This is a genomic window from Breoghania sp. (genome assembly GCF_963674635.1).
Taxonomy (GTDB): Bacteria; Pseudomonadota; Alphaproteobacteria; order Rhizobiales; family Stappiaceae; genus Breoghania.
The window spans coordinates 2,412,418-2,468,374 of record NZ_OY771475.1 but is presented as its reverse complement, the minus strand read 5'-3'; the positions used below and the strand labels follow the sequence as shown (position 1 = coordinate 2,468,374).

Sequence of the window (55,957 nt, the reverse complement as noted above, 5' to 3'; positions counted from 1 at the left end):
TCGCGCCCAAGGCGCATGTGGTGCGGGGCGGCGTGCCCATCCGCGTCTCCGCAGAGGAGCTTGTGCCGGGCGATCTGGTCTTGCTGGCAACCGGCGACACGGTGCCGGCCGACCTGAGGCTCGTCTCCGCTATCGATCTTTCCATCGACGAGGCGATGCTGACGGGCGAATCTGCGCCCGTGGAAAAGGCCGTGGAGCATGTCGCCGCCGATACGCCGCTCGCCGAACGTGCGCCCTCCGCCTTCATGGGGACGGTGGTGACCAACGGCCACGGCAATGGGCTTGTGGTCGCCACCGGCATGCGGACCGAATTCGGGCGGATCGCGGCGCTCGCCCAGTCTATCGACCGCGAGGAAACCCCGCTCCAGCGCGAGCTTGGCGGTCTTGGACGGATGCTGGGCGGCGTTGCGCTGGCGATTGCGGCGCTCGTCGCGGTCATGGGGCTTGCCCGTGGCTATCCCTTCGAGGAGATGCTGCTTTTCGGCATCTCGCTGGCGGTCGCCGCCGTTCCCGAAGGTCTGCCCGCCGTGGTGACTGTGACGCTCGCCATCGGGGTCGCGGCCATGACGCGCCGCCGCGCCTTGATGCGCCGTCTTGTGGCTGCAGAAACGCTGGGGGCCGCCAGCACCATCTGCACCGACAAGACCGGCACCCTTACCCGCAATGAAATGACCATCACCGGTATTGAGTTGCCCGGCCTTTCCATCGCGGTGGAGGGTGTCGGGTATGAGCCGAAAGGCCGGTTTCTGAAAGACGGTCAAGCCATCGATCCCAAATCCGAGCCACGCCTGAAGGCGCTAATGGAGACCGGGCTCTGGTGCAACGCGACCAGCATGATCGACGGCGAGGACGGCCCCAGGCCGTTGGGGGCGCCCACCGAAGCAGCCTTCCTCGTGGCGGGCGCGAAAGCTGGCCTCAGTGTCGATCACACCTTGATCGAAGGAGAGGTGTCCTTCACCTCGGCGCGCAAGCGCATGAGCGTTCTGGCCAAGGAGGAGGACGGGAGTTTCATCCTGCACGTCAAGGGCGCCCCGGAAATCGTCTTGGAGCGTTGTTCGCAGGTCTGTGGGCAGGATGGTGTCACGGCGCTGGACAACAATGCGCGTGTCGCTATCGACGCGCAATTCACGGCCCTGGCGGAGAAGGGCATGCGGGTTCTGGCCGTGGCGCGCCGCCCGCTGAGCGAAGCCGCTGTCTCCGGCACACGTCATGTCTGCGAAGATATGGAAGCCGATCTCACCTTCCTGGGCCTCGTGGGCATTATCGATCCGCCGCGCGAGGAAGTCGCGGGCGCGGTCGCGCAGGCACGCGCGGCTGGCATCGGGGTGATCATGATCACCGGCGATGCGGGCCCCACGGCCACCGCCATTGCGCGGTCCATCGGCCTTGAGGCGAAGACCACCGTTACCGGCTCGCAAATGGACGATATGGACGATGCGGCGCTGGCTGAAGCTCTCGCGAAAGAAGCGGTCTTCGCCCGCGCCCGCCCGCAGGACAAGATCCGCATCGTCAGCGCGCTGCAGTCTGCCGGTCACGTGGCCGCGATGACGGGTGATGGCGTCAATGATGCACCTGCCCTCCGGCAGGCCGATATCGGCATCGCCATGGGCAGGCGCGGCACCGATGTGGCGCGCGGGGCCTCCGACATGGTGCTCACCGATGACAATTTCGCCTCAATCATCGGCGCGGTGGAGGAGGGGCGACGGCAATATGACAACATCCGCAAGTTCGTCGGCTACCTGCTGTCCTCCAATGCGGGCGAGGTGATCGGCATCTTTCTGGCGGTGCTTTTCGGCTGGCCGCTTCTGCTGCTGCCGATCCACATCATCTGGATGAACCTCGTCACTGATGGCCCGACAGCCCTTGCATTGGGGGCGGAGCCTGCCGAGGGCGCTGTGATGCGCCGCCCGCCACGCAAACCGGGCGCGCGTCTGCTGGGGCATCGCGATGCGCTGCGCGTGGCGATCCTCGGATCCTATATTGCGCTCGTCGCCATGGGGCTTTTCTGGTGGAACCTCTCAGAAGGCGGGGCACTCTTGCATGCGCAGACACTGGCATTCACCGCCTTTGTCGTTCTGGAAAAGGCCAACGCCTTCAACTTCCGACGCCTCGATGATGGGCCGCTCTCAGGGCTTCGCGAAAACCCCTGGCTGCCGGTCGCCATCTTCATCGCGCTTTCATTGCAGGTGGCCGTGGTTCACGTGCCGCTTTTCAATGAGTGGTTCTCGACTGTGCCGCTCACAATGGGCGACTGGGGCCTGATCGTGATGGCCGCCGTGCCGATGATCGCCCTCGGTCAACTGACCCGGGGATTGGCGAGCCGGTAAGGCACTTCAGCCCTGCCTGGGCGTCAGGATAGGCCCTTTCCCGGTTTGTGAGGCATGGCTGTCCTTGCCCTCATCCTTGTTTTTGTCTAGGAAACCGCTGCCTGTCCTGCTGCGATGGGCGACCCTGAAATCCAAGCGTTTTCCCGGAAAGCCGACGGCGATGGCCAAACCCAAGAAGCCCCAGAAACTCAAAGCTCGCCTGCCGCGCGGTTTCGTAGACCGTTCGCCCGCCGATATTCGTGCAACGGACGCGATGATGGCGAAGATCCGCGAGGTCTATGAGCGCTACGGTTTCGATCCGGTCGAGACGCCGATGTTCGAGTACACCGACGCGCTGGGCAAGTTCCTGCCCGATCAGGATCGCCCCAATGAGGGCGTCTTCTCGCTTCAGGACGACGACGAGCAGTGGCTGAGCTTGCGCTACGACCTGACCGCGCCGCTCGCCCGCCACGTGGCCGAGAACATCAACGAGATCCAGCTTCCCTACCGCACCTATCGCGCGGGCTGGGTGTTCCGCAATGAAAAGCCAGGCCCGGGCCGTTTCCGCCAGTTCATGCAGTTCGACGCAGACAGCGTCGGTGCGCCCTCCGTTCAGGCGGATGCGGAAATGTGCATGATGATGGCCGATGCGATGGAAGCCGTCGGCATCGCGCGCGGCGATTACGTGATCCGCGTCAACAACCGCAAGGTGCTCGACGGCCTGATGGATGCCATCGGTCTGTCGGACGAGGCCGATGCGCCGCGCCGTCTGGTCGTGCTGCGCTCCCTCGACAAGCTCGACAAGTTCGACTGGCCAGAAGTCGCCAAGCTGCTCGGCGACGGTCGCAAGGATGAAAGCGGTGACTTCACGCCGGGCGCGAAGCTGAGCGAGACGCAAATCGAAGGCATCCAGCAGTTCCGCGAACACTCGATCAAGATCGCCGAGACCTATTTCCCCGAAGCGGCAAGCCTTTTGGCAAGCGACCCGGCAGCCGCAGAAGCGCGATATGAAGAGGTTCTCAAGGGCTTCTCTTTCTTGGGCGAGAGCGCCGCGCTCACCGCGGGCGTGAGCGAGCTGATCACGCTCCATCGTCTGGTGGCCGTTGCCGGATACGCCAAGGCGGGTGCGGAGACGGTTGAACGCGTGAAACTCGACCCCTCCGTGATCCGCGGTCTCGAATATTACACCGGTCCCGTCTACGAGGCGGAGCTGCTCTTCGACGTGACCAACGAGAAGGGCGAGAAGGTGCAGTTCGGCTCCGTCGGTGGCGGCGGGCGCTATGACGGGCTCGTCAAGCGATTTACCGGGCAGGACGTTCCCGCAACCGGCTTCTCCATCGGCGTCTCGCGCCTGATGACCGCACTGAAGAACCTCGGCAAGCTCGGCGTAGACGATGTGCTGGCCCCGGTGCTCGTCACCGTCATGGACGGCAATGATGCGGCGGCGCAGGCGAAATACCAGCATTTCGTCCAGCAGCTTCGCTCCGCCGGTATCCGCGCGGAGCTTTATCAGGGCAACTGGAAGAAGTTCGGCAACCAGCTCAAATATGCCGACAAGCGCGGCTGCCCGCTGGCGATCATTCAGGGCTCCGACGAACGTGCCGCCGGTGAGATCCAGATCAAGGATCTGATCGAGGGCAAGCGCATTTCGGAGACGATCGAGGACAACGCCGAATGGCGTGAGGCTCGCCCGGCGCAGGTGACCGTGGCGGAGGGCGATCTTGTCGCCACCGTGCAGAAGATGCTTGAAGACCAGAAGGCGGACCGCGACCGCGCGACCGCGACCGAATGAGGAATACGATGGCTGATGACCGCTTGGATGCCCTGGCTCCCCTGTTTCAGGCCGGCGGCTATCACCATATCGCCCCGCCGATCCTGCAACCGGCGGATGTCTTTCTCGATCTGGCCGGTGAGGACATTCGCCGCCGTCTGTTTCTGACCTCCGGTCAGGACGGTCTCGACCTCTGCCTGCGTCCGGATTTCACCATTCCGGTCGCGCGCAATCATCTGGCCGAAGGCGCTGCGGCGCGCGAGGCGGCTTACTTCTATTCCGGCCTCGTCTTCCGCCAGCGCCCAGATGAACTGGGCGAGATCCATCAGGTGGGGGCGGAAAACATCGGTCGTACCGATCGTCTGGCGGCAGATGCCGACATGCTGGCGCTGTCCGTTGAGGCCGTCGACAAGCTGGGTGGACGCGCGCCCGCGATCCGCGTCGGCGACGAGGCGCTCTTCATCGGCGTGATCGAGGCGTTGGGCCTGCCCAAAGTCTGGCGTCGTCGCCTGCGCGATCTCTTCGGCGACCGCAAACGCCTCGATCGCGCCATCGCGCGCATGGCGGGCAGCGAGGCGGCGGAAAAGGACGCCCGTCTGGGTTTCCTCGCGGCGTTGGAAGGCGCGGATCCGGATGCGGCGCATGCCGTGGTGGAGGATCTTCTCTCAATCGCAGGCATCGAGGCGGTCGGGGGACGCTCTGCCGGTGAAATCGCGGAACGTTTTCTGGAACAGGCGGCGCTGGCCACGGGCGCGGGCATCGGCCCGCAGACGGCTGCCACGCTGACGCGCTTTCTCGATATCTCGGGACGTCTCGATGAGGCGGGCGCGGCGCTGGAAGCCTTTGCCAAGGACGCAGGGCTCGATCTTTCCGGTCCCATCTCAGATTTCCGTGAGCGCGCGAAGCTGATCGCGGAACGTGGCCTGCCGATTGAGGCGATCACCTTTGCCGCCGATTTCGGGCGGCGTCTCGATTATTACACCGGCTTTGTCTTTGAGTTGCATGATGCGGGCGCGGCCATGGCCCACCCGCCGGTTGCCGGTGGCGGGCGCTACGACAAGCTGCTGGCCCTTTTGGGGGCGGGCGAGGACGTTCCTGCCGTCGGCTTTTCGATCTGGATTGAACGTATCGCGCAAGGAGCCAAGGCATGAGCGACAATCTGATCATCGCCATTCCCTCCAAGGGGCGGCTTCAGGAAAACACCCACGCCTTTTTCGCCCGTGCAGGCCTCACCATCGAACGCCCGGGCGGTGATCGCAACTACCGGGGCCGCATCAAGGGGCTCGACGGCGTGGAAATCGCCTTTCTCTCGGCCTCCGAAATCGCGCGCGAGATTTCCGCAGGCTCCGTCCACATGGGTGTCACGGGCCTCGATCTCGTCCATGAGAGCATCGACCGTCCCGCCGAGATGACCCATCTTGTCGCCTCTCTGGGCTTCGGCCCGGCGGATGTGGTCGTGGCCGTGCCGAAGGCCTGGATCGATGTTTCCACCATGGCCGATCTCTCCGATGTGGCTTCCGATTTCCGGGGCCGTCATGGTCGCCGGATGCGGATCGCGACCAAATATGTCCGCCTGACGCGGGGCTTTTTCGCTGATCACGGCATCGTGGACTACCGGATCGTGGAATCGGCGGGCGCAACCGAAGGCGCGCCTGCTGCGGGCTCTGCGGAATTCATCGTCGATATCACGACGACGGGGTCCACGCTGGTCGCCAACAATCTGAAAATCCTTGATGACGGCGTGATCCTGAAGAGCAAGGCGCACCTTGTTGCTTCCATGAATGCGCATTGGTCCGGCACGGCTCTGGCCGCCGCGCGCGCGATCCTTGACCGGATCGCGGCGGAGGAAAAGGCCCGCGCGGTGAAGGAAATCCGCGCGTTGGTGGCAGATCCGAAAGCGGTGGCGATCGTTGCGGGCGAAAGCTATGGCTGCACCACGCCCTTCGGCGCGGTGGAGGGGCAGCCGCTTGTCCTTCATTGCCCGGCAGCCGATGTGGCCGATTGCGCAACCTACCTGCGCGATGCGGGGGCGACGGCTGTGGTCGTCTCCACGCTCGACTATGTCTTCGAGACCACCAACCCGTTCTTCGATCCACTGGTAACGCGCATTCAGGGATAGGCCATCATGAACCTCGCATCGCTCGGCGCGCTCGACCTTTCCGCCCTCATACATGACCGGAAGGTCTCCTGCGCCGAGGTGATGGAGGCGACGCTTTCCCGCATCGACCGGCTCAACCCGAAGATCAACGCCGTGATCAGCCTGCGTGACGCAGATGCGCTGATGGATGAGGCGCGCGTCTGCGATGTCGAGCTGGCCGCAGGCCGTTCGCGCGGCTGGTTGCACGGCATTCCGGTGGCGGTGAAGGATCTCGCCGATACCAAGGGCCTTGTCACCACGCAAGGGTCTCCGCTTTTCGCCCGCCATATCCCGTTGGAAGACGATGCCCATGTTGCGCGCATGCGGGCTGACGGCGCGTTGATCATCGGCAAGACGAATACCCCGGAATTTGGTCTCGGATCGCACAGCTACAACCCGGTTTTCGGCGTGACGCGCAATCCTTGGGATACGTCGAAGACGGCGGGCGGCTCCTCCGGCGGCGCGGGGGCGGCGCTCGCCATGCGGCTTGTCGCTGTTGCCGATGGCAGCGACATGATGGGCTCGTTACGCAATCCGGCGGCCTTCAACAACATCGTCTCGCTGCGCCCGACCTTTGGCCGCGTTCCCGCGCTGCCCTCAACCGATGTCTACGGCCCCGGCCTTGCGACCGACGGGCCGATGGGACGTTCCGTGGCGGATGTGGCGGCTCTGTTCTCAACACTTGCAGGGTATGACCCACGCGCGCCCCAGACCTTGCCGGGCGATGGCTCGGAGTTTCGCGCGGTGGAGCCAATCGAGCCGGAAGGCTTGCGCATTGGTTGGCTGGGAGATCTCGATGGTTATCTGCCGTTCGAACCCGGTATCCTCGATCTCTGCCGGGATGCGCTGAACATCTTCTCCGACATGGGCTGTGTGGTGGAAGAGGCAAGGCCGGGCTTTGCCATGGATCGTGTCTGGCGCTCGTGGACGACGCTGCGCCATGCGGTCGTCGCATCGAACCTCAAGGGCCTTCACGCCGATCCGGCAAAGAGCGAAAAGCTGAAGCCGGAAGCCATCTGGGAAATCGAGAACGGGTTGAAGCTGTCGGCGAGCGACGTCTTTGCGGCCTCCACCGAGCGCACCGCATGGCTGCGCGCGATGTTACGGCTTTTCGCGCGCTACGATTATCTGGTGCTGCCGTCTGCACAGGTCTTCCCGTTTCCCGCCGAATGGACATGGCCCAAGGAAGTCGCTGGCCGTCCCATGGACACCTATCATCGCTGGATGGAGGTGGTTGTGCCGGTAAGTCTTCTGGGCCTGCCGACGCTGGCATTGCCTGCGGGCTTCGGCGGGGCGGGGCTTCCCATGGGCTTCCAGCTCATAGCGCCCGCGCGCGCGGAAAAACAGCTTCTGGCGCTTGGCGCTGCCTATGAGGCGGCGATCGACTGGCTGGACCGGGTGCCAGATGGCGCTGAATAGCGGCGACTAGACCGTTTTCAGATAGTCCGGCTTCTTGTCGAAGGGGCTTGCGAACATTGCCATCCAGAGGCTGGAGGCGATCCGCTCCGCATGCGCGATGATGACGGGGCGCGCGTCGGGCTCGAAAATCTCCGCAACGGTTGTCCTGAAATGCTCAAGCCAGATGCGGAAGTCGTCTTCCACCACTTCCTTCATCACGAAATGGGCGGGCACCGGCTTGCCCTTGTATTCGCCGGTCTTCAGCAGAACGGAGGCCCAGAAGAGTTTCATTTTCGCCAGATGCGGGCCCCAATCCTCGATCCGTCCGGCAAAGACGGGGCCGAGCCGGGGATCTCCTTGAACGCGGCCATAGAAGCTCTCCACCAGCTCGTTGATCTGCTCCCGCGTGATGGAAGCGTGGGCCGGAACGCGCTGAACGGCTGGGCGGATATCGGGCAGGGTCATGGGCGGCGGACTTTCCGGGCTTGTGGAGAGCGGGAGGATCACCTTGCGGCGTAGGCGGGTGCGCCCGCGATATAGGGCAGGGGATGGATTTGCGCCAGAGTACTGTCATCATCGGCAATCTTGCCGGGCCTTGCGATGCTGTGTTTCTGGGTCGCTATCACGAATTGTCCCCGCGCTGATCCGGTGCCTTGCAAATGCGCGACGTTTGGCTATGGTCCGCGCGACTTGGGTTCCCGGCGCGGGCGAGGCTCGCAGCCGCCACCAGCGGACGTTTCATGCAACTGACCGAGACAGCCTCCAGCGAGGCCGAGACGCAGTCGGGCTCTTCCATGCCCGCTTCTCCCACGCCTTTGCCTTTCAAGCCGGCGGAACTGACCGTCGTGCTGCCGACCTATAACGAAAAGGCCAACGTTCCGCTGATCGTTGAAAAGCTGGATGCCGCCCTTGCCGGCATCGCGTGGGAAGCCGTCTTCGTGGATGACAATTCGCCCGACGGCACGGCAGACGTCGCCAAGGAAATTGCGCGCCGCGATCCGCGCATCCGCTGCATCCGCCGCGTCGGGCGGCGCGGGCTCTCGGGTGCCTGCGTGGAAGGCATGCTGGCAAGCTCAGCGCCTTTCGTCGCCGTCATGGACGCCGATCTCCAGCACGATGAAAGCCTGCTGCCGCGCATGCTGAACCTCTTGCGAGCGGACGAGGCCGACCTCGTCGTCGCCAGCCGCTTTGTGGAAGGCGGCACGGTGGGGGACGGGCTTTCGGCCACCCGCGCATGGGGGTCCGGTGTTGCCAACTCGCTGGCGCGCGTGCTGCTGGGCGTTGAGCTTTCCGATCCCATGAGCGGCTTTTTCGCCATCCGCCGCGACAAGGTGGATGCGGTCGCGCCGAAGCTCTCCAGCCAAGGCTTCAAGATCATGCTCGATATCGCGGCTTCCGCGAAGGGCGCGCTGCGGGTGAAAGAACTGCCCTTCGTTTTCCGCGAAAGGCTTCACGGCGAAAGCAAGCTCGATACGCTGGTCACACTGGAATATCTGGGCCTGCTGGTCTCCAAGCTCACCCGCGATATTGTCTCCGTCCGCTTCCTGATGTTCGGGCTTGTCGGCGCTTCCGGCGTGGTCGTGCATCTTGCGAGCCTGCGCGCCGCCCTCGTCGCGCTGCCCTTCGGCCAGGCTCAGCTGTTTGCCACGGTCGTTGCCATGACGTGGAACTTCTTCCTCAACAACCAGCTGACCTATCGCGACCGCCGCCTCAAGGGCTTTGCCGCGGTGAAGGGGCTCCTGAGCTTCTATCTGGTGTGCTCGGTCGGCGTTGTCGCCAATGTGGGCGTGGCCGACTGGATCTATGGCATGGATACCTCCTGGTGGCTGGCAGGCACCGCAGGTGCGGCCATGGGCGCGGTGTGGAACTATGCGGCAAGCTCCGTTCTTACCTGGCGCAAGGGCTGAACCATGTTGTCAGCCACGATGAGCGACAGGCGCGCGTGGCGCGAGTGGAACGACCAGAGGCCGCTCCAGTGGTGGCTGAAACCCGCGGCCCTCATCGTCTTCGTGCTGGCGCTCACTGCCATCCGCATCTGGGCGGGCGGCCACGCATGGCTTTCCGAAGATGAAGCCTATTATCGGCTCTGGGGGCTGAACCCGGCTGCCGGCTATTATGATCACCCGCCGATGATCGGCTGGTGGATCGCCGCAGGCCAGGCGCTCGTGGGCGATACCGCGCTGGGTGTGCGCCTATTCGGCATTGTGGCGACCGCACTCGGCTCGCTGGCACTGTGGCGCACAGGGGTGCTGTTGCATGGTCACCGTGCCGCGGGCTGGGCGGTCCTCTTCTTCAACGCCACAATCCTGATTGGCATAGGCAGCCTCATCGCCACGCCCGATACGCCCTCGGTTCTCTTCTGGGGCCTGACGATCTGGGCGCTGGCGGAATGGCTCGACCGCGGCAACGCCAACTGGTTTCTCGCCGTCGGCCTTTTCGCCGGGCTTGGCCTCATCTCCAAGTATTCGGTGCTGTTCCTGGGAGCGGGTATCATCCTCTGGCTGCTGGTGAGCCCACGCGCGCGGCGGGCCTTTGCCACATGGCAGCTATGGGCGGGTGGCATCCTGGCCATGCTGGTCACCGCACCCGTCATTTGGTGGAACGCGACCCATGACTGGGCCTCCTTCGTCAAGCAGTTCGGTCGTGCCGTGCCGCATCAATGGACGGGACGCTTCATCGGGGAATTCATCGGTGCGGAACTGGGCCTTCTCAATCCGGCGATTGCGCTGATTGCGCTGGTCGGTATTGGCATCGCGGTCAAGCGCACGGTGATGAACCGCGAGGAGGCCTGGAGCCTGCTTCTGTGTTCCTCGCTGCCATTTTTCTTCTACCTGCTCTTCCATTCGCTGCATGCGCGGGTTCAGGCCAACTGGCCCGCACCGCTATTCCCCGCTCTCGTTTTGATGGCGGCCTTTGTGGCGGCGGATGCGGAGGGGCGTGAGGGGCTTTTGACAAAGCTCTGGCGGGGACTTTCGAAATTCGGCGTGCCGCTGGGTGTTGCCGTCTCGCTTGTGATCTACGTTCACGCAGTCAGTCCGCTGACGGGATCGCTGGCGCGCAAGGATCCGACCTTTCAGCTGCGCGGCTGGCAGGAAATCGCCAGCGAGCTTGGCGATATGGCCCAACGCGAGGGGGCGGCATGGGTGGCGACGTCCGCCTATGGGATGACGGGACAGCTCGCCTTTGCGCTTGAACAGGCGGGCTCCGATCTCGCGGTCTACCAGCTTGACGAGCGCATCCGCTACGCCATGGCTCCCGCGCCCGATCCGGCGATCGTTGCCCGCCCGGCCCTCTATGTTGCTGTGGCTCGGCGCGATCATGCCGACACGCTGCGCACACGTTTCGCGCGGGTGGAGCGGATTGGCGAGATCGCGCGCACGGTACGCGGTGTCAAACTCGAAACCCTGCGCATTTACCGCCTTGTCGGGCCGCGGGGCGGGCCGGACGCGGTTTTTTCGCAAGACACCAGGTGACTCTTCCGGCTAAGGGTTGAGCAAACGGGGCTTTCCGGCGCATTGTCTTTGACGCGCGGTTGAAGTCCCACCCGTGCTACACAGCAATTGCATTATCCCCCGTATGCTTCGAAACCTGGCCGAGGTGGCGCGAGAGCCATGAAACGTATTGTCCTGACCGCGCTGGATTACGGCATCGCTTTCGGTGTCGACAGGGCTATCCGCACACTGCTGGCCGATAGCCGCCTGACGGCGGTCGGTTGCTTGGCTGCGTCCGATCGCTGGTCGCGCGAATATTTGCCGCTCCGAGAACAAGTCGAGGACAAAAGTTCACGTACCCGCATCGGTTTGACGCTAGCATTCTGCCGCCCATTTGCGCCCGTGTCCGATCCTGCCCGCGCTATCTTCGGGGAGCGCTTGCCGGGACCGCGCTATTATACGTTGCGCAGGCCTGCCGGCCTGCTGCCCGCAGCCGCCATAAAGGCGGAGATTGCCGCACAGATTCAGTGCTTTGAGGACTACTACGGTCGTCGACCCGCCTTTATCGCCATGTATGATCAAATGGATCGTAACATCGCGCTCGCCAAACTGGTGGTGGAGGTCTTGGTTGAACGCTTTGGCGAAAACTTGCCCGATCTGCTGTTCAGTGAGCCTGAACGGGTGCGGAGCCGTCTTCTGGCGCGCCGTATCCGCAAGCTGGGTGGGGAAGCCAATCGCGAGGCGGTCACACTGCCGTTAACGGAGGAAGCCAGCCAGTTGCATCGCTTCTTCTGGCGCGCGCTTGAGGGGCGCCGGGACAGTACAACCGTCTGGTGCGCCCCGGCCGAGCCGGACGAAAACCTGCGCAGCATGACCTCCGATTCGGAAGCCCATGCCCGTCTGGCCCAGTTCAACTACCTGAACAGTCCCGATTTCCTTCTCGCTTTGACGGAAAAGGACATCTTTCTTTTCTGAAGCGTCCCGGAGGGGGGAGGCCCATTGTTCGCCGTCAGCGCTTTCAGACCTCGGTGGACATCGCTCGTGATCGTGCCCGATCAACGAAGCCTAACTGGTCAAGCCAAGCGGATAGCCGCTCCACCTCCTCGTCACGCAGTTCGCGCTTGCCGTCATGCATCATCACGTCGACCTTGGCCCCTTGTCCTTCCAGCCAGGACTGGAGGTTGCGGATATTGTCCTCGGTTGCCACCGGATCGTCCGTGCCTGCGGTGATCAGGACCGGCTTTCTTACAATGCCCTCGTTTGGGGCGGGTTTGTAGGGAACCATCGGGTGCATCAACACGTAACCGCCGAGTAATTGCGGCCGGGTGAAGAGCAGGTAGGCGAGCATGTTGGCGCCGTTGGTATAGCCGACACCCACCGCACGGCTTGGGTCCCGTCCATGCCGGCTCAGCACGTCGGTGAGAAAACCGGAAAGCGCGGCACCGCGATCGAACAGGTCTTCAAGATCATATTCGTCCGCCGATACGCGCCGATAGAAACGGGCCACACCCTGTTCATCGACATTTCCCTCCACCGCCAGCAGGGCGGCCTGTGGCGCGGCCATGCGTCCCATTCGCATGAAATGCGCGGCATCGCCGCCGCTGCCATGAAGGAGGACGAGGGTGGTGGCGTCATTGCCGTCACCTGCATCGTACATGTGCTCGTAGGGGTCCATAGGTCCGCACCTTCGATAGCTCAATACCCGGGAAGTGCGGTCAGGGGAGGCTGTCTGCACACAATCCCGTACTGGATAATGAGTTATATCTTGGCCGATATTGGCGTTAAATCCGGCGCGACGCGTGGCCGCTATGCGCAAATGAGGGAGGAAAAGAGGGCGGCGTTAATCGATTGCCCACGGTTTTACACCCCGTGAAACGGAAAACGCCTTCCTGCGGGGGACAGGAAGGCGCTTCTTGGTTCGGCCGGATTGTGAGCCGACCGACGCTTCAGAAACCGGTTCGGGGGGGCGGTTTCTGCGCGGGGGGAGACCGGCGGGGGCGGGTCTCGACTATCCTGCCGACGGGGAAGTCGGCGTATTGCGAACGTTCTATCGATGCCCAGTGGCGACTAAGGGGATGCCGGCGGGCAACGTCGTGTGTGCTTTGATCTGGTGTCGGCTAGCCAACGACCATAGTCTTAATCGAGGTGGCGGCATGCTTCTGTGATGACCGTCACACGCAGCTGCTTTCACTTTTCCTCCGAATGCGGCACTCTTGGTCACCGGGGCGGAAGGAGGGCGTATCGTCCCATTTCCCGCGTTTTCCAGGCCCGAGAAGCCGCTGTCTGTTCTGGCAGGTAAACGTCAACGCCCCGAATTGGGTTCCAAGGAGTTTTGCCTTTCGATGGTCGGGGATGGGGCGTGCGGGAGGAATAGTGTCGAGACAGGGTCGCCTGACATGGGGCTTTATCGGGGAGAGCGCGTGTGCCCAAGGTTGAAGGACTACTGGAAAACAGTCTCTCGCTTGGGGGACTGACGCCGGATCTGGCCGCCGGCCTGGAGGCCTTGGCACGTCCCATGTCCATCAAGGCGGGCACGATCCTGTTCGAGACGGGCGATCCCGGAAACGGCTGCTATGCAGTGCTGGAAGGCTCCCTGCGGGTTTCGCTGCTCTCGGCGGAAGGCGACGAACAACTTCTCGCAGTCCTGGGCCCCGGCCAGCTTGTCGGCGAAATGGCGCTGCTTGACGGCGAACCGCGCTCCGCCACCGTCACTGCCTTGAAGCCCGCGCGCCTCGCCTTCTTCGACAAGGCCGCCTTCGACCGCTTCGCGGAAGCGAACCCAGATCTTTATCGCCATATGTTGCGCATTATCGGCAGCCGTCTGCGCCTGGCGAACGACGTTCTTGCAGCCCGCTCCTTCCTGCCCCTGCAGGGCAGGGTCGCCAAGACCTTGCTGCTTCTGGCAGACAGTTTCGGCAAGGATGTGGAGGAGGGACGCACGCTGATCCACTACAAGGTGTCCCAAGCCGATATCGCCAACATGGCGGGGGCTGCGCGTGAGAATGTCTCTCGCGTCCTGAATGAATGGAAGCGGGCGGGCACGATCAGCCAGATTTCCGGCTATTACTGTATCGAGAAAATGGGGCGCCTGGAGCAGGAAGCGAGCATGTAAACGCCGCGATCTTGCCGAAAGCCGGCTGAGTTGATGCGTGAGCGACGCGAGGCGCCAATGCCTCGCGTCGGTGGCGAGCTGACAGCGGATGCGTTCAGCTCGCGCTGAGCGGCGTGCTTCCGCCCTGCGCGACAACCTGCATGTGCGGATAGGGAATACAAATCCCGGCCGCGTCGAGGCTCTCCTTCAGCCGCTTGATCAGGAACCACCGAACGCTCCACAGATCGGACGAAAGCACCCAGACCCGCAAGGTGACATCGACGGCGCTGTCGCCAAGGTTGGTGATCTCCACGAAGGGCTCCGGATCGGCGAGAATGCGCGTCTCCTCCGCGATCACAGTGCGGAACACCTCCTTCGCCTTGTCCATGTCGTCATCGTAGGAGATCCCCACGGTGATATCGCAGCGCCGGGTCGCATGTGCGGAGTAGTTTGTGACAGCGGAGCCCCAGACATCGCCATTGGGAATGATGATCATCACGTTGTCGGCAGTGGCGAGCTCGGTGAAGAACAGCGTGAGGTTCTTCACCGTGCCCGTGTTGCCAGCGAGTTCGACGAAATCACCCACGCGGAAGGGACGGAAGAACAGCAACATGACGCCAGCGGCAAGGTTGGAAAGCGTGCCCTGCAAGGCAAGGCCGATGGCCAGGGAGGCTGCACCGATGATGGCGACCAACGATGTCGTCTGGAAGCCGAAAAGCTGCAAGACGGTGATGACCACCAGCGCCAGAATGACGTACCGCGTGATTGAGGTCGCGAACCCTCCTATCGTGGCGTCGATATGATCGGACCGCTCACATGCACGTGCGACCAGAGATGATATCTTGCCTGCAGCCCACCATCCCACGATCAGCACGAGGATGGCGTAGATGACGCTCAGGCCGTAAAGGGTGCCAAGCTCCATGAAGTTGGCGAGCTGGACCTCTATGAGGTCGCGGGTCTTGAGGATCTGGTCTTCCATGGTTCTCCCTGTCTCCTTGGCATCTCGCGCAGGTGGACCGTCCACACCGCATAGGACGTAGCGCCAAAGGGCGCCAGCGGGAATGAAACACAGGAAAACATGAAACTTCGCGCAGGTGACGCAGCGCGCCGGCGCAATGATCATGACCTGCCCGCGCGAGCGCACATTTGCGCAAGGAAACGCAGACAAAGCAACAAGGTTCCCATCCCCAATTCAATTCACAGTAGAGCGTGAAGACTTGGGGGTATCAACCTTGCAATGGTTGGTAAGGGGCGGTTTTGTCTCGACCTCACCGGAAAACGGGAGGGAGCAAGGAAACCATTGCGGAAAGCAGTCGCCCGCAGGGGGGGGCTTCCGGCTTGTTCGGCCCGTGGCTCAGATCCCGATCCCGCTCATAGCCCCGGCAAGCGCAAGAAAGCTGTTGCCGCGGCGGGCCAGAAGATCGCTCACCAGACCTTCATCGATGATGCGCGAAGAACAGGAGCGCCACAGCTCCACAAGCACGGCCCGTCGCGTCTCGCGTTCCTCGTCGGTCAGCAGTACCACAGCAACTGGACGGCAGCGCGTTTCCTGCGCGGCAGAGGCCAGCATCAGATCGAAAACGAGCCCTGCAACGTGATCAGAGGCGTCTGCGGAAACGCAAAGCGGGACGGCCACCGCAGAAGCGGCGCCTTGGTGTGCGCGAAATGTGGAGGGATTGGCAGACATGTCATGCTCCTTCAGCAAAATGCCGAGGAGAACTGGCGAATACCGCTGTGTTGCCCGGTTTTGCGGGCCACATCCCTGAGGTTTCGACCTGGTTTCAAGATCATCATCTCAGGGGACCACCTTGCCGCGGTTGGCAGGTTGGCGAGGGCGCCAGCCCTTCTCTTGATGTTGGAAGCGTTTTGACATGTGCCTCCTGCGAAATCAAGGTGCCGAATTTTACCGAGGGTTTAGCCGTCGCGTTCGGCGATTTGCAGAGAACGCCGCGCTAATGGCAGAAATGTGTCAATATCTTCAAGAACATCTTCAGGCACAGAAATGAAGCGACCGACTTCGATCGTCCGCTCCGCGCGTGCATAGGAAAACGGTGTGCCGCCCAGCTCTTCCAATTCCGCGCGCAGTTGCACATCGGCCACGAGATAGAAAACGCCGTTCAGGATCGCGCCGAAATGCTGTCCGGCGCAGCGCACAGACAATCCGCCGAACAGGTGTTTGGTGTCGAGCGGCCCCAGTTGGGCAAGCTGGTCGAGCACATAATCGCGAAACTGCGAAGAAACGGCCATCGAGATTGGCTCCCACCTTTCGACGGAACAGGGATGAGTGGCAACTATCGGCATTCGGCCCCATAACCGCAAGCAGGCCAGCATTGCATAGTTGTCGGTTGCTTCGCCCGGCAAGAGGCGGCTAAAGGGACGTTCTTGATTGTTGGTTGGATGTGCCGACCGGCAGAGGCTCTCACGACAGGAGAAAGCGGGAATGGCGGTTGATGAAAAGGTGGCAATGGACAAGGTGGAAGAGCCGCGCGGGGATCTGACGACGCGCACACTCGCCATGCCGGCCGATACCAATCCTGCAGGCGATATCTTTGGCGGCTGGGTCATGTCGCAGATGGACATCGCAGGAGGGCTGGCCGCCAACCAGACCGCGAAGGGCCGTGTCGTGACAGTGGCAGTGGATGCCATGCACTTCATTCGTCCGGTCAAGGTCGGCGATGTGCTTTGCGTTTACACTGAAGTTACGAAGACCGGTCGCAGCTCCATCAATGTGCATGTGGAGGCCTGGGCCTTGCGCGCGCTCAAGCAGGAGCGCGAGAAGGTGATCCAGGCCCAGTTCACTTATGTGGCGGTGGATGCAAACGGCAAGCCGTGCCCGATTGCCGGGTAAGGGCAGGGTGCGCGCGCCGGATTGATGGTCAAAGCCGCTTGTACATGATGGTCGTGCTGCCGAGCCGGTCTTCGCAAGCATCGCGGCAGAACTCCGGAATCATGCCCACGGTGACATAGCCGAGCGAGCCGTAAAGCGGCTCCGCGGCACCGCCGGTCTGCGTGTCCAGCGTCACCAATGTTCGGCCTGCTCCGTTTGCTTCCGCCTCAAGAGCCTGCATCAAGGCGCGGGCTATTCCGCGACGGCGGAACTGCGGATGGACGAGCAGTTTGCTCACCTCTGCCCGATGGATCTGGTTGGGCGGCATGTCAATATCGAGATTGACCGTTCCGGCAAGCTGGTCGCCAAGCCATGCGGCGAGCAGCACCCGTTTGCCGGAACAAACGCCCGGCAGGATTTTCTCTCGCCAGTAGGTTTCTGCCTCGCAAGGCTCAAAAGGCATCACGAAATTGACGCTCGCGCCGGCCCTTACGCAAGAGGTCAGCAACTCGGCGAAGGCCGGAAGGTGACTTGCAAAAGCGTCGCCGGAAAGGGTCGTGATCGTCAGGTCTGATTTCAGCATCTGGTCTATGTCTCTTACACCATGAACAGCAGGTAGCGGGCGGCGCTTTCAGGCGGCGTGTGGAAGCTGCTTGAGCCGAAAAGCCGATATCGTAGACAGTCGCCGGGTCTCAGGTCGTGCGATGCGCCGTCGAGCTCCAGCTGCAAGGCCCCCTCCAGAAGCACCAGATGGTGCTCCAGCCCCGGGCGCGGGGGCGCTTCATAGAAAATGTCGGTTCCTGGTTCCAGCCGACATTCCAGCACTTCTCCGGCAAGCGCCTGAGACGGCGGAGAAAGGGAGCGGCGGAGAAAGCCGCTTTCCGCGTCTTGCCAGATTGGTTGTTTTTCATGGGGCACGAGCGGCTGGAACGTGTCTTCCGCCATCAGCATCAACCGGGACAATGTCATGCCATACGCGCTGCACAGCCGTCCCAGGATCGCGGTGGTGGAGCCGACCTCCCCTTTTTCGAGACGCGAAAGCGTCGCTCGCGATACGCCGGAGCGTTGGGCGAGTTCATCCAGCGACCAGCCGCGTTCCTGGCGCAGGGCCTTCAGGCGAGATGCGATTCGGTCGTCGAGATCTGAGCAAAAGTCCATATATGAGAAATTATCTCATATATGAGAGATTGGCAAGAAGATCCTTCAAGCGAGCTCAGTAGTGCGGCGGCTTGGTGATCGGTACTTCCGTGGCTTCTTCCAGTTCCGCGACGAGGCCGGCCAGCGCCTTGATATGGCGTTGCAGATGCTCGATGTCAGCTGCCTGTCGGGTGACGACGGTATCGAGATCCTCGATACGCTTTTCCTGATGCGCGATGTGCGTTTCCAGATCGGCGATGCGGGATTCAAGGTCGGCGGACATGAATGGCTCCTTCGCTCCAAGATTAGGTGCGAGATGTAGTTTGTTGTGGCTGGTCTGGGAAGGGGCGCGCTCTGTTGGGCTTCATCCGTCACGACGCCCCTTTCGAGCCGCCTCGGGATGACGTCGCTTTCGTGTCGCCCAAGGCCGTGGGCGGAATCAAAAAGGGCGGCCCAGAGGACCGCCCTTTCCGTATTCGACAGAGCGTCGGCTTCTTAGAAGCCCATGCCGCCCATGCCGCCCATGTCGCCACCCGGCATTGCGGCGGCTTCCTTCTTGGGCAGCTCGGCAACCATCGCCTCGGTGGTGATCAGCAGGCCAGCGACGGAAGCCGCGTCCTGGATCGCCGTGCGAACGACCTTGGTCGGGTCGATGATGCCGGTCTCGATCATGTTGACGTACTCTTCCGTCTGGGCGTTGAAGCCCATGGAGTCGTCGGACTCGAGCACCTTGGCAACCACGATCGAGCCTTCCACGCCGGCGTTTTCGGCGATCTGGCGGATCGGGGCCTCAAGCGCGCGCAGCACGATCTTGATGCCGGCCATAATGTCCGCGTTGTCGGAAGAAAGCTTCTCGACAGCGGCCTTCGCGCGCAGGAGCGCGGTGCCACCACCGGTCACGATGCCTTCCTCGACCGCGGCGCGGGTAGCGTTCAGGGCGTCATCGACGCGATCCTTGCGCTCCTTGACCTCGATCTCGGTCGAACCGCCAACGCGCAGGACGGCAACGCCGCCAGCGAGCTTGGCCAGGCGCTCCTGGAGCTTCTCGCGGTCGTAGTCGGAGGTGGTCTCTTCGATCTGAGCCTTGATCTGGGAGACGCGGCCTTCGATGTCTTCCTTGGAGCCGGCGCCATCAACGATGGTGGTGGCTTCCTTGGTGATCGTGACCTTCTCGGCGGTGCCGAGCATGTCGAGCGTGACGCTCTCAAGCTTGATGCCGAGGTCTTCGGAGATGACCGTGCCGCCGGTGAGGATCGCGATGTCCTCCAGCATGGCCTTGCGGCGGTCGCCGAAGCCCGGTGCCTTGACGGCGGCGATCTTCAGGCCGCCACGCAGCTTGTTGACGACGAGCGTGGCGAGGGCTTCGCCTTCCACGTCTTCGGCAATGATCAGCAGCGGACGCGAGGACTGCACGACCGACTCAAGGATCGGCAGCATGGCCTGCAGGTTGGAGAGCTTCTTCTCGTGCAGGAGGATGTACGGCTTCTCAAGGTCAGCCATCATCTTCTCGGCGTTGGTCACGAAGTACGGCGACAGGTAGCCGCGATCGAACTGCATGCCCTCGACGACCTCAAGCTCGGTCTCGGCGGTCTTGGCTTCCTCGACGGTGATGACACCCTCGTTGCCGACCTTCTGCATGGCCTCGGCGATCATGTCGCCGATTTCCTTCTCGCCATTGGCAGAGATGGTGCCGACCTGCGCGACTTCCGCGGAGTTGTTGATCTTCTTGGAGCGTGCGGTCAGGTCCTTGACGACCTCGGCCACGGCCAGATCGACGCCGCGCTTCAGGTCCATCGGGTTCATGCCGGCAGCAACCGACTTGGCGCCTTCCTTGACGATGGCCTGGGCCAGAACGGTCGCGGTGGTGGTGCCGTCGCCAGCCAGATCGTTGGTCTTGGAAGCGACTTCGCGCACCATCTGCGCGCCCATGTTCTCGAACTTGTCCTCAAGCTCGATTTCCTTGGCAACGGTGACGCCGTCCTTGGTGATGCGGGGCGCGCCGAAGGCCTTGTCGATGACAACGTTGCGACCCTTCGGGCCGAGCGTCACCTTGACGGCATTGGCGAGGATGTCGACGCCGCGCAGCATGCGGTCGCGCGCGTCGGCGGAAAACTTGACGTCTTTGGCACTCATCGTGTCTTGTCTCACAAATTGGATTGAAACTGGATGTCGATATCGAAGGCTGCGCCGATCAGGCGATCACGCCCATGATGTCGGTTTCCTTCATGATCAGCAGGTCTTCACCGTCGATCTTGACTTCGGTGCCGGACCACTTGCCGAACAACACGCGGTCGCCGGCCTTGACGTCGAGAGCGATCGCCTTGCCGGAATCATCACGCAGGCCCGGACCGACGGAGACGACTTCGCCTTCCTGGGGCTTTTCCTTGGCGGTGTCGGGGATGATGATGCCACCGGCCGTTTTTTCTACGGATTCAACGCGACGAACGACGACGCGATCATGCAAGGGACGAAAAGTCATTCTCTGGCTCTTTCCTCTTTAGGAGCGCCCTCCGGATTGAGCAGCGGCTCCACAGTGATGCCTTAAAGACTGAATGGGATGCAGGCTTGTTCCTGCATCTGTTAGCACTCCCTCGGAGGGAGTGCTAACAGCGATCTCCATGTATGGTGCGCTATGGCGCGTGTCAATGAGTTGAGCCATGGATTTTTTGCAGCCGTGGCGACCGCAAGTTCGAGTGTTCCCCTTGGTTAAAAGAATCTTGACGACGGCGCGCTGAAAGGCGCTCGGCGGGAGCTTTCGCATTTTGCATTCGTATTCCCCGCATGAGGCGGATTGTCTGGGGTTATTCACCAGGGAATGAAGTAATTACCAATGGTCTGAAATGGGGTGCGTTGTCTGACTAATCAAGGAAATCTCTTCAAAAATAAATATCTGGCAAAAATTGCGTAAAAATTAAATAAAAACACGAAGAAAAGATAATAAAATAAACGTACGGCGAAAAGAAAAAAGTAAAAACTCTAAAATAACTATTGTGGTGCTCTTGGGGTGAGAGAGGAATTAGGTCGGCACCTGGCGTTCGATATGAAAATCGATCGTCAATTCCTGCGAGGGATACGAAATGTTTCGCAAATTTCTGGGAGACCGGCGTGGCAATGTCGCCATGTTGTTTGGTCTTACTGCCGTCCCTGTCGTTTTTGCCGTTGGTGCAGGTGTGGACCTGGCGGAGGCCGTATCGGCGAAGCAGCGCGCCCAGATTGCTCTGGATGCCGCAGCGCTCGCAGCGAATACGAAGACATTCGGCCTGTCGGCGGACGCCATTTCCCACCGCGCCCGTGTAGCCTTCGATGCCAATTTCACCGCGCAGGAGGCCGCAGTGACGCGGTTCCAGGCCGTCTCCGACGGGGAGGGCACCGTTGAGCTCACCGCTTCTGTTTCCGTCCCGACATCCTTCGCGCCCATGATCGGGATCGATCAGTTCACGTTTGACATCGTGTCGGAGACGCGTGTGGGGGAGGCGAGCTTCGATGTCGTCATGGTGCTGGACAATTCCGGCTCCATGGGGGGCTCGAAGATCGAAACCCTGAAAGTCTCCGCCAAGGATCTGGCAGCAACGCTTCTGGACGCCAACTCCGCTGGCACCATGGCGGATCGCGTGAAGATTGGCATCGTGCCGTTCACGGCCTTCGTGAATGTGGGCGCTGACAATGCTAGTGCAAACTGGCTCGATGTGAACGGACTGTCCCCGCTCAACGCCAACAACATGGACACGAGCTCCGTTTCCCGGCTGTCTCTGTTCGACCAGATCAGTGGCGTGTCCTGGCAGGGCTGCGTGGAAGCGCGTCCTTACCCCTATGATGTCAACGACAGCCCGGCCAGCGATGCGGATCCGCAATCGCTCTTTGTGCCGCAATTTGCGCCCGACGAGCCGGATGAGGGGGGCTACTATTCGTGGGGCAACTGGCACTCCTACCGCTATTCCAACAACTGGATCGATGACGATGGCGGCAGCTGTTCCACCAGCATCAGCGACATCGGAGAGACCGGCCACAATCTGAAACAGAAGCGTGTGTGCAAGTACAACAATGCTTCTTTGAGCACGTGGGACAATGGCGTCTCCAAAGGGCCGAACTATGGTTGCAAGACGCAAGCGGTCACGCCGCTGACCACCAGCCGCTCCACTTTGGAAAACGCGGTCAACGCGATGGTGGCCGATGGCTACACCAATATTCATCAGGGGGTGGTCTGGGGCTGGCGCGCATTGTCTCCCCAGGAGCCGTTCGCGGGCGGTCGACCGACGGGCGATCCCGCCTATCCCGGTCATCGCCGCATCATGATCCTGATGACCGACGGCGCCAACACTTACGAGTGGTATGATCGCAACCCGAACACCTCCAAGTACAATGCCTATGGTTATGTGCGCGAGGGGCGAGCCGGCACAACCTCCAGCTCCTCGGTCGTGCACTCGACCATGAACGCGCGCACGGCCGAAGCCTGCGCCAATGCCAAGGAACTTGGTGACGTGGAGATCTACACCATCGCTTTCCAGGTCTCCGATCAGAACACCATTGATATGCTGAAGGATTGCGCCACGAAGGCGTCCATGGCCTACAAGTCCGAATCCAACAGCGAGTTGACCATCGCGTTCTCACAGATCGCAAAGGAAATCACTCGGCTGAGGGTGTCGCGGTAACACGAATGCCGCGGGTCGGCGGTTTCGTCGAGACCCTGCGGATTCGGGCGGACCAACGCGACAACCGGCAACGCCTGCCTTTTGCGAAAAGGGCAGGCGTTGCTGTTTCGGTCGGAGGTTCGAAAAAGGCGTGTTACTGCGCGGCTTTTACCGAGAAGGGCAGGGAGAAGGACGCGGACTTGTCGGAGTTGGCGTCTTGGAAATGGGTCACCAGCACATAGTCGCCGACATTCAGGCCATCAAAGCGGTAGCTGAGCGAGGCGGGAAATTCGCGCACCGGATTGCGGGTCTCGGCGGTCAGTCGAGCGAAATCGCTGTTGCTCGCGAGGATCTGGCCGCTGGTGTTGCGCAGTTCAAAACCGACCACCAGCGCCACGCTCACCAGTCCATCCCTGTCGCCATATCCGAATGCGATCGGCTCGGCATAGACATTGATCGCTTCACCGGGGGCAAACACCGCGTCGGCTCTTGGCGCGTAGTCACCAAAGCCGCGCGCAGGGCCGGTGGTGAAGGTTGTGGTGGTGAAAGAAAGCGGGGCCTGGGACCATGCGGTCGCGAGGGCCGCGCGCGCTTGCACCAGGTTGTCGGGCAGTTCCTGTGCGCGAACCGGCATCACCACCGCCCCGGCCAGAACGGTCGCCATGAATGCGGTTGCCGTTGCCTTACGGCGCAAAGCGATCGAATTCCTCATGATGGTACCGTCCCCGTCAAAAAGTCATCAGCATGGAGTGGCACCGCTATAGACCGCTCAGGACAAATCCTCAACACGCAACCCGCTCGACGAGAAGCGCCCCTCTGACAAGGGGCGTTTCGCAGCCGGAATGAAGGGAACGGGCAGACAGCCCATGATGGTGAGAACAATGCCTGCAAGTCAGCGCCACTATCGTCTCAACGGGAAATGCCATCTGCTTGCGAAACCGCCTCCAGCAGGCGTGTGCGCAACAGGGGCGACGGGACGGCAGAGTGCAATGCAGCCTGTGGGTCGCTCAGAAATATGGGATTTGCGGCGCGCAAGTCGCCGAGAAGTGCGCGGGCCGCTGGCCGGTCGCCACGTTCGTGCGCGACGAGAAGCCGCGCGAGATAGCTTGTCGGTCGGGTCGAGCGGGCAAGCGTTTTTGCCTCTGCTTCGGCAAGATCGGATTTTCGTGCGGCAAGGGCAGCAAAGACCGTCATTGTGGCGTACCAGTCCGGATGGTCCGGGCTGAGGCGCGCCGCGCGAACGAGCAGTTCCAATCCTCCTTCTGCCTCACCACTCATCACAAGGGCGCTGCCATGGGCGGCAAGAATGTCGGGATCATCGGGATTGAGGCTCAAGGCCCTGCGTCCGGCATCCAGCGCCTCCTCATTGCGCCCCAGATAGATCAGCACGGATTCCAGTGCCTGATACGCACGCGCGCTTTTTGGCGATAATGCCACGGCACGCTCGGCCAGCTTCAGTGCGGTCTGAAGGTCTTCGGCACGACGCGCCGGATCTGCGCCGGACCGCACGTTGTCGATATAGGCCAGGGGAAGAAGCGCGTGAACCGCAGCGGGCGCCTGCGCGTGCGCGGCAAGGCTTGCAAGGCAGGCGCGGCTGCGCGCATTGGTGTCGGGAGAAAACCGCCTCTGGGCGCTGAAGGTGCGCAGGACGCAGGCCAGTCCCTGTGCATTCTCCGTCTGACCGCCTTCTTCTGACCGCGCTTGCAAGGGCGCCTGCGACGCCACGTGGTTGAACACCACACCATAGGGTTGGGCAATGGCCGTTGCGGCGTTGCGCGCGACCCTCTCCTGAACCAGATCCGGGCTTTCGTCCGCCACCGAGGTTTCAAACAGGGATGACCACACCACCTCGTTATTCGCCTGATAGACGAGGCGAAAATTCAGCAGCAACCGTTTGCCGTCGGCAGCGATCTGGCCTTCAAGCCTGTAGTCGGCCTCCTCTGGTGTCCGCCCGGTTTCTATTTCGTCGAAGCGTGAAAGGGCACCTGTGAGTTTGTCACGCAAGGCAGCCCCCGAATAGCCCGGCGGCAAGTGGGTCGCTGCGTCCTGCGAAATCGTCGCCACGTGGATCACGGGCAAGTGGCCCTTGAAGCCCGCAATTGCGGGGTCTGTAACGCCGCTCTCGTCGATGTCTGTCGATAGAAGTGGCGACGTGGGCTGAGGATCGGGCTGCGAGGCAAAGAAATAGAGTGTAATCGCGAAGACAGACAGAACCGCACCCAACCCGTAGGCCAGTCGGCGCCGGGCCCAGCGTGTGCGGTCACCACGTTCCCTGGTGGCGTCCTGCGATGAAGGGGAGGCGGGGGCCGTTTGGACCGTGCCACGATGCGCGAAGCGGGGGACATACCCCCCCTTTGGCAGATCGATGCGGATGGGGTTGGCAGCGCCGTCCGAAACGTAATAGTCGTCCAGCAGGCGACGCAGTCGCGCGGCCTCCACCCGTACGATGGGGTCGGCGGTTGGATCGAAGGACGGATCCCGTCCCAGGGCTTCCACCGCGATGGTGTAACCTTTGATGCGCGCGCCGATCCCCTGAAGGCGGTGCTCGACGACATAGCTCAGGAACGCGCGCAATTGCGGTGAGGCGGCAAAGCCAGGACTTGCGAGTACGCGGCCGAGTTCCTCGCGCACGGCCTCATGCCCGCAGCCATCTGTCGGGTCGCCCTGGCTGTCGCTCCTGGCGCTCACTGTTTCCTCCACACGGGCACCTGTTCGGTGCATGAGGCCCCTGCCGCGCTGGAAGACGCGGCGGACGGCTCTTGTGGGCAGCAGGATAGGACAGAAATTCCGTTACGGAAAATCGCGCTTTAGACCGATGCGGGAAAACGCCTCTTACGGGAGCAGGGATCCCGCTCCTCAATCGCTCCGATAAGGCGGCTTTGCCCGCCGGATCCGTTCAGGCGGTTGCCGTTCCGACGATATCGTAACCCGCCTCTTCGATCGCAGTTGCGAACTTGTCCGCGGTCTCGCCAGAGGTCACCTCCACCTTGCCGCTGGCGAGGTCGATATTGAATTCGGCCTTGGGATCGATCTCCGACACGGCGTTGGCGACAGCCTTCTTGCAGTGTTCGCAGGACATGCCTTCCACGGTAAGAACAATCATTTTCGTCTCCGTCATTTCAGTCTTGTTTTGTAAGGTCCGAAATCTGCCCCGGCTCTTTTCCGGTAAGAAGAGCTGTACTGCCGGATCATTTTCTCCGCCGTCTTGATTACGATGAAATGGCGGGGGAGGTTGGCCGTCAAGGCGCGAAGAGAGCGCGGGCAACCGGACATGCGGTTCGGTATCTGGTGTCGAAGGCATGTTCATCCTTCCAGCCACGAGAAGGTCAAGGGCCAAAATGCGGCGCCATATTGCTTGTGGAAACAGATGATTGGGGGCCGATATCGGGTTTTCCCCCGCATTCCATGGCGCGAAAAGGTGGAGTAACGGCGATACTTAACGCGAATTTACGTTTTTCCGCTGCCGACGGCGTTGTGTCCTTGGGCTAAGGTGTCGCTTTCGGGCAGAATTGTCCGAAATTGGTATTGATTCGAGCTGCGACGGCGGTTGACGCGGACATGGCCTGGCTATCGGCGCTTTTCATTGGGGTTTGCATGGTTGTGATCGCCGGCTCGGCGAGCGCGATCCTGTATTTCCTGTTCGGCACGGGGCTGGGCGATGCGACCATCGTCGGCACGGCGATTCTGGTTGCGCTCTATCTGGTCAACATGCAGGTCGCGCGCACCCGCGACCGAAACAGCACACAACGTCAGGTCGACATGGTCAGCCGCGGCGTGGTGCAGATCAACCAGGAAGTTCAGAACCTCGAAAACCGGCTGAGCGCGGTGGAGAACGGTTTCCCGGCCCGCGCGCGTGACGAGATCGAACCGGTCTTCGTCGAGGTGGAGGTGCTGGGTACGCTGGTCAAGCAGATGGCCGAGGCGGTGGCCGATCTGGAAACGCGTGTCACCGAGATGCCGGCGCTCATGAATGCGCGCGCCGGTGGCGGCTATGTGCCCCCCCAGCCGGGCCTTGCCCCGCCACCCATGGCGCTGGCCAATGGTCACGCGTCGTCATCCTATGGACGACAAGCCTACAACACCGCAGAAGGCTGGCGCGATCCGGGCGCGGCCCTGTGGGGGGCGGGCTCTGGCAGCGAGGATCCGGCGCTGCGCGATGCCGTCAAGCGTGCCGTGGAAGCCAGTCGTATCGATCTCTATCTACAGCCGATTGTCACGTTGCCACAGCGCCAGGTGCGCTATTACGAGGCGCTGACCCGGCTTCGCACCGACGATGACGAGGTGTTGCTGCCGATCCATACGGTGCCGATTGCCGAAAGCCTCGGCGTGATGCCGACGGTCGATAACGTGATGTTGCTGCGCTCGGTGCAGGTGCTGCGCCGTTTGGCCTCGCGCAACAAGACCATGGGCCTCTTCTGCAACATCTCGCCCATGACACTGGCCGACGAGAAGTTCTTTCCCGGCTTCATGGACTACATGGACAAGAACCGGCAGCTTGCCGAATTGATCATTCTGGAGTTCACGCAGGCAGGCGTGGAAGCGATGGGCCCGCTGGAATTTGAAACCCTGTCGGCTCTGGCCGATCTGGGCTTCCGCTTCTCCATCGATCAGATCACCGACATGGGGGCGGATTTCCGCAGCCTCAGCCGTCGTGGCTTCGTCCATGCCAAGATCGAGGCAGATCGGCTTCTGGGGCGTGCGCCTGCGGTGGCTGGTGACATCCATCCGCACGACTTCGCGGACCTTCTGGTGCGCTACGGAATCGAGCTGGTGGCCGATCATATCGAGACCGAGGCCCAGGTTCTGGAGATCCTGGAGTTCGGGATCGGGTTCGGGCAGGGCTTCCTGTTCTCCCCGCCGCGCCCGGTGCGCGCAGACGTTCTTCAGGGCGGCCCTGTCCCGGCAACCACGGATCGTCGCCGCGCGGCCGTGTGAGGCCCTTTACAAGGTCATACGGCGTTTGCGGCTCCGTGGAGAGCCTGAAAGCAGGGGCGCCCTGCAGCCCGGTCATTTTATCGAAATCTGTTCTGGATCTTTGGGCCTGGTGAGCGGCTCATCCTGCGAAACGCCTCTTGGGGCGTGCCGAAGGATGGGGCGCTGATCAGGTGGGAAGTCTATTCACGTGTCCAGTTTACGTGTGCCCGTCTCGGGCAGGTCACGGGGACGATCTCGCGGGCTGCTGGTGCGGGCCCGGGTCGTGCGCTCCGTGGAGCCGTGGCTCAGGAAGCTTCCTCGTCGTCGGTCGTGGCCTTGACGGAGCTGAACAGCCCGCAGGCGCCGGCGCCAACGGAAAGAGCGATGAAGAGGGCCTCCATGAGGCTGTCGACGGAGGCGCCGAACGCGGCACCCGCGCCGAGCCCGATCCCCAATGCAACACCTTGGTTCATGACGTTCTACCTTTTCGGGTCGTGAAAAACGAGGCAGGGGGATGATCCTCAATCATGGCCGAAATGTGTTGTAAATGTGGCGAAAATGGGGTTTCAGGGCTTTGCATGGCAGACCCGCAAAAATGGTGGAACTGGCGGATTTCTGCGGTTCCGCTGCGACAATTTGGGCCTTGAGGATTGACCTGAACAATGCCTCTCCCGCGCGGGTCCGACGTCCGACCTAACGATTGCTTCATCCTAAACAAAGGGTTGAGTTTCAATTGGTGTTAGAAAAAGTCGGATCTGACTCCTGATTGCCGGGCCTGTTTTGGCTTGTACGGCCAAGCGGACCGGCCCTTTAGCCGCGTGTTTTGGGGGCCTGGAGCGGGGCGGAGGTGGACTTTCCGTCGCGTCGGGAGGAGTGCGTATGCGCATCAAAAAAAACGGGCAAGGCGGGAGTTTTCCGCCTTGCCCGTTTCGGGGCGTCTTGAGACTTTTTGCGTGAGTCTTCTGTTCCCGACCGGGAAATGCGGATCAGGATCCGGCGCGTCCGACAGTCACGATGGTCGCCTTGTCGCTGGCAAGAAGCTCGCGTGCGACGCGTTTGACGTCATCCAGCGTGACCGCTGCGATCAGATCGTTGCGCTTGTTGATGTAGTCGATCCCCAGATTTTCCATCTGGATGCCGACGAGTTGGCTGGCGATCTTGCCGGAGGTGTCGAAGCGCAGGGCATAGGAGCCGGTGAGATAGCTCTTCGCCTTGTCCAGTTCTTCCTGCGTTGGTCCGTCCTTGGCCATGCGCGCGATCTCGTCTTCCATGATCTTCAGCGTCTGACCGGCGGTTTCCGAACGCGTCGCGGTGCCCGCAAGCAGCATTCCGGTGTGGTCGAGCGGCAGGAGATAGGACCAGACCGAATAGGCAAGCCCGCGCTTCTCGCGCACTTCAAGATAGAGCCGGGAGGAGAAGGACCCGCCGCCGAGAATGTGGTTCATGATATAGGCGGGCATGAAATCGGGATCGTCCCGCTTGATGCCCGGCAGGCCCAGCCGGATCACCGTCTGGGGAACGTCCATGTCGATATTCTCTGTCAGTCCGGTGCGCGGGCTGACATCAGGAATGTCGGCAAGTTCTGCTTTTTCCGGAAGCCCACCGAAGGTCGTGTCGAGAAGCCCGGCCAGTGTTTCGGCATCGATGGCGCCGACGACCGCGATCTTCAGGTTGTCACGCGCCAGTATATGGGCATGGGCAGTCGCCAGATCATCATGGGTGATGGAAAGCAGGGTCTCCTCGGTGCCGTCTGTGCGCCGCCCGTACGGGTGGTCGGAAAAGGCGAGGGCCGACCAGGTGATGCTCGCCACCGAATTGGGATCACGGCTGTCATTGCGGATGCCTGCGATCAACCGGGTCCGCATGCGGTCGATGGCCTCCTTGTCGAAATGGGGGGCCGTGATCGCCAGACGCAGCATATCGAAAGCGTCATCGCGGTTTGCGGTGAGCGTTTTCATTTGACCGGAAAAGCTGTCGCGCCCGGCTGAAAAGCCCAGTTCGACATTCAGATCCTCCAGCCGTGTCTGGAAGGCTTGCGAATCGAGATCGCCGGCGCCCTCGTCGAGCAGCGTCGACATCAGGTTGGCGAGGCCTTCCTTGCCTTCGGGATCCTGCGCCGCCCCCCCGGTAAAGCCGAAATTGACCGAGATCAGCGGGATGGTGTGGTCTTCCACGAGCCATGCCTCGATACCGCCGGGACTGACGACACGCTGGATTTCGGTGGCGTGAACCGGCCGGACCAGAAAGGCAAAGGCCAAGAGCACGAGAAACGTCGCAAGCGTCGCGAGTGTGAAACGGCGCGCATTCTCACGCGAAGCGGCGGAGACGGCGACCGCCCGCGCGGCGGCGCGCCTGTTTGAAGAGCGATGATGGGTCATCAGGACTTGTTCCCGTCTTCGGCTGGCTTGCCCGTGAGATAGGCGGTCACGGAGCGGTTCGCGTCGAGATAGGTCTGCGCGGCCTTCTGAACGTCGTCGGCCGTGACCTTCGAGATGCGGGCGGGCCATTCCTGGACATCCGCAATGTCGCCGCCGGTGGTCAGTGTGCGCCCGAAGATGCGGGCCAGCGTGGACTGGCTGTCCTGGGCATAGATCGCATCGGCGAGAACCTTGCGCTTGGCGCGCGTCAGTTCCTCATCAGTGATGCCGTTTTCCGCGATCTCGGCGATCACCTTCTGGCTGGCCTCACGCAGGTCGTCGAGGCTTACGCCGTCGCGCGGCACACCGTAGACGGTGAACTCTGTGGGGCCGAGCTGGGCGCTGCTGTAATAGCTGCCCGCGCTCGTTGCGATCTTGTCGGTGACGACGAGCTGGCGGTAGAGACGGCTGGTCGCGCCGCCCCCCAGAATGTCGGCCAGGACATCGAGCGCTTCCGCCTCACCCGGCTTTGCGGTGGTGTAGCTGGGAACTATCCAAGCATCGCGCACACTGGGCTGCTTGACGCGCTCGTCCGATAGCTCGACGAAGCGGCGTCCGGCGAGCGGGGGTTCCGGATCGCGGGTGCGGGGGCTTGGCTCCGCGCGGCGCGCGACCTTGCCATAGGTCTCTTCGGCCAGCGCCTTCACTTCATCCGCGCTCACATCGCCCGCGATCACCAGCACTGCATTGTTGGGCGTGTAGTATTTGTCATAGAAGGCGATGGCGTCCTCGGTCGTCAGGCCTTCCATCTCCTTTTCCCAGCCGATGATGGGAATGCTGTAGCCGCTGTTATTGGCATAAAGCACCGCGTTCATCGTTTCGCTCAGGCGGGAGCCGGGATCGTTGTCCACGCGCATGGCGCGCTCTTCCAGAATAACCTTGCGCTCCGGCGCAACAACATCATCGCTGAGCACGAGGTTTTCCATCCGGTCCGCCTCAAAGGACATGACCGTCTTCAGATGCTCCTTGGCGATCCGCTGGAAATAGGCGGTGTAGTCGGAAGAGGTGAAGGCGTTTTCCGAGCCACCCAGCTCCGCGACCACGGCAGAGAACTCGCCTTCAGGGTGGGTCTTGGTGCCCTTGAACATCAGGTGTTCGAGAAAATGGGCGATACCGGACTTGCCTGGCGCCTCGTCGGCGGATCCGACCTTGTACCAGATCATCTGCGTGGCAACAGGCGCCCGGTGATCGGGGATCACGACGACCTCAAGCCCGTTATCGAGCATGAAACTCGACACATTGGCTCCGATCCGCACGTTTTCGAATGCGTCAGCGGTCGCCTTCGTCGGCTGTTCGGCGGTTGTCTTTGCGGGTTTTGGGGCAGGCGGGGCGGTCTCCGCCCGACTGGTCAGGGCGGTGCCGGCGCAAAGCGCCAGGGCCAGAGCGGATGTGTATCCTGCCCGTATCAAACGGCTTTTTATGAAAGTCACGGACTGAAGCTCCTTCGCTTGTCGCTAGCGAACTTTGGCCAAGGATATAGGCGCTTTGCGGGCAACGAGGCGAATGAATTATCGGTAAGGATACCCGCCCTGGGGTGCGCGTTGTTACGCCCGCGGCCCATGGAACAGCATCGGGAACAAGCATCCGGGCGTCTCCAATTGTCTGGAAACACATAAAAAAGGCGGGCCATTGGGCCCGCCTTGAAAACCTCTTTGTCTGCGCGGTTCAAGTGAAACTGCGCAGCTTGCCGACAGAATCAGCGCGGCTTGTCGCGCCGGGCGTCGTAACCGTCGATCGTGTCCACCATGGGCTTGTCGGCTTCCGTCTCGATCGCCTTGATGTCCGGCATGGCCGCGGTTGCGGCGGGCGTCGAATACTCCACCGGCGGTTCCACGAGATAACGGCGACGCGGGTTGCCCTGGGCATCGAACAGGCTCGCTTCCGCTTTCGGGCGGGCGATCGAATTCTGTCCCTTCATCTGATCAAGCGTCAGACGGTTATGGGAATTTTCCCAGTTGGCATCGTTCTTGTCGTAGTTGGGACCGGAAGAGGCCGGAGCCTCTCCGATGACCGTACCCTGTTTGACCTCTTCGATGCCGAGGCGCGGATTGGCCTTTTCCAGCCGCTCCTTGCCATCCGCGGCACGGCGGTCGGCTTCACGCCGGATATCGGCAAGTTCCGCATCGCGATCGCGCGGCCAGTTTTCCGGCGTGGCCGAAGCGGTCTCCGGCGCGGGCAGATCCGCATGGTCACCAGGCATGGCCAGCGGTGCGCGCGGCTCGTAGGCAATGGGCTTTTCGTCTGGATCGACAGCGCCCAGCGTCTTCATGATGCCCTTCACAAGGGCCGTATCCGGGGCATCGCCATCGGAGCCGTACATGCCCTCAGACGAGACGCAGCCGGCAAGGGCAAAGCCCAGGCTCGCGAGTACGGCGATGTGGGCGATCGAACGCGGTCGGGAACTCGGCACGACGGTTGTCCTCAGGTTTCCTGCTTGGCTTGTCGACAGGAGGGGTCGCAAATCCTCATATCGTCTGAGCGGTTAGCGGGTAATAACGCCTATTTTGCGGCGTTCGGGCCGCGATCGGTCAGCCAGTCATACAGAAGGCCGACAGCGCCTGCAACGATCCATACGTCTGCAAGATTGAAGACGTACCATGAAAACGACCCGACGTGAAAATGGACGAAATCGACGACAGCGCCGAAGACCAGCCGGTCGATGCCGTTGCCGATGGCCCCGGCAAGCAGCAGCGACAACGCGAGAAGCGTTATCTTGCGCGTGGTTCCAGCTGCCCATACCCAGATGAATACGGCCGCCACCACCGTGAAACCCGCCAGAAGCCAGCGCCCGATCTCGCTGTGCTGCTGGAACAGGCCATAGGAAATGCCACGGTTCCAAACCAGCACGAAATCGAGAAAGGGCGCAACGGTCACTGGACCGTTCGCGCCCAGGTCGAATCCGTACAGAAACCAGAGCTTGCTGGCCTGATCGAGAATGAGGCCGACAAGCGCGATCAGCGCGACCGCGCCGCTATGCCGGCCCCAAAGGGTCATCTTGCCCAACAGCTCCCGCCTCAGGCCGTTGCGCCCAGCGCGTCGAGTTCGCGCATGGCTTGCGCGTCGCGAAGCGTCAGGTCGGGATAGTCGGCATCCGTGCCCACTTCCGGAAGTACCTTCCAGGAGCGCGCGCATTTGGTGCCTTCCGCAAGACCCGGCACGACGCCAACGCCAGCGACGTCATCGAGCGTGAAGGCGCCTTCCGGTGCCTCTCCGGCAACGATGGTGAGCTGGCTGGTGATGCAAATATCCTCCATGTCGCGGCCTTCCACAGAGGCAAGCAGCTCCGCATCCTCGATATAGACGGTCGGATGAGCCTCGAGCGACGACCCGATGCGCTTTTCCGCCCGCTCAAGTTCCAGCGCGCCGGTGACCACGCGGCGCACCGCGCGGATCTTCGCCCAGCGATCCGCCAGCACGTCATCGCGCCATTCGCCGGGGAAGGTCGGGAACTGCCTGAGATGCACCGAACCGGCTTCCTCGCCGTGGCGCGACCACCAGCTTTCTTCCATGGTGAAGGGCAGGATGGGCGCGAGCCATGTGACCACAGCATCGAACAGCTTCTCGATCACCGAAAGCGCAGCCTTGCGCCGGGTGGAGGAGATCGGATCGCAGTAGAGCGCATCCTTGCGGATGTCGAAATAGAAGGCCGACAGATCCACCGTCAGGAAGTTGAAGACCTGCGAGAAGACGCGCTTGAAGTCGAAGGCGTCATAGGCCGCGCGCACCACGCCGTCGAGTTCGGCGAGCCGGTGCAGCATCAGCCGCTCCAGCTCGGGCATGTCCGCATAGGCGACATCCTCGCCCTTGGCATGGGCAAGCGAGCCCAGCATCCAGCGGATCGTGTTGCGCATCTTGCGATAGGCGTCCGCATTGGTCTTGAGGATTTCCGCACCAATGCGCTGGTCGTCGGTGTAGTCGCCAGCCGCCACCCACAGACGCAGGATATCGGCGCCATATTGCTTGATGACGTCCTGCGGGAAGGTCTGGTTGCCGAGCGACTTCGACATCTTGCGCCCGTCTTCCGCCATGGTGAAGCCATGGGTGACGACGGCGTCATAAGGAGCCCGGCCCCGCGTTCCGCAGCTTTCCAGAAGCGAGGAATGGAACCAGCCGCGATGCTGGTCGGACCCTTCCAGATAAAGGACATAGTCCTCGCCGCCATCGACCGTACGTTTCGGCGAGAGGTCGGGGCGCTTTTCCAGGCAGAAGGCGTGGGTGGAGCCTGAATCGAACCACACGTCGAGAATGTCGGTGACCTGGGTCCAGCCGTCCATGTCGTCGACCAGACCGCCAAGGAAGCGCTCGCTTGCTCCTTCCTTGTACCAGGCATCCGCACCTTCCGCCTTGAAGGCGTCGGAGATGCGCGCGACCAGTTCGTCGGACTTGTCAAAATCGGGCCCCGGCGCCAGTCGCCCGTCCTCATGACGGAAGACGGTGATCGGCACGCCCCAGGCGCGCTGGCGCGACAGCACCCAGTCCGGCCGGTGCTCGATCATCGAGCGCAGACGGTTCTGGCCAGATGCGGGCACGAAACGGGTCCCGTCGATGGCCTTCAATGCGCGCGCGCGCAAGGTGGAGCCGTCGGAAAGCTCCTTGTCCATGTAGACAAACCACTGCGGCGTGTTGCGGAAGATGATCGGCTTCTTGGAGCGCCAGGAATGGGGATACTGGTGCTTGAGACGGCCGCGTGCGAACAGATTGTCGGCCGCAATCAGCGCCGCGATGACGCGCTTGTTGGCATCGCCCTTGGCACCCTTGGCGGTGATGACCTGAGCCGCACCGCCTTCCGCATCCGGGCCGAAGCCCGGCGCGTGTTCGGTGTAATAGCCGGCGTCGTCCACCGTGAAGGGGATTTCCGAGGAGATGCCGCGCGCCTCGATCTCTGCGCGCTTCGCCATCCAGATCTCGAAGTCATCCGCACCGTGGCTGGGTGCGGTGTGCACGAAACCCGTGCCCGCATCGTCAGTGACGTGGTCGCCGTCGAGAAGCGGAACGTCGAAATCGTAGCCGAGATCGGCGAGCGGATGAGCGAGGGTAAGAGCACCAAGCTCGTCGGCTGTGACGTCGCGCAGGCGTTTGAAGGTCACCTTGGCCTTGGCCGCGCATTCTTCCGCCAGGCTGTCGGCGAAGACGAGCTTCTCGCCCGGTTGCGGGCCGAAATCGTTCTCCGCCGCGCTCACCTCATAAAGGCCGTAAGAGATGTGCGAGGAAAAGCAGACCGCGCGGTTGCCGGGCATTGTCCAGGGCGTTGTCGTCCAGATGACGATCGAAGCGTCGAGCAGTTCCTCGGCCGCCGCTTCGTCGGTGCCGCCGACCTCCGTCACCGGGAACTTCACCCAGATCGTGTCCGACTCGTAGTCGTAATATTCGATCTCGGCTTCCGCCAGCGCGGTTTTCTCCACCACCGACCACATGATCGGCTTGGACCCGCGATAGAGCTGGCCGGTGCGTGCGAACTTCATCAGTTCGGAAGCGATGATGGCTTCGGATTCGTAGCGCATCGTCAGGTAGGGATTGTCCCAGTCCCCCTCGATGCCGAGGCGCTTGAATTCCTCGCGCTGCACACCGATCCAGTGCTCCGCATAGGCGCGGCATTCCTGGCGGAAGGCGACCATCGCGTCCGGGTCGGTTAGGTCGGGCTTCTGCTTGCCCTTGGAGCGGTAGTTCTCTTCCTCGACCTTCCATTCAATGGGCAGGCCGTGGCAGTCCCAGCCGGGCACGTAATTGGAATCCCACCCCGTCATCTGCATCGAGCGGGTGATGATGTCCTTCAGCGTCTTGTTCAGCGCGGTGCCGATGTGGACGTTGCCATTGGCATAGGGAGGGCCGTCGTGCAACACGAACTTCTTCTTGCCTTGCGAGTCCTCGCGCAAGCGCTTGTAAAGGTCGAGAGCCTTCCAGCGCGCCAGGATTTCAGGCTCCTTCTTGGGGAGCCCGGCGCGCATGGGATAGTCGGTCTGGGGCAGGAAGAGGGTTTTCGAATAGTCGCGTGTTTCGGTCATTGATCGGATCTGCTGGTTGAGCCGGAACGCGGGAAGGCGGTGAAGTTGAACCGCAAAGGGGACCCGCGTCGGCGCGAACGCGTAAGATAAGGTGGAGCGGCCGGCAAATCGTGCAGGCTCTTCGTCCCGGTCCCTGGGCTGAGCGCTACAGTCGCTTCAGCCGAAGGCCGGGCCGGTAATTCGTATGTTCTGCGGCAGTGCGTGGCGCAGTGTCATCGGCATCGAACCAAACATGGGCGCGGTCTTACCAGCAGACGCGCGTTGAATAAAGAGGTTTGCGAGGCGCGCGCGTGTGGCTGCTACGCATTGCCCTCGCCATCCGCCGCATTGCGGGTAGGGGCATCTTGCGCATGGGGAATGTCGTAAAGCGCCCGATCGAGTGGGGAAAGCGGACGAAGGGAGGCGATCGCGGCGCGTGCTTGGGCGCTGTCGATATCCATTTGCGCGATCAGCGCCTCGATGGAGTCGAACTTCTCTTCGCCGCGCAGATAGCTCACCAGAGAGACCTCAAGCGTCTTGCCATAAAGGTCGCCCTTGAAGTCGAAGACGTGCACTTCCAGCACCACCGCGCCGTTGTCGAATGTCGGCCTGCGTCCGTAGTTCGCAACCCCGTCATGCAGCACACCGTCAATGACGACGCGCACCGCATAGATGCCGTGCGCGATCTCGCAATCGGGATCAAGGGCGATATTGGCGGTGGGATAACCAAGCTCGCGACCACGCTTGTCTCCGTCCTGAACTGTGCCCTCGACGAACCAGCGATAGCCGAGCAGCGCATTGGCCTCCACCGTCTCGCCTTTCGCGATGGCGTCGCGGATGCGGCTAGAGGAGATGGTCTGACCGCCTTCGTCATGCACCCGCTCGACGATGGAGACGCCGAAGCCGAGCGCCTCACCGGAGCTGCGCAGATAGTCCGGCGAGCCGGCGCGCTTGCGACCGAAATGGAAGTCATAGCCCGTCACCGCGTGGACAATGCCCAGCCGCCGCGCAAGGATATCTTCCACGAACTCGCTGGCCTCGCGCGCGGCGAAAGCGGCGTCGAAGGGCAGGATCAGCATCCCGTCCAGACCGAAGGCTTGCACGATCTCCGCCTTCGCGTGGGGCGGCGTCAGGCGGAAGAATGGCTTTTGCGGGGTAAAGAAGGCGCGCGGATGCGGCTCGAAGGTCATGAGATATCCGGGAACGCCAAGGCTCGCGGCTTCTTCCATGACCCGTTCAAGCACCGCCTGATGCCCGCGGTGGACGCCGTCGAAATTGCCGATTCCGACCACGCCACCCTTCAGGGTGTCTGGAAACTCATCGAGCGAAGTGGCAAGCTGAAACGCTTTCTGCGCCGGTTCGGCGGAATGCGACATGCGGTCGGGTCCCGATAGGCAGTGAGGCTTCAAGAAAAGGTTGGCGGACCGTGCCGCCTCGATTTGCATAGGTCAAGCGTCATGCGCGCGCAAGGCCGGGGCGTGGCAGATGGTCACGCATCGGTCCCGGTTTGTTTTCAATTGCGTGCCATTTCCTGACTGCTTATTCCACGCCGCCCGGTTCGCCGCGTCCTGGCACCTTGACAACCGCCTCTCCCTCAAGAACAACCGTGTCGCCAACGCTGGCGCTGCAGGAAAGGCGCGCCTTGCGCCCGCGCTCCACGAGTTCCGAAACGGTCACCGTCACCTTCAACTCGTCGTCGATGCGCACCGGCGCCATGAAGTTCAGCGTTTGCGAGAGATAGATTGCGCCGGGGCCAGGAAGGCGCGTGCCGAGGACGGCGGAAATCAGACTGGCTGTGTAAAGACCGTGGGCAATGCGGGTGCGGAAAGGCGTTCTGGCCGCGAAATGTTCGGACAAGTGAATCGGATTCCGGTCCCCCGAAACTTCCGCAAACCCAACCACGTCGTCGCTGCGAACGGTCTTAACGAGTGTTTCGCTCATGCCGACCGACAGGTCTTCGAAATAGAGTGTGCGCAGTGGAGGAAGAGACATTCGTTTGCTCCCGCAAAACTCGGATGGGGGCAGCAAAATAGGGGGGCATCTGAGTGCACTCAATTCGGCTTTGGGAGCATTTGAACGCTCTTGTTGGTTGAGCCTTCGAATTTTAACTCTCTTTTCAGCCCCTTCTGCCTACTGTGTCGGCACATATGGGGAGCCGGGGGTACCGGCAGATCTCTTTCCTGGATTGTCTCAACGTATGATCGGCCTCGTTGGTAATGGCTGTTCAGGCGAGTGTATGGAGTAGAATATGGCCCTTGATCTTTCGATGCCGGTTCTTGTGGTTGACGACTACAAGACGATGATCCGCATCATTCGCAATCTGCTCAAGCAGCTTGGCTTCAGCGACATTGATGACGCTGCGGATGGCACCGAGGCGCTGGAAAAAATGAAGGCGCGCAAATACGGTCTGGTGATTTCGGACTGGAACATGGAGCCGATGACCGGGTACGAGCTTCTCAAGCAGGTTCGTTCCGATTCTGGCCTCTGCAAGACGCCATTCATCATGGTGACCGCGGAATCCAAGACCGAGAACGTGATCGCCGCGAAAAAGGCCGGTGTGAACAACTACATCGTGAAGCCGTTCAACGCGCAGACCCTCAAGGGCAAGATCGACGCGGTGTTCAACGACTGACCGTCGTCGGGCGAACGCTTCGGGATCGCCGTTTGCTGGTCGACCGATTGTCATGGATCCGGCGCTCCGCGGTTCAACGCGGACGCTTCAGCGCAGCTGTGGGATGCCATGCGGGCCGATTCGGCAGTGCACCCAGGGGGCATGCCGGAGCGTTTCGCTCATAGGGCAATCAGAGCCGCTGATCAGAAAATCGCGTCCTGTCGTGAGGGCGGGGCGAATCAGGCGGCAGACAGGGGAATTCCATGATTCCGATGACGAACCACGACGTCTCGGGCGTTATCAAGTTTCTTGAAGACAACAAGGCGCGCGGCGGCGATGTGTCGTTGAGCGACGTCATGCGCCTTGCGGAAATAATGGTTGGTGATTTCAAGGGCGTGCTTCATGCGTCCGCGCCTTCCATGCGTCAGGAATTGGAAGATATCGCAACTGAAATCGCGAGCATGAAGCAGGAAGTCCTGCAATTGCGCGCGGCTGACATGAAGCACAATCGTATTCCCGAAGCCGGGCGCGAGCTTGATGCTATCGTGGAATCGACCGAAGCCGCGACCCAGACGATCATGCAGGCGGCGGAAGAGATCATGGCCGCCGATGCCGCTGATGCGACAGCCTACCAGACCATGGTCGGCGACAAGATGATCGAGATCTTCGAGGCTTGCGCCTTTCAGGACATTACCGGTCAGCGCATCTCCAAGGTTGTGAAGACGCTTTCCTATATCGATGAACGCGTGACCAGCTTCGTCGAGCGCCTGCGTATCATGGAAACGGAAGAAACCGAGGTCGAGGAGACCGAGGAAGAGCGTCGCGCACGCGAGCTGATCCTGCACGGGCCCCAGCATGCCGGTGAAGGTGTTTCCCAGGACGAGATCGACGCCATGATGGGTGGAAGCGATCAGGCCGATATCGACAAGCTTTTCGACTAGAAAGGCTTTTGCTGTGTCGGTCGGGCGATTATTCGCTGGGATCGAATAAAAACAGGCGGGGCCTATGGCCACCGCCTTTTTTTGTTGCGCGTCGGGAAAGAGGCTGAAAGGCGCCTACCAGGCAAGCCTTGGCATGGCGGCGCGCGCCGTCAGGCCTTCCTCCGCCAGCCGCTTCTTCACGAGTTTTTCTTCGGGAGCTTCCGTCTCGCCGAAATCGGCACCGTGGATGCCGGCGGTGATGAACAGCACGTCGAGGCCCTGCTCATGAGCCCCGCGAATGTCGGTCGGCAGGCCGTCACCGATGGCGAGGACACGGGACTTGTCTGCGGGGCCGCCGGTGAGCTTCTCAAGCTCGCCCAGCGCCTGATCGTAAATCGGTTTGTACGGCTTTCCGAGGATCTGAACCTTGCCGCCCATGGCCGCATAGTCGCGCGCCAGAGCGCCCGCGCACCAGATCAGGCTGTCTCCACGTTCCACCACGAGATCGGGATTTGCGCAGACCATGGAAAAGCCGCGTGCGATCAACGCCTCGAAACGGGCGTGATAGTCTTCGGGCGTCTCGCTCGTGTCGTCAAACAGGCCCGTACAGACGATCAATCCGCCATCTGGAACCTCACGGGCATCCACTGAAACCTTGAGGCCGGTGCCTTCGTAAAGCGAATAATCGCGATCCGGACCGATATGCAGGACCGTGTCGCCTTCATGGGCCTGGAGAAGCGCATAGGTGACGTCGCCGGAGGTCACGATGCTGTCAAAGGCATGACGGGGAAAGCCGAGGGCTTCCAGCTGCTCGTAGATCGGCGGATTGGGACGTGGCGCATTGGTGATCAGAACCACCCGTCCGCCCTTGTCACGAAATCGCGACAGCGCCTCTGTGGCGCCGGGGTTGACGCGAACGCCATTGTGGATCACCCCCCACACATCGCAAAGGATGCCGTCATAGTCTGCGGCAATGTTGGAAAGTCCGGGAAGGATCAGGCTGTCGGCGTTCATCGGGTCTCGGATCTGCTAAAATGTTGGTTCGATGGGATTCGATCTGTGACTAGGACGCAAAGCACAGAACTGTGACAGCGCGGCGACGGGCGGCTGCGCGGCGCACCATAATCGAACGTCCTGCGCCCGCAAGCTTTCAGTTGTCCGCGAGGCCGCAACCGGTGGATCCGGTCCGGCGCGACCGTGCAATCAACGACAAATGCAGGAACACCAAGGCGTGTCAGTCAGGCAGCTTTCAGAAACCGTCATCAACCGCATCGCGGCGGGCGAGGTCATCGAACGTCCCGCGTCCGTAGTGAAGGAACTGGTGGAAAACGCGCTCGATGCGGGCGCCAGCCGGATCGAGGTCGTGACGGCGGCTGGCGGCAAGACCCTGATGCGGGTCACCGATGACGGCAAGGGCATGACGGCCAACGACCTTGCGCTGGCCGTGGAGCGCCATTGTACCTCCAAACTGGCTGAAGACGACCTGATGGACATTCGTACGCTGGGCTTTCGTGGCGAGGCGCTTCCCTCCATCGGAGCCGTTGCCCGCCTGACCATTGCGACCCGCAATGCCGACGAGCCCCACGGCTGGGAAATCACGGTCGATGGTGGAGCCAAGGGCGAGGTCGCGCCCAGTGCGCTCAATCGTGGCACGCGGGTTGAAGTGCGCGACCTCTTCTTCGCCACGCCCGCCCGGCTGAAATTCCTCAAGACCGACCGGGCCGAAGCAACCGCGATTTCCGATGTGATCAAGCGTATCGCGCTTGCTCACCCCCATGTTCGGTTCTCGCTGTCCGGTCCCGACCGCCGTCAGCCCCTCGATTTTCCCGCTGCCACCGGTCCTGATGCTCGCATGGCCCGTATTGCGCAGGTGCTGGGTGACGATTTCGTCGACAACGCCATGGCGATCGAAGCGGAGCGCGAAGGCGTCCGCCTCGTCGGGTTCGCCGGTCTGCCCACTTTCCATCGCGCGAATGCCCTGCAACAGTTCTTTTTCGTCAATGGACGCCCGGTTCGCGACAAGATGTTGCTGGGTGCGATCCGCGGGGCCTATGCCGATGTGTTGGCGCGCGACCGTTCCGCGGTCGTCGTGCTCGATATCGATCTCGATCCGCACCAGGTGGACGTGAACGTGCATCCGGCCAAGGCTGATGTGCGCTTCCGAGACGGCCAGCTTGTGCGCGGCCTGCTGGTGGGATCTATCAAGCGGGCCCTGGTGGAGGCCGGACACCGGGCCTCATCGACGGGTGCGCGGGAGGCGCTTGACTTCGCTCGACCCAATGGGCTGGATCCGCGTCGCCCAGCCTCTGGCTACCCGAGTGGTTCCTATGCTGGCGGTTCCTATACCCCGCCGCCGCGCCCCTCAGGGGATGCTCAGGACTGGCGGACCTCCGCGTTCCGTCCCTTCGAGGGATCGGCAAGCACCGCAGATGCGCGCGGCGAGCACGTAGCCGCAACTGCGTTCGAAGGCAGCGCGAATTATGGCGCAACCTCCCGCCCGGCGCAGACGCAGCCCCCCCTGGCGGGCTTTGAGGCGCCGTCGGCCGATGCGCGTGCCAACGCGGAGCCGGTGGACGAAGCCATGCAGGCCCGGCCTCTGGGGGCGGCAAGAGCGCAGATCCATGCCAATTACATCGTCGCGCAGACCGAGGACGGCCTTGTGATCGTCGATCAGCACGCCGCCCACGAACGGCTTGTCTATGAACGGCTCAAGGAGGCGCTGGCGGCAAAGGGGGTGGCGAGCCAGATGCTGCTCATTCCCGAAGTGGTGGAACTGGCGCAGGACGATGTCGACCGGCTCATGGAGCGGGCGGACGAGTTGGCGGAATGCGGTCTGGTTCTGGAGGGTTTCGGTCCCGGCGCGGTCGCGGTGCGGGAGACACCCGCCCTTCTGGGCGACACCGACATTCGTGGTCTAGTCCGCGATCTCGCCGACGACATTGCCGATCTGAACGAAGCGACGCGGCTTCGAGAAAAACTCGACCATGTTGCTGCAACCATGGCGTGTCACGGGTCTGTGCGTTCCGGTCGACGGCTGAGGCCTCAGGAAATGAACGCCCTGTTACGTGAGATGGAAGCGACGCCGCTTTCCGGTCAGTGCAACCACGGGCGTCCGACCTGGATCGAGTTGAAGCTCAACGATATCGAGAAATTGTTCGGACGCCGCTGAGGCCACCGGCATCCGGTCTAATGCTGATAGTGCAACTTTTGGAAGCGCGGGTGCTTGGTATGTCAATAGAATTGGGCAGTCGTGATCGGCCGAAAACAGCCACATTTCGGGGGGCAACCCTGTTTCGCCGACTTCAGGGCTGCACAAACAGTGATATACGTCACCGGAACTTTGGCCTGATTGCCACATTGTATGCGCGTTACAGGTGTAGACCGGAATTCGTTGGAGAGCCCGTTTTGGGGCAGCCAATCCCGGGAGAGGGCGCCGGTTTCGTAGGGGCTCGCTCGAACGTGAAGTCCAAACGTGACCGACGTAGTGTTTGGTTAACTTCGTTCAGGTGATTCTCGTCACCTGCTCGACGATATAGAAATCTGGTAGGTTCCGAATGACGTTCTGGAAGCGCAGCCACAAGGCGGCCTTTTTACCCGCACTTCTCGCCACGACGGTAATGGCCACGACAGTGCTGGTAACGAACCAGCCGGCCGCCGCCGATGCCGATCGCTTTGCCGGCATGCGGAGCGTGGAACGTCTGCGCGGAGAACCTTCCGACCGGGGCCAGGTCTCCCGCGATCCGCGTGGCGCCCGCTCCCCGCGCGGCGAGCGCCGTGGCGGCGGGTTCTTCGGCTGGGGCGGTTGGAACTCCGATGCCGATTATGATCGGTATGATCCGGAACCGGTGAAAGCCTACGTCTCTGCTCCAAAGTATCATACATACAAGCCCGATACGCTGAAGACGGTGACGCTGGACGATTTGTCACGCGTTGTTGCCGAGGCCGCCGCACAGCGTCGCGCCGAAGCGGAAGCGGCCCGTCTGGAGGCTGAACGGCGCGCCGCTGCCAATGTGTCGAGCGAGCATGACGATGGCATCCGCGTGACGGGATCCATCGCCACCTCGGGCGACAAGCCGGTCAACGATGTGGAGGCCGAAACGGCTCCTGCATCCCAGGACCTGGCGAGCGAGGCGCCGGTATCCGATGTGGCTACGGGCGAGGCATCCACGCCTCAGCCCGCGCAGCTTCCGGAAAATGCCGATGCTTCCGAAGCCGTCGATTCCACCGGTGTCGTCGAGGCGCCCGCCGCGTCTGAAGGCGAGGGGACTGCCGATGCGCTCGACAGCACCGGCCAGGCCGCGAATGATGCTGTGTCGAGGGAAGCGACCACCACGGAAGAGGCGGCAACAGAGGACACGAGCGCCCCTGAAACTGCCGTTGCCCCTGCCGAGAACGCGAGCGATCCCGAAACTGCCGTGGCGCCTGCGGTCGAAGTCGAGCAGCCGGCCGTCGCGGCAGGCCCGAGCGAGTTTGCGCGTCAGGCCGATTTGCTGAACGGCATGCGCGTCCGTGCCTTGCCGGAAGTCATCGAGGCGCTTGAGGCTCATTACGCAGCCACCCCCGACTATCTTTGGGTGAAGGACGGTAAGGTCACGGCTCGTGCCCGTGCTGTCATGGAAACGTTGGCTGATGCCGGAGCCGTCGGCCTGGATGCGCGCGACTATCACGTGAACCTGCCCCACGAGACCGTCTCGATGACCGGCGGTGATGTGGAAGTTGCGAGCAACAACGCTGGCGATGACAGCATTGCCACCGACGCCACCGCACCCTTGGCAGGCGGGACGCTCGGCACGAGTTCCGAAGCGCGCGATCTCATGCGTTTCGAAATCGATCTGACCAAGGCGGTGCTGACTTACGCGCTGGATGCGCAGCGCGGGCGGGTCGATCCGGACCGCATCTCCGGTTATCACGATCTGCCGCGCCACAAGGTCGACCTGGCCGCGATCCTCAACGAGCTTTCAGCGAAGTCCGATGCGGACATCGCCACCGCGATGCTCGACCTCAATCCGACCAATGGCGAGTTCAAGGCGTTGATGACGAAACTCGCCATCCTGCAAGATCAGAGCGAGGAAAAGCCGGTGACCATCGCAACCGGCACGCTGATCAAACCGGGTCAGAGCAGTGCCGAAATGGCCAATGTCGTGAAGGCGATCGACCTGAAGGCTTCCGACGAACTCAAGGCCAAGCACGCGGCTACGTTTGATGCCTATGACGGTGGCGATGAATACACACCCGAGCTGGTTGCGCTGGTGAAAGACTTCCAGCGTGAGGCGGGGCTGACGTCCGATGGCGTTGTCGGTCGAAACACGGTGCGTGGCATGGTCGGCATGTCGCTCGGCTCCAAGATCGAAAAGATCAAGCTGTCGATGGAGCGCCTGCGTTGGCTGCCGCGCGACCTTGGCGCCCGCCATGTCTTCATCAACCAGCCCGCTTTCACCGCAACCTACGTCCAGGACGGACAGGAGCCGCTCAAGATGCGTGCGGTGGTCGGCAGGAAGTCCAACCAGACCAACTTCTTCTACGACAAGATCAAGACCGTGGAATACAACCCCTATTGGGGCGTTCCCTATTCGATCATCGTCAACGAGATGATCCCGCACCTCAACAAGAACCCCTATTATCTCGATGACAGGGGGTACGAGGTGTCGACGGTCAATGGTCGGACGGTGTCTTCCGCATCCGTGGATTGGCATGCGGTCGCCAGCAAGCAGCAGTCCGTCAACGTGCGTCAGCTCCCCGGTGCGTCCAATGCGCTGGGTGAGTTGAAGATCCTCTTCCCGAACAAGCACCATATCTACATGCATGACACGCCGGCCAAGGCGCTGTTCAAGCGCGATGCGCGCGCGTTCAGCCACGGTTGCGTACGTCTGCAGGATCCGCGCGGCATGGCAGCTGCGGTGCTCGGCAAGGACAAAACCTACATTGCGGGCCGCATTGCACAGGGCAAGAACGAGTCCGATTCCGTGACCAGCGACGTCCCCGTCTATGTCTCCTACTTCACGGCTTGGCCGGATGAGAAGACGGGCAATGTCAAGTTCTTCGCGGATATGTATGATCGTGACATGTATCTGCAGCGGGCCCTCAGGGCGACCGAGAAGGCTCGCCACGGCTGAGGTTCGTTCATTGCGTGGGATATTGGATTAGGCGCCTCTCGGGCGCCTTTTTCATTTCACGACACTGCGCCTGCCGCTGCCGTTTTCTCTGCCGTCGCCCCCTCCTGGCGCAGATCCCGTTTTGGGATCCACAGGCAGAAGGTGGTGCCGATATCGAGTTGGGTTTCCACGTCGATTGCCCATTCCATGGCATGGACGGCGCGGTAGACGATGGCGAGCCCGATGCCGGACCCGTCAGCGATCTTGCGGCCGTGAAGGCGCGTGAAAGGTTCGAAGATCTTGGACTTCAGGGTCGGATCGAAGCCAATGCCATTATCCTCAATCGTGATCTTCCAGTTGTCCTCGCCTTCTTTTGCTTTGATGATGATGTGGGGCGCGCGGGTCTGAGGTACATATTTGACCGCGTTTGCGAGCATGTTCTGAAAGATCTGGCGCAGCAGAAGCGGGTCCGCGTGGACGCACAGGGCGGGAAGCGAAATCTCCAGCGACCCGCTGCGTCCTGAAATCGTCTGTTCGAAGATCTCGGCGATCTCATCGACCGCCGCCTGGAGGTCGATGGGCTCGCGCACGGGCTGGTATTGGCTCATCTTCGAAAAGCGCAGCAGGTCGGAGACCATGATGCGGGCCTGCGAGGACATTGCGCGAAGCCGCTCCATCGCACGGGAGGCTTCCTCCGCATCTTTCTCCGCGATTGCCTCTTCCAGAATGTCGGCATAGGCCGCGATCTTGCGCAACGGCTCCTGCAGGTCGTGAGAGGCAATATGAGCGAACCGGCGCAGGCTCTCGTTGGCGCGTTCGAGTTCCGCGGTCTTGTTCTCGATTTCCCGTGCGCGCAAGCTAAGGTTCTCGCGCAGTTTGTCCTGAATGAGCGTAAGCGCGCGACTGGTGCGGCTGTGTTTCTCCACTTCGTTCGCCAATGCACGGTTTGCCGCCTGAAGTCTGGACGGGCTCGGGAGCTTGAGGATTCGCGGCAGCGTGAACCAAGCAACTGCGAAGGCCAGAAGCGTCACTGCGATGGTGAAAAGCTGCACCGGGCCATAAATCGCTGGCAGGGGGTTCCAGAAGGTAATCATCAAGCATGTATGAGCGATGCCGAAGATCAGGATGAAGGCGAGAAGGTGGGGGAGGGCCCGTCTTTGCGCGGAGCGGGGATGATGTCTGACAAAATAGAGAAGGAGACCGGGAACCAGGACGAAGGCAAACAGGACCATAAGATCGGATGCTACGTGCAGGATTATCGGATCTTTGCCGAACAGCCACCCGCTTCCCTCGCCGGAAAACGTTGATGTTTCCAGAAGTCGATCGAATTCTGACAGCATTGCCGCGGTCCCTCCTCGGCCGCGAAGGCGCGCCCGCATCATCGTGCTCAGGCCCGATCCCGGCCGGATGGGCCTTGAAGAGAAGAGGATCCGGTTCTGCTGGGCGCAAGGGTGAATGTTCAAACTCACCAATAAATCAAGTTTATGCCCCAGCCACGCGTCGTGTCGATACGGTGAAAAAGCGTAGGCATCTCAAATGCGGGACTTCACATGACCGGGGAGCCTCGACCGCGCCAGAAACCGGCGCGACAAGCTCTTGACCGCCTGAGCGACGTTATTCTGCTGCCAGCAAGGAGGAGAGAAGGTCTGACATTTCCTTCAGGCTATCTGGCTTCACGCAAACGGTCCGCGCGCCATTTGCGAGTGCCAGATTGTGGGTGTCGGGGTCCGAAGCCGTCGTTATGACGACGACCTCCACCTCGTTCAGAATGTTCTGAGCCATGCAGTGGCTGAGGACATCCAGTCCATTGATGCCCGGCATGTTGAGGTCAAGAAAGATCTTCGAGGGAAGCGAGTTGTCGACGAGGCGACGGTCGATCTCTCCCAGAGCTTCCGAACCTGAGCAGACGAATGTCAGGTCGAGATTCATGCGGGCGCTTTCCTGCAGGCGATTGAGCGCCCTTTTCATAAGGTAGATGTCGTCCTCATCGTCATCAACGATCATCACTCGGCTGTGATTCACAGTCTTTTTTTCGGGTAGCATTTCAGATTATCAGCCCCATGTATTGGTATAACCAATCAATTCATGTGCCGCCACCTGCGCGCTCGCATTGCTGAGCGAGAGTTTTTAAATTATGTCTCAAGGTTAGATGAACTTATCCGTACGTCAACATTGTTGGTATTACGACTGTCGTTGTTCTGTGCGGGGAAATACTGCCGGTTTGACGGCTCTATGTCTTGAGCCGCCAGCCGGTCTTGAAAATCCACCAGACAGCCGTCATGCAAGCCATCAGGAACAGGCCGGTCATGGCAAGCGAGACCCAGACAGAAACATCGGAAACGCCGTAAAAGCTCCAGCGGAAGCCTGACACCAGATAGACGACTGGGTTGAACAGCGTCACGGTTCGCCAGAATGGTGGAAGCATATCGATGGAATAGAAGCTGCCACCAAGGAACGTCAGAGGTGTGACGATAAGGAGCGGTACGAGCTGGAGCTTCTCGAAGCTGTCCGCCCAGATACCGATGATGAAGCCCAGAAGCGCGAAGGTGAGACCGGTGAGCACGAGGAAGGCGAGCATGATGAAGGGATGCTCGATCCGGATGTCCACGAAGAGGCTGGCCGTCGCCAATATGATCAATCCGAGCATGATCGACTTGGTCGCCGCCGCCCCCACATAGGCGATCACGATTTCCAGAACCGACAGCGGTGCCGTCAGTACCTCGTAGATCGTGCCGGCGAATTTCGGAAAATAGATCCCGAAGGCTGCGTTGGAGACACTCTGGGTCAGCAGCGACAGCATGATCAGGCCGGGCACGATGAACGCGCCATAGCTCACACCGCCGATTTCCTGGATGCGCGAGCCTATGGCCGCGCCGAAGACGACGAAATAGAGCGATGTGGAGATGACCGGCGAGACGATGCTTTGAAGCAGCGTACGGAAGGTGCGGGCCATCTCGTAAGAGTAGATCGCGCGGATGGCGTGCAGGTTCATTGCTGGTTCCTCACCAGATTGACGAAAATGTCCTCCAGCGAGCTCTGGCTGGTTGCCAGATCGCGGAAGCGGACACCATTGTCGGAAAGCTCCGAGAGCAGACGCGTGATCCCGGTGCGCTCGGCCTGTGTATCGTAGGTGTAGATCAGTTCCAAGCCGTCCTCAGACAGGGCAAGGCCCTCATTCGTGAGCCCATCGGGCAGGGCCGTCAGCGGCTCCGTCAGGGAGAGGCGAAGTTCCTTGCGTCCGAGCTTGCGCATCAGTTCCGTTTTTCTCTCCACCAGCACGAGTTCGCCCTTGTTGATGATGCCGACCCGGTCGGCCATCTCCTCGGCTTCTTCGATGTAGTGGGTGGTGAGAATAATTGTGACGCCCTGGTCCGCGAGGTCGCGCACCACGTTCCACATGTCGCGGCGGAGTTCCACGTCCACGCCTGCGGTCGGTTCATCGAGGAACAGGATGTCCGGCTCGTGCGACAGAGCCTTGGCGATCAGAACGCGCCGCTTCATTCCGCCGGAAAGCGTCATCAGCTTGGAATCGCGCTTGTCGTAGAGACTGAGGGCGCGCAGCACCTTCTCGATATGGCCGGGATCCTTCGGCTTGCCGAAAAGCCCGCGGGAGTAACTGACCGTCGCCCAGACGGTCTCGAAGGAATCGGTGGTCAGCTCCTGCGGCACAAGCCCGATGATGGAGCGTGCGGCGCGATAATCGCGGATGACGTCATGCCCGCCTGCCGTCACCGTGCCGGCGGTCGGATTGACCAGTCCGCAGATGATGGAGATGAGCGTCGTCTTGCCGGCGCCGTTCGGGCCGAGGAGCGCGAAGATCTCGCCTTTCTCGATCTGAAGATCGATCGACTTCAGGGCGGCGAAGCCGCCTTCATAGGTCTTGGACAGGCCGGAGATTTCGATGATGGACGGCATGTGGGATCAGCACCGGGTGCGAGAATGGGATTGCGGCCGTCGCGCGGACGGCATCTCGCACATGTGGGGCTACAGAGGGGAAAGGCAATGCAATCTGGAGGCGTTTTTTCCCATCGATCCTGGTTGCTATGCGTGCCCGTCTGCAAAACCAATGGCGGCCGGGCTGTCCGCACCCGGCCGCCAATCTTATCACTCGGCGGCTTCGAGCCGCTTTTTCCAGGCAAAGGCCTGCATCGGCTTGTCCACCGGAGTGTGCGCCAGGTGGTTCGTGTAGTTCGACATTACCTTCTGAGAAACACCCAGAATGACCTCCAGGATCTGGCGCCTGGTGAAGCCTGCGTCGAGGAAGGTCTGGACTTGTCGGTCCGTCACGTCGCCGCGTTGGCGCACGACCTGAAGCGTGAAGGTTCTGAGTGCTTCCAGTCGGGCGTTGGACAGCGGGGTCTCGTTGCGCAGCGCGTCGGAAATGGCGTCGTCCACCTTCATCATCTTTGCAATGCCGGTGTGAGCCGGGACGCAATAGTGGCATTCGTGCTCCACGTTGATGGCCTGCCAGACGACAGTCAGTTCGTCCTTGTCGAAGGAGGTGTCTTGGGCAAAGAGCTTGTGCAGCGCCTTGTAGCCTTCCAGTAGCGCAGGCGCTTCCGCCATCACCCCATGAAGGCCCGGCACACGGCTAAAACTCTTCAGACTGTCTTCCAGAAACGGGCGGCTTTCCTCAGGTGCGCTGTCCAGCGTGTGGATCGTGAAATCGGTCATTACGGCTTCCTTCTTAAATATTGAGCGAGCGTTCAAGAATGATGGAAGCGATGTAGCTTTACTTGAGTGATCGCTCAAGATAATATTTGAGCAATCACTCAAAATTTATCCGAGAGACTCGCCATATGGCCCGGCATGCAGCATTCGACCGTCAGGAAACGCTCCAGAAGGCGCTCCGGCTTTTCTGGGCGAAGGGCTATCAGGGCACGTCACTGAAGGATCTGGAAAAAGCACTCGATCTACGCCCGGGCTCGATCTACGCGGCCTTCGGCTCAAAGGAAGAGTTGTTCTGCGAGGCGCTCAGGGCCTACAGCGAAGCTGCGCGCCGCAATTTCGAGGAAACGGTTGCGCGAGGCGGGACCACCTTGTCCGGGCTTGCCGCGCATATTCGTGGCATCGGGCGTCCGGCAGGCGATGACGCGCCAGCGCGCGCCTGCATGCTTGTGAAGACGCTTCTGGAAACTCCGGACGAAGATCCGAAGTTGCGCCGTCTGGCGGAAGACATGATGCGGGCGATGGAGGGGGTGTTCAAAGACGCTTTTCATACCGCGCGTGAGGCTGGAGAGCTTCCCGCCGATGCCGATCCAGAACGCCTCGCATGGCGCTTGCAGGCGGATATCTTCGGCCTGCGCACTTACGCCCAGCGCACCGATGCGGCTGATCGCGTGCCCTATCTGGCGGACGACATCGCCCGTGGCATCGAAGCTCTGCGTGTGAACTGAGGCGAGGGGCGGGCGGACGTCAGGCTGAGGGGGCGCGCAGAAACACGATCTTGCTGTCGCCCGCCACACGTTCATCGAGAAGCGTGAACCCGGAAGGCACCTCGATGGCCGCATCCGCGGCTTCTTCCCAGACACACAGCGCGTCCGGTTTCATCCATCCGCCCGCGGCTGCCGAGGCCAGTGCCTTCTCGCCCAATCCCTTGCGATAGGGCGGGTCGAGAAACACAAGATCGAAGGGCTCGATGGTGCCTGCGCTGCCAAGGCTCGTGGCGTCCCGGCGGAAGATCTTGGTCGTCCCGGTCAGCCCCATGGCCTCAACGTTGCGCCGGATCAGTCCGCGAGGCTCCACAGCCTCTTCCACAAAGACACACGCCTTCGCGCCCCGGCTCAGCGCCTCAAGCCCGAGCGCGCCGGTGCCTGCGAAGAGATCCAGAACCCGCGCGCCCTCGACCGCATCGTCATGTCCGTGGGCGAGAATGTTGAAGATGGTCTCACGCAGCCGGTCGGAGGTCGGACGGGTGCCGTCCCCCTTGGGTGTTGCAAGCTGGGTGCCGCGAAAACGGCCCGAGACGATGCGCATGGAAAATCAGATCCTGAAGGCTGGTCTTACGATTTCGGAGTGCGGCCGCGCCGGCCTCGCCCGCCTGTGCCGCCGGGCCGCGCATTGGCCGGAAGCTTGGATCCGGCCCCGCGCCCCTTCGGTCCGCCCGCAGCACTTGCTGGCCTGGGTCCCGCTGGCTTTGCACCTGCAGCGGCAGGCTTGCCCGCCCCCATTGGCTTGCCGGCTGTGGCAGGCTTGCCGGAACGGCCCTGCGGACCTTGCCGCTTGCGCGCCTGCGCCTTGTCGTGGGCTTCCTCACCGTGGCGGGTGCTGATCCAGCCGGGTTTGGCCGGACCGGCTTTCTTTGATCCGCCACCGGGCTTGCCGCCAGTTGCCTTCTTGGCCGCGGGTTTTTTCTCCTGCGGTTGGCGCTGAGTGACAGGGGCCTCGAAATCGGCCCCTGCTTCCTTGGCAAGCTTCTCGCCGAGCTGTTCTCGCAGCACACGTCCGCGAATTTCGCGCACGGTGCCTTCGGGCAGGTCTGCCAGCTGGAACGGGCCGAAGGAGACGCGGATCAGACGGTTCACCGAAAGGCCCAGATGCTCCAGCACGCGCTTCACTTCGCGGTTCTTGCCTTCGCGCAGCGCAAGCGTCATCCACATGTTGGACCCCTGCTCGCGGTCGAGCTCGGCCTCGATGGAGCCATAGAAAACCCCGTCGATGGCGATGCCATTGCGCAGCGCATCAAGGTCCGCCTGTGTAACCTTGCCATGGGCGCGCACACGGTAGCGGCGCAGCCAGCCGGTGGCGGGCAATTCCAGCACACGCGCCAGACCGCCATCGTTGGTAAGCAGCAGCAGGCCTTCGGTGTTGATGTCGAGACGCCCGACGCTCATCACCCGCGGCAGATCCTTGGGCAGCCGGTCGAACACGGTCGGGCGACCTTCCGGATCGCGGTTGGTCGTCACGATGCCCTTGGGCTTGTTGTAGAGCCACAGCCGCGTGCGCTCGCGCGTCGGCAGCGCCGCGCCGTCCACCACGACGCGATCCTTACCCGTGACGGTCACGGCGGGGGTTGTCAGCTTGCGACCGTTGAGTTCGACGCGCCCGGCGGCGATCCAGCTCTCGGCTTCGCGGCGCGAGCACAGCCCTGCGCGCGCCATGACTTTCGCGATGCGTTCGCCCTTTTCGGCATCGGACGCAGCGGACTGGTCGATGGATTTCGGTGTTTCCTTGGACATGCAGCGGGTGATAGCAGAGGACGCGGCACACGGAAACGAAATAGCGCGCATGATGCGCAGAAATCGGCGCGAAACTTGCGGATTATGGCAAGGAGCGCCCTTGCGAAGCTTTGCAGAGGCGGCGCGCGGCATTAGCTTGGTCGCCATGACACGCACCCGCCCCCTGTCTTTCATGGACGAAGCCCTGAAAGAGGCCGAAGCTGCCGCCGCGCGCGGAGAGGTGCCGGTGGGCGCTGTGATCGTGTGCGAAGGCGAGGTGATCGCATCGGCCGGAAACCGGACGCTCGCCGACAATGACCCCACCGCCCATGCGGAGGTGTTGGCGATCCGGCAGGCGGCGTCCCGCCTCGGCTCGCAGCGGCTGGGCGACTGCGATCTCTATGTGACGCTGGAGCCCTGCGCCATGTGCGCGGGCGCGATTTCCTTCGCGCGCATCCGGCGGCTGTATTTCGGGGCGGGAGACGTCAAGGGCGGGGCGGTGGAACACGGGCCGCGCTTCTTCTGCCAGCCAACCTGTCACCACGCGCCCGAAGTCTATTCCGGTATCGGTGAGCAGCGCGCCGGCCGCATCCTGAAGGACTTCTTCAAGGCGCGGCGCGGCTGACATCCGTGGACATCACCCTAGCGGGTGAAGCCGCCAACTTCGTCCATGAACGTGGCGTTCATCTGGGCCAGGGCGGAGCGCAGCTTGTCATCGGCAGGACCATAGACCGTCATGCGCGTCGGCCGTACCAGACCCAGGAAGCGGCTGGCGAATTTCGTGCCGAAATTGCCGAGATGAATCAGCGCCGCATCTGAACTGGCATAGCGCTCATAGATGTGGCAGACGGTGCCCGCCTCGTTGAAATACCATTCATAGTTCAGCGCGCCGGGCTCGTCGGCCTTGGTCGCCCCGACCATTTCCAGCATCAAGGCACGCAGATCGCTGTCCGCATTTGCCTTGAGTTCGACTTCCAGCACCCAGTGAACATGCTCGCTCATGTCTTCCTCCTGTGATCGGGCGGTTCATGCCGCCCTGTCACTTATCCTGATAAATTGCGCGCGCCGCGTCTGTTCGACCAAAAGGCGATGGGAGCCTCAGAAATTGGCGATCAGGGCATCCAGCGTGAAGCCCGCAAACAGGATCCAGCCATAGACCTTGTTGGAGCGGAAGAGCATGAGGCACTGGTCATTGTCGTCGATGTCGAGACGGATGATCTGCCAGATGAAATGCACCGCGCCTGCGGCAAGGCCGAGAAAGGCGAGCGGTCCGGCATCGGCCAGCGTTGCCGCCAGAACGAAAAGAACCGTCGCGCCAAGATAGAGCACCGTAACGGCGGTTTCCGTCCAGTTTCCGAAAAGCCGTGCGGTGGATTTTACTCCGATCAGCGCATCGTCTTCCTTGTCCTGATGGGCATAGATCGTGTCATAGCCGATGGTCCACAGGATGCCTCCGGCATAAAGCGCGATCGCGGGCAAACCGAGTTTGCCTTGCGTGGCGCTCCAGCCCACGAGCGCACCCCAGTTGAAAGCAAGCCCCAGCACCGACTGCGGCCAGTAGGTGATCCGCTTCATGAAGGGATAGGCCGCAACCACGCCGAGCGAGCAGAATCCGAGGATGATGGTGTAGGTGTTGAACTGCAGCAGCACCACCAGCCCGGCCAAGGCCTGAAGCCCCATGAAGATGACGGCTTGCGCGACGCTCACCTGACCGCTGGGGATGGGGCGGGAGCGAGTGCGCTCCACCATGGCGTCGAATTTGCGGTCCACGATGTCGTTATAGGTGCAGCCCGCGCCTCGCATGGCGATGGCGCCGATCAGAAACAGCAGCAGATGCCAGAAATTCGGCAGCCAGAAACCGGCGGCCTCGCGCGCCAATGCAGATGACCACCAGCACGGCCAGAGCAGCAGCCACCAGCCGATCGGGCGGTCCCAGCGGGCGAGGCGGGCATAGGGCTTGAGCCATTCGGGCGCAAAACGGTCGACCCAGTTGCCGGAAACGGCATCGGCGACAGCGCCGGGAAAATCGATTTTCATGAGTGCTCCGCGATGGCCTGTTCTCCCTTGAGTTCGCCCGGATAGCGTTCAAGGTCAAGATCGGAACCGATTTGCCTGAGCGTCTTCCCGTGCTAGACCGCGCGCAACACGAAATCGCGACGGGGTTCCCATGAACGTCCTCCTCATCGGCTCTGGCGGCCGCGAACATGCTCTGGCCTGGGCGCTGTCCAAGTCCGCGCAGCTTGAAACCCTCTATGTGGCCCCCGGCAATGCCGGGATAGATGGGCTTGCGACCCGCGTTTCCCTCGACGTCGCCGATCACGCCGCCGTCGTGGATTTCTGCCGCGAGAAGAACATCGGCTTCGTGGTCGTGGGCCCCGAGGCGCCGCTGGTTGCCGGGCTCGTCGATGATCTTTCTGAAGCCGGTATTCTCGCTTTCGGGCCCGGCAAGGTCGCGGCCCAGCTTGAGGGCTCCAAGGGCTTCACCAAGGATCTCTGCGCACGTTTCAATATCCCCACCGGCGCCTATGGCCGGTTCAAGGATGCTGAAAGCGCCTCCGATTATGTGCGCAAAATGGGCGCGCCCATCGTCGTGAAGGCCGATGGTCTGGCCGCGGGCAAGGGTGTGGTCGTCGCCATGACCGAGGCCGAGGCGCTGGAGGCTGTCGCCGCCTGTTTCGACGGCTCCTTCGGTGACGCGGGTGCGGAAGTGGTCGTTGAGGAGTTTCTCGATGGCGAGGAGGCGAGCTTCTTCGCCATCTGCGATGGGGAAACCGCGCTGCCTCTTGCGACCGCGCAGGACCACAAGCGCGTCTTCGACGGCGACAAGGGCCCGAATACGGGTGGGATGGGCGCCTATTCGCCTGCCCCGGTCATGACCGATGATCTCGTGAAGCGAACCATGAACGAGATTATCGAGCCGACCATGCGCGGCATGGCGGAAATGGGCAGCCCCTTCAAGGGCGTGTTTTTCGCCGGTTTGATGATCACGGAAAAGGGCCCGCAGCTCATCGAATACAATGTCCGTTTCGGCGATCCGGAATGCCAGGCGCTCATGATGCGGCTGGAAAGTGATCTGCTTGATCTTCTGCTTGCCTCCGCAAAGGGCGACCTGGCGGGCAAAACCCTGTCATGGCGCGAT

Annotated in this window: 51 protein-coding genes, 1 pseudogene and 1 riboswitch (2 of these 53 running past the window's edge); of the genes and pseudogenes, 20 read left to right on the top strand and 32 right to left on the bottom strand. The window is 61.9% G+C overall.

Features of this window, described 5'->3' with window-relative positions; translation table 11 throughout:
• The 5 genes from ABGM93_RS10705 to ABGM93_RS10685 all read left to right on the top strand — a co-directional run.
• Positions 1 to 2,327 carry the 3' portion of an HAD-IC family P-type ATPase gene (locus ABGM93_RS10705; RefSeq protein WP_321499270.1) on the top strand. It extends 361 nt beyond the left edge of the window, so only the last 2,327 of its 2,688 coding nucleotides appear in the window; its start codon lies off the left edge, out of view; it ends in the stop codon at positions 2,325 to 2,327.
• 160 nt (positions 2,328 to 2,487) lie between these two features.
• Positions 2,488 to 4,098, top strand: a complete 1,611-nt coding sequence (gene hisS / locus ABGM93_RS10700) for a histidine--tRNA ligase (RefSeq protein WP_321499268.1) — start codon at positions 2,488 to 2,490, stop codon at positions 4,096 to 4,098.
• Positions 4,099 to 4,106: 8 nt separating this feature from the next.
• On the top strand, positions 4,107 to 5,228 hold the full coding sequence (locus ABGM93_RS10695; protein WP_321499266.1) for an ATP phosphoribosyltransferase regulatory subunit: 1,122 nt from the start codon (positions 4,107 to 4,109) through the stop codon (positions 5,226 to 5,228).
• Positions 5,225 to 6,196, top strand: a complete 972-nt coding sequence (gene hisG / locus ABGM93_RS10690) for an ATP phosphoribosyltransferase (RefSeq protein ID WP_321499264.1) — start codon at positions 5,225 to 5,227, stop codon at positions 6,194 to 6,196. Before ABGM93_RS10695 ends, hisG begins: the two co-directional genes overlap by 4 nt.
• Before the next feature lie 6 nt (positions 6,197 to 6,202).
• Positions 6,203 to 7,633, top strand: coding sequence for an amidase (locus ABGM93_RS10685; RefSeq protein ID WP_321499262.1), 1,431 nt, complete (start codon positions 6,203 to 6,205; stop codon positions 7,631 to 7,633).
• Between the two features lie 6 nt (positions 7,634 to 7,639).
• On the opposite strand, the gene ABGM93_RS10680 is transcribed toward ABGM93_RS10685, so the two are convergent.
• A complete protein-coding gene (locus ABGM93_RS10680) occupies positions 7,640 to 8,077 on the bottom strand; it encodes a group III truncated hemoglobin (RefSeq protein WP_321499260.1) in 438 nt (145 codons plus the stop codon).
• Between the two features lie 38 nt (positions 8,078 to 8,115).
• A complete protein-coding gene (locus ABGM93_RS10675) occupies positions 8,116 to 8,238 on the bottom strand; it encodes a hypothetical protein (RefSeq protein WP_321499258.1) in 123 nt (40 codons plus the stop codon).
• A gap of 168 nt (positions 8,239 to 8,406) precedes the next feature.
• Here ABGM93_RS10675 and ABGM93_RS10670 point away from each other — a divergent pair, with 168 nt between their 5' ends.
• The 3 genes from ABGM93_RS10670 to ABGM93_RS10660 all read left to right on the top strand — a co-directional run bounded on the left by ABGM93_RS10670 (position 8,407) and on the right by ABGM93_RS10660 (position 12,018).
• A complete protein-coding gene (locus ABGM93_RS10670; RefSeq protein ID WP_321505839.1) occupies positions 8,407 to 9,519 on the top strand; it encodes a glycosyltransferase family 2 protein in 1,113 nt (370 codons plus the stop codon).
• Positions 9,520 to 9,522: 3 nt separating this feature from the next.
• A complete protein-coding gene (locus ABGM93_RS10665) occupies positions 9,523 to 11,085 on the top strand; it encodes a glycosyltransferase family 39 protein (RefSeq protein ID WP_321499256.1) in 1,563 nt (520 codons plus the stop codon).
• Positions 11,086 to 11,223: 138 nt separating this feature from the next.
• Complete coding sequence (locus tag ABGM93_RS10660) at positions 11,224 to 12,018, top strand: ChbG/HpnK family deacetylase (protein ID WP_321499254.1); 795 nt, start codon at positions 11,224 to 11,226, stop codon at positions 12,016 to 12,018.
• Positions 12,019 to 12,061: 43 nt separating this feature from the next.
• Here the strand turns inward: ABGM93_RS10660 and ABGM93_RS10655 are convergent, their stop codons facing one another.
• A complete protein-coding gene (locus ABGM93_RS10655) occupies positions 12,062 to 12,718 on the bottom strand; it encodes an alpha/beta hydrolase (protein ID WP_321499252.1) in 657 nt (218 codons plus the stop codon).
• 747 nt (positions 12,719 to 13,465) lie between these two features.
• Here ABGM93_RS10655 and ABGM93_RS10650 point away from each other — a divergent pair.
• Positions 13,466 to 14,155: a Crp/Fnr family transcriptional regulator gene (locus ABGM93_RS10650; protein ID WP_321499250.1), complete on the top strand. Its 690-nt coding sequence runs from the start codon at positions 13,466 to 13,468 to the stop codon at positions 14,153 to 14,155.
• A 94-nt stretch (positions 14,156 to 14,249) separates the two neighbouring features.
• On the opposite strand, the gene ABGM93_RS10645 is transcribed toward ABGM93_RS10650, so the two are convergent.
• From ABGM93_RS10645 to ABGM93_RS10635, 3 genes are all read right to left on the bottom strand, one after another.
• Positions 14,250 to 15,113 carry a mechanosensitive ion channel domain-containing protein gene (locus tag ABGM93_RS10645; RefSeq protein ID WP_321499248.1) on the bottom strand — a complete coding sequence of 288 codons (864 nt, stop codon included), beginning with the start codon at positions 15,111 to 15,113 and terminating at the stop codon, positions 14,250 to 14,252.
• A gap of 375 nt (positions 15,114 to 15,488) precedes the next feature.
• Positions 15,489 to 15,821, bottom strand: coding sequence for a hypothetical protein (locus tag ABGM93_RS10640; protein ID WP_321499246.1), 333 nt, complete (start codon positions 15,819 to 15,821; stop codon positions 15,489 to 15,491).
• A 36-nt stretch (positions 15,822 to 15,857) separates the two neighbouring features.
• A riboswitch (SAM-I-IV-variant riboswitch) is annotated at positions 15,858 to 15,995 on the bottom strand.
• A 53-nt stretch (positions 15,996 to 16,048) separates the two neighbouring features.
• Complete coding sequence (locus tag ABGM93_RS10635) at positions 16,049 to 16,381, bottom strand: TfoX/Sxy family protein (RefSeq protein ID WP_321499244.1); 333 nt, start codon at positions 16,379 to 16,381, stop codon at positions 16,049 to 16,051.
• A 193-nt stretch (positions 16,382 to 16,574) separates the two neighbouring features.
• On the opposite strand from ABGM93_RS10635, the gene ABGM93_RS10630 reads away from it, so the two are divergent.
• Complete coding sequence (locus ABGM93_RS10630; protein WP_319772835.1) at positions 16,575 to 16,982, top strand: acyl-CoA thioesterase; 408 nt, start codon at positions 16,575 to 16,577, stop codon at positions 16,980 to 16,982.
• A gap of 28 nt (positions 16,983 to 17,010) precedes the next feature.
• On the opposite strand, the gene ABGM93_RS10625 is transcribed toward ABGM93_RS10630, so the two are convergent.
• The 5 genes from ABGM93_RS10625 to groES all read right to left on the bottom strand — a co-directional run bounded on the left by ABGM93_RS10625 (position 17,011) and on the right by groES (position 20,577).
• Positions 17,011 to 17,544, bottom strand: a complete 534-nt coding sequence (locus tag ABGM93_RS10625) for a GNAT family N-acetyltransferase (RefSeq protein WP_321499242.1) — start codon at positions 17,542 to 17,544, stop codon at positions 17,011 to 17,013.
• Positions 17,545 to 17,558: 14 nt separating this feature from the next.
• Positions 17,559 to 18,119, bottom strand: a complete 561-nt coding sequence (locus ABGM93_RS10620; protein WP_321499241.1) for an XRE family transcriptional regulator — start codon at positions 18,117 to 18,119, stop codon at positions 17,559 to 17,561.
• A 55-nt stretch (positions 18,120 to 18,174) separates the two neighbouring features.
• The gene (locus ABGM93_RS10615; RefSeq protein ID WP_321499240.1) at positions 18,175 to 18,381 is read right to left on the bottom strand and encodes a SlyX family protein; all 207 of its coding nucleotides are present in this window, start codon (positions 18,379 to 18,381) and stop codon (positions 18,175 to 18,177) included.
• A 212-nt stretch (positions 18,382 to 18,593) separates the two neighbouring features.
• On the bottom strand, positions 18,594 to 20,231 hold the full coding sequence (gene groL, locus ABGM93_RS10610; RefSeq protein WP_321499238.1) for a chaperonin GroEL: 1,638 nt from the start codon (positions 20,229 to 20,231) through the stop codon (positions 18,594 to 18,596).
• A gap of 58 nt (positions 20,232 to 20,289) precedes the next feature.
• Positions 20,290 to 20,577: a co-chaperone GroES gene (groES, locus tag ABGM93_RS10605; protein ID WP_319772840.1), complete on the bottom strand. Its 288-nt coding sequence runs from the start codon at positions 20,575 to 20,577 to the stop codon at positions 20,290 to 20,292.
• A gap of 598 nt (positions 20,578 to 21,175) precedes the next feature.
• On the opposite strand from groES, the gene ABGM93_RS10600 reads away from it, so the two are divergent.
• On the top strand, positions 21,176 to 22,747 hold the full coding sequence (locus ABGM93_RS10600; protein WP_321499236.1) for a TadE/TadG family type IV pilus assembly protein: 1,572 nt from the start codon (positions 21,176 to 21,178) through the stop codon (positions 22,745 to 22,747).
• Positions 22,748 to 22,880: 133 nt separating this feature from the next.
• Here ABGM93_RS10600 and ABGM93_RS10595 read toward each other — a convergent pair whose 3' ends face one another.
• The 3 genes from ABGM93_RS10595 to ABGM93_RS10585 all read right to left on the bottom strand — a co-directional run bounded on the left by ABGM93_RS10595 (position 22,881) and on the right by ABGM93_RS10585 (position 25,829).
• A complete protein-coding gene (locus tag ABGM93_RS10595; protein WP_321499234.1) occupies positions 22,881 to 23,438 on the bottom strand; it encodes a hypothetical protein in 558 nt (185 codons plus the stop codon).
• 197 nt (positions 23,439 to 23,635) lie between these two features.
• The gene (locus tag ABGM93_RS10590) at positions 23,636 to 25,414 is read right to left on the bottom strand and encodes a hypothetical protein (protein ID WP_321499232.1); all 1,779 of its coding nucleotides are present in this window, start codon (positions 25,412 to 25,414) and stop codon (positions 23,636 to 23,638) included.
• A gap of 208 nt (positions 25,415 to 25,622) precedes the next feature.
• Positions 25,623 to 25,829, bottom strand: coding sequence for a cation transporter (locus ABGM93_RS10585; protein ID WP_321499230.1), 207 nt, complete (start codon positions 25,827 to 25,829; stop codon positions 25,623 to 25,625).
• A gap of 491 nt (positions 25,830 to 26,320) precedes the next feature.
• On the opposite strand from ABGM93_RS10585, the gene ABGM93_RS10580 reads away from it, so the two are divergent.
• Complete coding sequence (locus ABGM93_RS10580; RefSeq protein WP_321499228.1) at positions 26,321 to 27,661, top strand: EAL domain-containing protein; 1,341 nt, start codon at positions 26,321 to 26,323, stop codon at positions 27,659 to 27,661.
• Positions 27,662 to 27,945: 284 nt separating this feature from the next.
• Here ABGM93_RS10580 and ABGM93_RS10575 read toward each other — a convergent pair whose 3' ends face one another.
• From ABGM93_RS10575 to ABGM93_RS10540, 8 genes are all read right to left on the bottom strand, one after another.
• Positions 27,946 to 28,113 carry a hypothetical protein gene (locus ABGM93_RS10575; protein WP_319772846.1) on the bottom strand — a complete coding sequence of 56 codons (168 nt, stop codon included), beginning with the start codon at positions 28,111 to 28,113 and terminating at the stop codon, positions 27,946 to 27,948.
• A 513-nt stretch (positions 28,114 to 28,626) separates the two neighbouring features.
• On the bottom strand, positions 28,627 to 30,018 hold the full coding sequence (locus ABGM93_RS10570; protein ID WP_321499226.1) for a pitrilysin family protein: 1,392 nt from the start codon (positions 30,016 to 30,018) through the stop codon (positions 28,627 to 28,629).
• Positions 30,018 to 31,487 (bottom strand): pitrilysin family protein, encoded by a 1,470-nt coding sequence (locus ABGM93_RS10565; protein WP_321499223.1) that lies wholly within the window; start codon positions 31,485 to 31,487, stop codon positions 30,018 to 30,020. Before ABGM93_RS10565 ends, ABGM93_RS10570 begins: the two co-directional genes overlap by 1 nt.
• 266 nt (positions 31,488 to 31,753) lie before the next feature.
• Entirely contained in the window at positions 31,754 to 32,467 is a 714-nt protein-coding gene (locus tag ABGM93_RS10560; RefSeq protein WP_321499221.1) for a hypothetical protein, read from the bottom strand.
• A gap of 89 nt (positions 32,468 to 32,556) precedes the next feature.
• Positions 32,557 to 33,051, bottom strand: coding sequence for a signal peptidase II (gene lspA, locus ABGM93_RS10555; protein WP_321499219.1), 495 nt, complete (start codon positions 33,049 to 33,051; stop codon positions 32,557 to 32,559).
• Positions 33,052 to 33,071: 20 nt separating this feature from the next.
• Positions 33,072 to 36,059 (bottom strand): isoleucine--tRNA ligase, encoded by a 2,988-nt coding sequence (ileS, locus tag ABGM93_RS10550; RefSeq protein WP_321499215.1) that lies wholly within the window; start codon positions 36,057 to 36,059, stop codon positions 33,072 to 33,074.
• A gap of 299 nt (positions 36,060 to 36,358) precedes the next feature.
• Complete coding sequence (locus tag ABGM93_RS10545; RefSeq protein ID WP_321499208.1) at positions 36,359 to 37,414, bottom strand: bifunctional riboflavin kinase/FAD synthetase; 1,056 nt, start codon at positions 37,412 to 37,414, stop codon at positions 36,359 to 36,361.
• A 163-nt stretch (positions 37,415 to 37,577) separates the two neighbouring features.
• Positions 37,578 to 38,030: a MaoC family dehydratase gene (locus ABGM93_RS10540; protein ID WP_321499205.1), complete on the bottom strand. Its 453-nt coding sequence runs from the start codon at positions 38,028 to 38,030 to the stop codon at positions 37,578 to 37,580.
• A gap of 256 nt (positions 38,031 to 38,286) precedes the next feature.
• Between ABGM93_RS10540 and ABGM93_RS10535 the strand changes: the two genes are divergently transcribed.
• Together ABGM93_RS10535 and ABGM93_RS10530 are read left to right on the top strand one after the other, a co-directional pair.
• A complete protein-coding gene (locus ABGM93_RS10535) occupies positions 38,287 to 38,670 on the top strand; it encodes a response regulator (RefSeq protein WP_319772856.1) in 384 nt (127 codons plus the stop codon).
• A gap of 242 nt (positions 38,671 to 38,912) precedes the next feature.
• Complete coding sequence (locus tag ABGM93_RS10530) at positions 38,913 to 39,590, top strand: protein phosphatase CheZ (protein WP_319772857.1); 678 nt, start codon at positions 38,913 to 38,915, stop codon at positions 39,588 to 39,590.
• A gap of 114 nt (positions 39,591 to 39,704) precedes the next feature.
• On the opposite strand, the gene ABGM93_RS10525 is transcribed toward ABGM93_RS10530, so the two are convergent.
• Entirely contained in the window at positions 39,705 to 40,583 is an 879-nt protein-coding gene (locus ABGM93_RS10525; RefSeq protein ID WP_321499202.1) for a TIGR01459 family HAD-type hydrolase, read from the bottom strand.
• Positions 40,584 to 40,800: 217 nt separating this feature from the next.
• On the opposite strand from ABGM93_RS10525, the gene mutL reads away from it, so the two are divergent.
• Together mutL and ABGM93_RS10515 are read left to right on the top strand one after the other, a co-directional pair.
• Positions 40,801 to 42,738 carry a DNA mismatch repair endonuclease MutL gene (gene mutL, locus ABGM93_RS10520; RefSeq protein WP_321499199.1) on the top strand — a complete coding sequence of 646 codons (1,938 nt, stop codon included), beginning with the start codon at positions 40,801 to 40,803 and terminating at the stop codon, positions 42,736 to 42,738.
• A gap of 385 nt (positions 42,739 to 43,123) precedes the next feature.
• Positions 43,124 to 45,682 (top strand): L,D-transpeptidase family protein, encoded by a 2,559-nt coding sequence (locus ABGM93_RS10515; RefSeq protein ID WP_321499198.1) that lies wholly within the window; start codon positions 43,124 to 43,126, stop codon positions 45,680 to 45,682.
• A 56-nt stretch (positions 45,683 to 45,738) separates the two neighbouring features.
• On the opposite strand, the gene ABGM93_RS10510 is transcribed toward ABGM93_RS10515, so the two are convergent.
• On the bottom strand, positions 45,739 to 46,755 hold the full coding sequence (locus ABGM93_RS10510; RefSeq protein ID WP_321499197.1) for an ATP-binding protein: 1,017 nt from the start codon (positions 46,753 to 46,755) through the stop codon (positions 45,739 to 45,741).
• 9 nt (positions 46,756 to 46,764) lie between these two features.
• On the opposite strand from ABGM93_RS10510, the gene ABGM93_RS10505 reads away from it, so the two are divergent.
• Positions 46,765 to 46,968, top strand: coding sequence for a hypothetical protein (locus tag ABGM93_RS10505; protein WP_321499196.1), 204 nt, complete (start codon positions 46,765 to 46,767; stop codon positions 46,966 to 46,968).
• Between the two features lie 307 nt (positions 46,969 to 47,275).
• Here ABGM93_RS10505 and ABGM93_RS10500 read toward each other — a convergent pair whose 3' ends face one another.
• From ABGM93_RS10500 to ABGM93_RS10485, 4 genes are all read right to left on the bottom strand, one after another.
• Positions 47,276 to 47,665: a response regulator gene (locus tag ABGM93_RS10500; RefSeq protein ID WP_321499194.1), complete on the bottom strand. Its 390-nt coding sequence runs from the start codon at positions 47,663 to 47,665 to the stop codon at positions 47,276 to 47,278.
• Between the two features lie 226 nt (positions 47,666 to 47,891).
• A complete protein-coding gene (locus tag ABGM93_RS10495) occupies positions 47,892 to 48,653 on the bottom strand; it encodes an ABC transporter permease (protein WP_319772863.1) in 762 nt (253 codons plus the stop codon).
• On the bottom strand, positions 48,650 to 49,576 hold the full coding sequence (locus tag ABGM93_RS10490) for an ABC transporter ATP-binding protein (RefSeq protein WP_321499192.1): 927 nt from the start codon (positions 49,574 to 49,576) through the stop codon (positions 48,650 to 48,652). Before ABGM93_RS10490 ends, ABGM93_RS10495 begins: the two co-directional genes overlap by 4 nt.
• 189 nt (positions 49,577 to 49,765) lie before the next feature.
• Positions 49,766 to 50,335: a carboxymuconolactone decarboxylase family protein gene (locus ABGM93_RS10485; protein ID WP_321499190.1), complete on the bottom strand. Its 570-nt coding sequence runs from the start codon at positions 50,333 to 50,335 to the stop codon at positions 49,766 to 49,768.
• A 125-nt stretch (positions 50,336 to 50,460) separates the two neighbouring features.
• Here ABGM93_RS10485 and ABGM93_RS10480 point away from each other — a divergent pair, with 125 nt between their 5' ends.
• Entirely contained in the window at positions 50,461 to 51,057 is a 597-nt protein-coding gene (locus tag ABGM93_RS10480) for a TetR/AcrR family transcriptional regulator (RefSeq protein ID WP_321499189.1), read from the top strand.
• Between the two features lie 19 nt (positions 51,058 to 51,076).
• On the opposite strand, the gene rsmD is transcribed toward ABGM93_RS10480, so the two are convergent.
• A complete protein-coding gene (rsmD, locus tag ABGM93_RS10475) occupies positions 51,077 to 51,637 on the bottom strand; it encodes a 16S rRNA (guanine(966)-N(2))-methyltransferase RsmD (protein ID WP_321499187.1) in 561 nt (186 codons plus the stop codon).
• Between the two features lie 398 nt (positions 51,638 to 52,035).
• Positions 52,036 to 52,839 (bottom strand): annotated as a pseudogene (locus tag ABGM93_RS10470) (pseudouridine synthase); the annotation flags it as partial.
• Positions 52,840 to 52,984: 145 nt separating this feature from the next.
• On the opposite strand from ABGM93_RS10470, the gene ABGM93_RS10465 reads away from it, so the two are divergent.
• Positions 52,985 to 53,443, top strand: coding sequence for a nucleoside deaminase (locus ABGM93_RS10465; protein WP_321505837.1), 459 nt, complete (start codon positions 52,985 to 52,987; stop codon positions 53,441 to 53,443).
• A gap of 17 nt (positions 53,444 to 53,460) precedes the next feature.
• Here ABGM93_RS10465 and ABGM93_RS10460 read toward each other — a convergent pair whose 3' ends face one another.
• Both ABGM93_RS10460 and ubiA read right to left on the bottom strand, forming a co-directional pair.
• The gene (locus ABGM93_RS10460) at positions 53,461 to 53,820 is read right to left on the bottom strand and encodes an antibiotic biosynthesis monooxygenase (RefSeq protein ID WP_319772868.1); all 360 of its coding nucleotides are present in this window, start codon (positions 53,818 to 53,820) and stop codon (positions 53,461 to 53,463) included.
• Positions 53,821 to 53,916: 96 nt separating this feature from the next.
• Positions 53,917 to 54,855: a 4-hydroxybenzoate octaprenyltransferase gene (ubiA, locus tag ABGM93_RS10455; protein ID WP_321499185.1), complete on the bottom strand. Its 939-nt coding sequence runs from the start codon at positions 54,853 to 54,855 to the stop codon at positions 53,917 to 53,919.
• 130 nt (positions 54,856 to 54,985) lie between these two features.
• Between ubiA and purD the strand changes: the two genes are divergently transcribed.
• A protein-coding gene (purD, locus tag ABGM93_RS10450) for a phosphoribosylamine--glycine ligase (RefSeq protein ID WP_321499184.1) crosses the window boundary here: on the top strand, positions 54,986 to 55,957 show its 5' portion. Its footprint extends 312 nt past the window's final position; 972 of the gene's 1,284 nt are visible here — the first part of the coding sequence; it begins with the start codon at positions 54,986 to 54,988; its stop codon lies off the right edge, out of view.

Excerpts from the sequence above, each read along its gene's own strand:
- ABGM93_RS10635 (WP_321499244.1), bottom strand. The coding sequence starts at position 16,381 with ATGGCCGTTTCTTCGCAGTTTCGCGATTATGTGCTCGACCAGCTTGCC.
- ABGM93_RS10540 (WP_321499205.1), bottom strand. The coding sequence starts at position 38,030 with ATGTCTCTTCCTCCACTGCGCACACTCTATTTCGAAGACCTGTCGGTC.
- ABGM93_RS10510 (WP_321499197.1), bottom strand. The coding sequence starts at position 46,755 with ATGATTACCTTCTGGAACCCCCTGCCAGCGATTTATGGCCCGGTGCAG.
- ABGM93_RS10625 (WP_321499242.1), bottom strand. The coding sequence starts at position 17,544 with ATGCTGAAATCAGACCTGACGATCACGACCCTTTCCGGCGACGCTTTT.
- ABGM93_RS10655 (WP_321499252.1), bottom strand. The coding sequence starts at position 12,718 with ATGGACCCCTACGAGCACATGTACGATGCAGGTGACGGCAATGACGCC.
- ABGM93_RS10460 (WP_319772868.1), bottom strand. The coding sequence starts at position 53,820 with ATGAGCGAGCATGTTCACTGGGTGCTGGAAGTCGAACTCAAGGCAAAT.
- ABGM93_RS10660 (WP_321499254.1), top strand. The coding sequence starts at position 11,224 with ATGAAACGTATTGTCCTGACCGCGCTGGATTACGGCATCGCTTTCGGT.
- rsmD (WP_321499187.1), bottom strand. The coding sequence starts at position 51,637 with ATGCGCATCGTCTCGGGCCGTTTTCGCGGCACCCAGCTTGCAACACCC.
- ABGM93_RS10580 (WP_321499228.1), top strand. The coding sequence starts at position 26,321 with ATGGTTGTGATCGCCGGCTCGGCGAGCGCGATCCTGTATTTCCTGTTC.
- ABGM93_RS10670 (WP_321505839.1), top strand. The coding sequence starts at position 8,407 with ATGCCCGCTTCTCCCACGCCTTTGCCTTTCAAGCCGGCGGAACTGACC.
- ABGM93_RS10465 (WP_321505837.1), top strand. The coding sequence starts at position 52,985 with ATGACACGCACCCGCCCCCTGTCTTTCATGGACGAAGCCCTGAAAGAG.
- groL (WP_321499238.1), bottom strand. The coding sequence starts at position 20,231 with ATGAGTGCCAAAGACGTCAAGTTTTCCGCCGACGCGCGCGACCGCATG.
- ABGM93_RS10680 (WP_321499260.1), bottom strand. The coding sequence starts at position 8,077 with ATGACCCTGCCCGATATCCGCCCAGCCGTTCAGCGCGTTCCGGCCCAC.
- ABGM93_RS10500 (WP_321499194.1), bottom strand. The coding sequence starts at position 47,665 with ATGATCGTTGATGACGATGAGGACGACATCTACCTTATGAAAAGGGCG.
- ABGM93_RS10575 (WP_319772846.1), bottom strand. The coding sequence starts at position 28,113 with ATGAACCAAGGTGTTGCATTGGGGATCGGGCTCGGCGCGGGTGCCGCG.
- hisG (WP_321499264.1), top strand. The coding sequence starts at position 5,225 with ATGAGCGACAATCTGATCATCGCCATTCCCTCCAAGGGGCGGCTTCAG.
- ABGM93_RS10645 (WP_321499248.1), bottom strand. The coding sequence starts at position 15,113 with ATGGAAGACCAGATCCTCAAGACCCGCGACCTCATAGAGGTCCAGCTC.
- ABGM93_RS10695 (WP_321499266.1), top strand. The coding sequence starts at position 4,107 with ATGGCTGATGACCGCTTGGATGCCCTGGCTCCCCTGTTTCAGGCCGGC.
- groES (WP_319772840.1), bottom strand. The coding sequence starts at position 20,577 with ATGACTTTTCGTCCCTTGCATGATCGCGTCGTCGTTCGTCGCGTTGAA.
- ABGM93_RS10515 (WP_321499198.1), top strand. The coding sequence starts at position 43,124 with ATGACGTTCTGGAAGCGCAGCCACAAGGCGGCCTTTTTACCCGCACTT.
- hisS (WP_321499268.1), top strand. The coding sequence starts at position 2,488 with ATGGCCAAACCCAAGAAGCCCCAGAAACTCAAAGCTCGCCTGCCGCGC.
- ubiA (WP_321499185.1), bottom strand. The coding sequence starts at position 54,855 with ATGAAAATCGATTTTCCCGGCGCTGTCGCCGATGCCGTTTCCGGCAAC.
- ABGM93_RS10630 (WP_319772835.1), top strand. The coding sequence starts at position 16,575 with ATGGCGGTTGATGAAAAGGTGGCAATGGACAAGGTGGAAGAGCCGCGC.
- ABGM93_RS10620 (WP_321499241.1), bottom strand. The coding sequence starts at position 18,119 with ATGGACTTTTGCTCAGATCTCGACGACCGAATCGCATCTCGCCTGAAG.
- lspA (WP_321499219.1), bottom strand. The coding sequence starts at position 33,051 with ATGACCCTTTGGGGCCGGCATAGCGGCGCGGTCGCGCTGATCGCGCTT.
- ABGM93_RS10570 (WP_321499226.1), bottom strand. The coding sequence starts at position 30,018 with ATGACCCATCATCGCTCTTCAAACAGGCGCGCCGCCGCGCGGGCGGTC.
- ABGM93_RS10480 (WP_321499189.1), top strand. The coding sequence starts at position 50,461 with ATGGCCCGGCATGCAGCATTCGACCGTCAGGAAACGCTCCAGAAGGCG.
- ABGM93_RS10640 (WP_321499246.1), bottom strand. The coding sequence starts at position 15,821 with ATGTCTGCCAATCCCTCCACATTTCGCGCACACCAAGGCGCCGCTTCT.
- ABGM93_RS10505 (WP_321499196.1), top strand. The coding sequence starts at position 46,765 with ATGAGCGATGCCGAAGATCAGGATGAAGGCGAGAAGGTGGGGGAGGGC.
- ABGM93_RS10545 (WP_321499208.1), bottom strand. The coding sequence starts at position 37,414 with ATGTCGCATTCCGCCGAACCGGCGCAGAAAGCGTTTCAGCTTGCCACT.
- ABGM93_RS10535 (WP_319772856.1), top strand. The coding sequence starts at position 38,287 with ATGGCCCTTGATCTTTCGATGCCGGTTCTTGTGGTTGACGACTACAAG.
- ABGM93_RS10530 (WP_319772857.1), top strand. The coding sequence starts at position 38,913 with ATGATTCCGATGACGAACCACGACGTCTCGGGCGTTATCAAGTTTCTT.
- ABGM93_RS10525 (WP_321499202.1), bottom strand. The coding sequence starts at position 40,583 with ATGAACGCCGACAGCCTGATCCTTCCCGGACTTTCCAACATTGCCGCA.
- ABGM93_RS10600 (WP_321499236.1), top strand. The coding sequence starts at position 21,176 with ATGTTTCGCAAATTTCTGGGAGACCGGCGTGGCAATGTCGCCATGTTG.
- ABGM93_RS10685 (WP_321499262.1), top strand. The coding sequence starts at position 6,203 with ATGAACCTCGCATCGCTCGGCGCGCTCGACCTTTCCGCCCTCATACAT.
- ABGM93_RS10615 (WP_321499240.1), bottom strand. The coding sequence starts at position 18,381 with ATGTCCGCCGACCTTGAATCCCGCATCGCCGATCTGGAAACGCACATC.
- ABGM93_RS10585 (WP_321499230.1), bottom strand. The coding sequence starts at position 25,829 with ATGATTGTTCTTACCGTGGAAGGCATGTCCTGCGAACACTGCAAGAAG.
- ABGM93_RS10595 (WP_321499234.1), bottom strand. The coding sequence starts at position 23,438 with ATGAGGAATTCGATCGCTTTGCGCCGTAAGGCAACGGCAACCGCATTC.
- ABGM93_RS10490 (WP_321499192.1), bottom strand. The coding sequence starts at position 49,576 with ATGCCGTCCATCATCGAAATCTCCGGCCTGTCCAAGACCTATGAAGGC.
- ABGM93_RS10495 (WP_319772863.1), bottom strand. The coding sequence starts at position 48,653 with ATGAACCTGCACGCCATCCGCGCGATCTACTCTTACGAGATGGCCCGC.
- ABGM93_RS10485 (WP_321499190.1), bottom strand. The coding sequence starts at position 50,335 with ATGACCGATTTCACGATCCACACGCTGGACAGCGCACCTGAGGAAAGC.
- ileS (WP_321499215.1), bottom strand. The coding sequence starts at position 36,059 with ATGACCGAAACACGCGACTATTCGAAAACCCTCTTCCTGCCCCAGACC.
- ABGM93_RS10665 (WP_321499256.1), top strand. The coding sequence starts at position 9,523 with ATGTTGTCAGCCACGATGAGCGACAGGCGCGCGTGGCGCGAGTGGAAC.